The organism is Pseudomonas sp. N040 (assembly GCF_015637705.1).
GTDB lineage: Bacteria > Pseudomonadota > Gammaproteobacteria > Pseudomonadales > Pseudomonadaceae > Aquipseudomonas.
The window spans coordinates 74,091-129,969 of record NZ_JADOBE010000006.1; the positions used below are offsets into that span (position 1 = coordinate 74,091).

The following is a 55,879-nucleotide window of genomic DNA, read 5'->3' on the forward strand; positions in this document are numbered from 1 at the left end:
GTGACGGGCCAAGCCGTGCGGCTGATACCAGGCCCAAGCCGCTCTCCCGACAGCTTCAGCGTCGGGCGCAGAACCGGGAATCGGGATACCGGGGGAAAAATGCACACCCGCAGTCAAGCCATCTACCTCTCGATAGTGATCTGAAAGCAGGAGCGGGCACAGGCCGTGTGCGCAATAGGCAGCAAAAACGCTGCTCTTGGCGACATAGTCAACAGGGTAAGCCAGCAGGCCAAATCGTGCGCCCTCCATCAGGGTGCTTATCTCGCTATCAGCCAGGCGGCCATGCTGCACGACGCCGTTCATGCGCAGCGATTCCACCAAGCCGGCGTCCTTGATGGCAGAACCGATATCTTGAATTTCCAGCACCTCTCGTCTTGCCCAGTCAAAAAGGCTGTTACCGGCGGCCTGATAGGTGGCCTCTCGAAGACCGGGACTGCCGAACACGACCACGCGGGGCAACCGCGCTTGCAAGAGCGTACCGGGCTCCCCAATGGTCGAGAAGACCGGCAACACTGCATGCGGTTTGTTGCCGGCAAAACGCCGGAGCCATGCGGCCGAGCCCTCGCGGCTGGTGATCCAGAAATCCGCCATTTCCGCCAGTCTCCGAGCGATGTACCGCTGCACAGGGGAGAGCCAGAAGGATGAGGACCAGGGTGGGCCAAAGGCGTAAAGCTCGTGGAAGAAAATCCCCAGCGTCTTTATTCGCGGGCGCCGTGCTTCGAGTTCACGCAGCAGCCACAAGGGTGTGGCCCGCTTTTGGAAACCGTAACCGCTCATTTGCAGGATGACAGTATCACCTTCATTAACTGCCCAGCTTGCCGCATCCTCTTTGGCAAGATGGACAAGGCGAACCTGATCGCGGCCGATCGCTCCCTGAAGTTTGCAGGCGAAATCGTAAACGCCGCCGCTTGTCGCGGGTGGCACAATAAAATGAATCAAGAGATAGCCTTAGTTTAATCCTGGACTTGACTAGTCATTAGGCAAGGAAATTAGTTTTCCTTTACCACGTCCGCTTTAAATAAAATAATTTAAGCCCGAATTATTCTGAACAGTGTTATTTTGAGAATTTCAATAATTTGTTGTTTACGAGCGCCAATAGCGAAAAAACCAATCGTACTTAGAAACATTTTGCCACTTTCTGCATAACTTAAAATCAATTGAGTGGAATTTAGCTCTTCTTCTATACTCGATATTATATTTTCATAATTACTTTTTCGTACAACCTCAACCATTACCTTTAATAAGGCTATTCTGCGGGTGTATATAGCGACTCTCTCCTCTATCTTGGATTGAAAATTTCGATCGGAAGAAATGCCTACACCCACGGTCCTTTTAACTGTCGCCACCGGAATATAAGAGACGCCATTGTGTAACGCAGCTATCAGCCCAAGAAGGACATCTTCATTAACTACATCTCGTGACGGCGCTGGATATTTCAGCAATAGCTCTCGATCAATACTCCATGTGCAGCCTAACGATTTTTTTACAGAAGCGAAATCCATGATGGTACTATTTGCCATCATACTTCTTTTAAAATAGCCCCTGTAAGTACCGAACACATCATAGTGTTCCTCATCAGTAGTGGATGCAGAGCAGTGTGTTTTTAGCCAGTTTTCTACAACTAAACGCGTCCGGTTTGAAAACGACACATCGTCAGCTGCTGCTGCAATTAGTAACTTGCCGGATGCAATATTTGCCACATTAAAAACATGCGGGGTTAACCCATAATTTGTATCATTTCTGTTCAAAATTATTTTATGCGGACCCTCATATGCCGCCGACATCTCCCGCATGATTTCAAACGTTCGATCCGTGGAGCAGTCATCCGACAAGATGATCTCCAACGGCTCATACGTCTGCGCAAAAGCGCCTTCTACCGCCTCGCGAACAAACTGTTCCTGGTTGTAAGCAAACAAGGCAAAGGTTACCAACGGTTTTTCGTTATCAGTCATGCATTACACCCAATTTGAATACATAGCGCCTTGCCATAGTCGCAAGGCGACCCAAGGCACCACCCAACTCAGCCATACGGGCCAGTCGCAATAGCGCGATGATGCCAAAGCCACCCGCAGCCAGCACACCGACAACTGCGCCCAGCCAGTCGTGCCATGCGCCGCAGGCGGCAACTAATGTGGCGGCGCCGCTCAGCAGCAGCACATCTCGCAGCACGGTACGACTCCAGGCAAAGCCGGTGCGGCGTCGGGCCAGCCAGTACACCAGCGGCAAAAGAACCATGTACATCAGCAGAAAGCTGATGCCGGCGGTCTGTATGCCCAGCCATGGCAAGGCCAGCCAGGTGATGCCGGCAAACACGGCCATGGCCGCCGTCTCGCTGAGCATGAAGGTGCGGCCATCGCCGGCCGCGAGAATGATGAAGCCCAGCGGCCAGCTGACGATTTTCAGCACATCACCGAGAATCTGCCAGCGCAGGATGCTGGCGGCAGGGGCAAACTCTGCCGTGTAAAGCAACTGAATAACCCAGGGTGCCAGCGCCAGCATGCCGAGCAATACTGGTCCGGCCAGCAGCAGGGCTACTTCGGTCTGTTCGTTGGCCAGGCGGTTGGCGGTTGCATGATCGTGGATCGCCGCAGTCAGCCGCGGGTAGTAATCGGTGCCCATGGCCCCGAGTACAAAACCCAGGTAGGTCATGGAAATCACCCAGGCGGCCTGGAAGTAGCCGAGGCTTTCAGCCCCCAGCTCCCGCTGCACCAGCGTGCGCACCGCCAACTGGCCCAGCACCCCAACCAGGCCGGCCACCATAAAGGCAGTTCCCAGCCTGGCCATGGTTTGCCATTGCCCGACCAGAGCCGGCAATGGTGCAGGGGGCGTTTGGATTTTTGGCAAGCGGGCCACATACAGCTGGCCAATGACAAAACCGGCAAAGGGCCCTGCCAGAATGAACAGCAGCAAGCCGGCCTCACCCAACAGCCAGATGGCACCGATGCCCAATACTGTCGAAAGAATTGCCGAATACACCTGCACCCTGGCTATATCACCTACCCGGCGCATGCCGGTGAGCAGCGCGCCCTGTGCCCCAGAGGCAATCGTCAGGGCGACGCCGACCGCCAGCCAGCCCACCAGGGGCGCCTGTCCCGGGTCGGCCAGCACCTTGACCGCCAGCACATGGCGCAGTGCCCAAAGCAGAATGCCGCCCACCGCAGCCAGACACAGGGTGCCCCAGAACAGCGCGCGGCGGGCGGTATCAATGCCGGCCTGGTCTTCCCGCCCCGCCGCCTCGGCAATCTGCCTGGTGCCAACCGTACCAAAGCCCAGCGCAGCTACCGTAGAGGCCGTGGCCATCAGGTTTTGCAGCAGGCCGACCAGGCCCACGCCGGCCGGCCCCAGCAACACAGCGACCACCTTGATGCGCAGCAGGCCAATCAGAATATTGATCACCGAAGCCCCGCCAATAATGGAGGAGCTTCGCAGGATCTGGCGGTGGGAGGAATTACTTCTCTCACTCATCACAGTTATCATGCAAAAACTTGATTACTTTCGCAGGGTTTCCGGCAACCACCGCATACTCTGGCACATCTTTAACCACTACTGCGCTGTTAGCTATAATAGCACCAGCGCCCACTGTAACGCCTTTCATAATTTTCGCATTCGAACCGATGAATACGTTGTCATTAATGTTGACGGGCTTTGCCCACTCCGGCTTCGACTGATTTCTTTCTGTAACCTTCAATCCATGGAAATCACTATCCAAGATTTCTACATTGCAGCCGATAAAACAATTTTCTCCAATTGAAATATTTGTATGTTCTGCAATAGCACAAAAATTGTTATTTATGGCGGTACCATCGCCAATTGAAACCACAGCTTGATTACCCCTAGCTTCAATATGTGCATAAGTAGAGAAGTGCGCAGGCGATGGGTAATAACCAATTGTAACTTTACCAGAAAAAATAACTTTACCACCACCCTGCATTAATAACGGCTGCCTGCATATCGGCTTACCTTCAACACAAGCGGTGCAAATACAGCGATAAGAAATCCCTCTGCAGTACTGATATGTACGAATAAGTAAAAGAAAAAATCTGTTAATTATATTTCTGATGGCCATACGCATTAGCTGATGGCTCCAGACGAGCATTCAAAACGCCACTGGTTACATGCCGCGATGACGGCTTGGGCATCTTCAGCTGTGAGTGTTGGGTCCATCGGCAAGCTCAGCACCTGTTCGTGCATTGCTTCGGTCAGCGGCAGTTTTTTGCCATTCCACGCCCGGTAAGCCTGCTGCTGATGCGGCGGGATCGGGTAATGGATCAGGGTTTGTACGCCGCAGTCGGCCAGGTGCTGTTGCAGGGCAGCGCGTTGTTCGCAACGAACAACGAACAGGTGCCAGGCATGCTGCTCCCCGTTTGCACACTGCGGAAGGCGAATGGCCGGGTTGGCGATACCTTGGCGATACAGCCGGGCAATTTCGCGGCGTCGGGCGGTCTGTTGATCCAGATACTTGAGCTTGACGCCGAGCATGGCTGCCTGGATTTCATCAAGGCGGCTGTTCACACCCTGATAGAGGTTCTTGTACTTCTCGTGCGAGCCGTAGTTGCGCAGGGCACGCAGGGTTTGCGCCAGCTCATCGTCACTGGTGGTAATGGCACCGGCGTCACCCAGGGCACCCAGGTTTTTTCCGGGGTAGAAGCTGAAACCGGAAGCTTGCCCCCAGTTGCCTGCCTTGCGGCCACCGATGCTGGCACCATGGGCTTGCGCGGAGTCTTCCAGGACCACCAGGTTGTGGCGCCCGGCCATATCCAGCAGGGCTGGCATGTCGGCCAACTGGCCATACAGGTGTACAGCCAGAATGGCGCGAGTCCTAGGCGTGATGGCAGCTTCAGCCTTGCGCGGACAGAGGTTGTAGCTAGCTTCGTCCGGCTCCACCAGCACGGGTGTCAGGCGGTTTTCGGTAATGGCGAGAATGCTGGCGATGTAGGTGTTGGCGGGGACGATGACCTCATCGCCCTCCTTGAGCTTGCCCAGCTCTTTCCAGGCACGCAAAGTCAGGGTCAGTGCGTCGAGGCCGTTGGCTACGCCGATGCAATGGCGGGTGCCGCAGTATTCGGCAAATTCGCGCTCGAAGCGTGTCAGTTCGTTGCCGCCGATATACCAGCCGGAATCAATCACGCGGGTGCAGGCTTCGATCAGTTCTTCGCGGCAGCTTGCATTGATTGCTTTAAGGTCGAGGAAGGGGATCATGAAAACAGTTTTTCCATTAAAATTTTTCTATTGGACTCGACACTTATTTTTGATATTTCAAAGTGTAAATTGTCTGAATCTTCACCAACTTGCACAGCACCCATCTTCTTGTGAAATGAAATCACCTTCTCATTGCCTTTCATTACTTCAAAGTGAGACTTTATGTAACCTAGATTCTCAAAGCCAAATTTGTATATCAAAAACGCACTTTCCAGTGCGGCATAGCGCGTCTTGTCGTCGTTTAGAATCCAACTACCCCAACAAAATGAATCTTGCCTCAGATCGTATACCCGGATAGTTCCGCAAGGCGTCCCATCATTTCTTTCGATAATAAAATAAAACTGGGCGCCTGCGGCTTCATCTGTTTTATAGCGTTTTATCCACTCTCTTTGGTCGGCAACGTCTGATGAAACCGATGAAATAAACTTGTTATATCTTTCATCCAACCGGAGCTTTAATACAAATTCTGCATCAGTACTCTCGATTAATCTCAAAGAAACAGTTTTAGACTCCAATTTCACCGCCCGATCTCCGATAAGAATCTTTGGTAATCCCGAATATAATCCGCTTCGTCGTAGTGTTCGTTGGCCAGCACCAGCAGCACACAGTCATCGCTGAAATCGTGCATTTCATGCCAGACCATTTTCTGAATACGCATGGCCTTGGTCGGCGAATCAAGCCAGGTTTCTTCCTTCTGCTTGCCGTCATCCAGCAGCATGCGGCACTTGCCAGATACGCATACGGCAATTTGCTCGAGTTCTTTGTGCGCATGAAAGCCACGCGACACGCCAGGCAGTGTGCCGGTCAGGTAGTAGACCCGCCTGATTTCAAAAGGGATGTTTTTATTCGCTTCAAGCACTGTGAGGTGACCACGCTCATCACCCAACAACTTGAAGTCGATCAGCTTTATCAGACTCACTTAACATCCTCGACTAAAGACAGCAGGTATTTGCCGTAGCTGTTCTTGCTCAGCGACCGGCCAATACGTTGCAGGTCATTCGCGCTCAGCCAGCCATTGTTGAAAGCAATTTCTTCCAGGCAGGCAATCTTGTAGCCCTGGCGTTTCTCGATGGTTTCGACGAAGTGGCTCGCCTCCAGCAAGCTTTCGTGGGTGCCGGTATCCAGCCAGGCAAAACCGCGACCGAGCAATTCTACGTTGAGTTCACCGCACTCCAGATATGCTTGGTTGATGCTGGTGATTTCCAGCTCGCCACGGGCCGAGGGCTTCGCCTGTTTGGCGATCTCGACCACGCGGTTGTCGTAGAAGTACAAGCCGGTCACGGCGAAATGCGATTTTGGCGTGAGCGGTTTTTCTTCAATGGAAATGGCGCGCTTGTCCGCGTCAAATTCGACCACGCCAAAGCGCTCGGGGTCTTTCACCTGATAGCCGAATACTGTTGCCCCGCTCTGGCGCTGGGCCGCCTGGCGCAACATGGGGCTGAAGCCCTGGCCGTAGAAAATGTTGTCGCCAAGCACCAGACACACCGGGACGGAACCAATGAAGCCTTCACCGATGATGAAGGCCTGGGCCAGGCCATCCGGGCTGGGTTGCACGGCGTAGCTGAGGTTTACCCCGAACCCGCTGCCATCGCCCAATAGGCGCTGGAAGCTGCTGATGTCTTCCGGGGTGGTGATCAGCAGGATGTCCCGGATGCCGGCGAGCATCAGCACCGACAGCGGGTAATAGACCATCGGCTTGTCGTAGATCGGCAGCAGTTGCTTGGAAACGCCAAGGGTAATCGGGTGCAACCGGGTGCCGGAGCCGCCGGCGAGGATGATGCCTTTTCGGGGTGCGGGGCTTGCAGTGATGAGTGAGGGGGCGCTCATTGGATTGCTCTCATATTAAATATTATTATCAGTGCGCCCATTTATATAATAATGCTCTTGCTGACTTATTAGTATTACGAGTCTGTTTTTGTGTTCTGCGCATTGATCGCGCATAGGATTAGCTTTCGCAAACACCGACAGGACGACGAAGGCCATCTTTTATAAATTGGCTTATATTCTTGGTGCGTTAGCGTCAGGTTTTTATCTGACTAGCTAACCATAAAGCCTTTAAGCTTAAACTCTAATAAACCGTAAGAAACTCTAATTTTCTCTCATAGTACCGGAATAATTTTATTTTCCGTCCCTTCTTAGCTCAATATAAATCCCAGCACCTCGGATTATGAAGCAGAAGTAATCTTCCCAGAAATTTATATTCTTATTGGCGAGCCATTGCAGGAATGGGAAAAAGTTAAAAACTCCATGGAGAGAAATTATTTTTTTGTCAATTTTAAAACGTGATTTTGAGTAAAACCCGTAATCAGCGTGAATAGGAGTTCCATTCACGAAGTAATCAAATGATTGGCTGGAGAAATGCCATTTATGTGATAAATCTGTATAAGAGGAGGTGGAGCTAAAGTGAGGCGTTAACAAAAATAGTTTCCCATTGGGTTTAAGAATTCTGTGGCATTCCTCGATAACCCTAAGTGGATTCGACACGTGCTCGATTACTGAAAACATGTAGACGGCATCGAAGCAAGAATCTGAAATAGGCCATGGCAATATGTCAAGATCGTGCAATATATCAGGACTTACTGACGGATTAAAATCAAGCGTTGTAACACCTTCTCGTTTAACTGGGCCGGCGCCAATTTCCAAAACTGGCCTCCCTTTCATACGCAAATTCTCGGAATTAAAGTGATCTCCCCAAAAATCCCACCATTTGAACCTATTTAAAAAATATTTAATATTTTTTGCCATGCTTTAAAATCCAAATTTAACTTCTTGCATAATTGCGCCAAAGGCGCCATATCACCAATTTTAATCCGACCGAAGCTCAACTCCCCCGGTCATCCTCTGTCAACAGCGCATCAAAGAAGGCAATGGTCTTGCGTAACCCGTCTTCCAGTTGCACCTGCGGCTGCCAGTCATTGAGGTATTCCCGGGCACGCTCGATGTTGGGTTGGCGCTGCATGGGGTCATCGGCCGGCAGAGGGCGGAATACCATCTGCGAGCTGGAGCCGGTGAGTTCGATAACCTTTTCCGCCAGTTGCCGGATGGTGAACTCGCCGGGGTTGCCCAGGTTGATCGGCCCCGGGAAGCCTGGCTCGCCGTTGGCGCCTTTGGGCAGGTCCATGAAGCGCAGAAAGCCTTCGACCAGGTCGTCCACGTAACAGAAGCTGCGGGTCTGTTGGCCATCGCCATACAGGGTGATGTCTTCACCCTTGAGGGCCTGGACGATGAAGTTGCTTACCACCCGCCCGTCGTTGGGGTGCATGCGCGGGCCGTAGGTGTTGAAGATGCGGGCAACACGAATGTCCAGCTGGTGCTGGCGGTAGTAGTCGAAGAACAGTGTTTCGGCACAGCGCTTGCCCTCGTCGTAGCAACTGCGCGGCCCGATCGGGTTGACGTTGCCCCAGTAGTCTTCGCGCTGCGGGTGGACTGCCGGGTCGCCATAGACTTCGCTGGTGCTGGCCTGGAAGATCCGCGCCTTCAGGCGCTTGGCCAGGCCGAGCATGTTGATGGCGCCATGCACGCTGGTTTTGGTGGTGGCTACCGGGTCGTGCTGGTAATGAATCGGGCTGGCCGGGCAGGCCAGGTTGTAGATCTGGTCGACCTCGATGTAGAGCGGGAAAGTCACATCGTGGCGCATGAACTCGAAGCGCGGATGGTCGAGCACGTGTTCGATGTTGCGCTTGGTGCCGGTAAACAGGTTGTCGACGCAGACCACTTCATCACCGCGGGCGAGCAGCCGGTCAATCAGGTGGGAGCCGACGAAGCCTGCGCCACCGGTGACCAGAATTCGTTTGCGGGGTTCATAATTTCGCATGTTGAGTCTCTGATTTGGCTGGATTGCTGTGCAGTTCGCACCCACCTCTCTCCAACCCACTCCCGCCTGGGGGAGAGGGGATGGTTTGGGTGGGGCGGATTATAGGGGGGCGTTGGCGTTAGCTGTCGTTGCCGAACAGGTCGCGGGTGTAAACCTTGACGCTGACGTCATCCAGGGCAGCGGATGGCCGGTTGGCCACGATCACATCGGCTATTGCCTTGAATTCCGCCAGGTCGTCGATCACCCGTGAGTGGAAGAATTCGCTTTCTTCCAGCACCGGCTCGTACACCACCACTTCGATGCCTTTGGCTTTGATGCGCTTCATCACGCCCTGAATCGCGGATGAGCGGAAGTTGTCGGATCCGGACTTCATCACCAGGCGATAGATACCCACCACCTTTGGATTGCGCTTGAGGATGGACTCGGCAATGAAGTCCTTGCGGGTGGTGTTGGCGTCGACAATGGCGCGAATGATGTTGTTGGGGATCTGGTCGAAATTGGCCAGCATCTGCTTGGTGTCTTTCGGCAGGCAATAGCCGCCATAGCCGAAGGACGGGTTGTTGTAGTGGCTACCGATGCGCGGGTCCAGACCCACGCCCTGGATGATCTGCCGGGCGTCGAGGCCGTGGGTTTCGGCGTAGGTGTCGAGTTCGTTGAAGTAGGCCACGCGCAGGGCCAGGTAGGTATTGGAGAAGAGTTTTACCGCTTCTGCTTCGGTGCTGTCGGTGAAGAGTACGGCAATGTCCTGTTTGACCGCGCCTTGCTGCAGAAGGCTGGCGAAGGTTTCAGCACGCTCTGAACGCTCGCCGACGATGATGCGCGAGGGGTAGAGGTTGTCGTGCAATGCCTGGCCTTCGCGGAGAAATTCTGGCGAGAAAATCAGGTTGTCGCAGCCTATTTGCTCGCGCAGGCGCTGGGTATAGCCCACCGGCACGGTGGATTTGATCACCATCACCGCAGCGGGGTTGATGGCCATGACGTCGCGGACCACGGACTCCACACTTTGGGTGTTGAAGTGATTGGTTTGCGGGTCATAGTCGGTGGGTGTGGCAATGATGACGTAGCTGGCACCCTGGTAGGCGTCCTGCTTGTCCAGCGTGGCGCGGAAGCTGATCACCCGGTTGTGCAGGAAATCCTCGATGTCGGCATCTTCGATGGGCGATTGCCGGTTGTTCAACATCGCGACCTTTTCGGGAATGATGTCGATGGCGACGACGTCATTGTGCTGGGCCAGCAGCATGGCGTTGGAGAGGCCGACGTAGCCGGTACCGGCGATGGCAATTTTCATGAACCTGTTTTCATTCCTTTGTTGTTCTTTGTTCGGTGTAATTGCGCTGGGTGGTGAACGGTAAGGCCTTTATCGTTCCCACGCTCCGCGTGGGAATGCATCCCCGGAGCTCGGCCAGGCTTCGCGCTGGTGCATGGAGGCCATCAGTCCGGCAATCTATCGCCAGCAAGCTGGCTCCTACAAAGGCCCCTCTCCCCAACCCTCCCCCGAAAGCGGGAGAGGGGGTGGATCTACGTGGACCACTCGGCTTCCTGATTTCCTGATCGCCAGCAAGCTGGCGCCTACAAGCGCCGGGGTGGAGCCGTAGGGTGGAAAACGGCAAAGCCTTTTTCACCATGCCTGGCAGGTTTGCTGACAGTGTTTGCCTGGAACTATGGGTGGACATTCGCTGCGCGAGATGTCCACCCTACTTTCTGCAAAAGCCCCTCTCCCCTACCCTCTCCCGCAAGCGGGAGAGGGGGTAGATTGGTGCAACCACTTTGCCACTTGTGGGGGGCCACCTTCGGCGCGAGCTGTGCCGTCCCGGCGCAGCCGGAGCAGTTAGTCCTTGGCCGGTTTGACGTTGGGGTGGGTGACCATGCTGTCCGGGTGTTTGGCGTCGCTGTAGCCGTAGTAGTCGTAGTAGCCGCCGTAACGGTAGCCGTACTTCTTGGCTTTCTTGATGTCGACCTGGTTGAGCACGATGCCCTTGATCGGCGCATTGTTCTGCAGCAGCTGGCCAATGCCCTTCTCGACCATCGGTATGTGGGTGGCGTCGGACTTGATCACATAGATCAGCGAGTCGGCGAAGGTGGACAGGACAATCGCATCGCTCACCGCCTGGGTGGGCGGGGAGTCGATGACGATGCGCTCGTACTTGCCCTTGAGTACTTCCATGGCCTTGGCAAAGCGTGGCGAGGAGAGCAGTTCGAGCGGGTTCGGCGGGACGGTGCCGGCACCGATCACGTCGATGCCATCCACGCGCTTGACGCACTCGTCCAGCCGCGCGGTGCCGGCAATCATGTTGGCCAGGCCGGGGGTGCCGACCGGGAACGCAAAGCTCTTGGCCAGGGTCGGACGGCGCAGGTCGGCATCGATCAGCAGTACCCGTTCCATGTGCCCGAGGGCAAAGGCCAGGTTGGATGACACGCAGCTCTTGCCCTCGCCCGGGACGGATGAGGTGATGACCAGTACCTGATGCGGATGGTCGATGCCACTCAGCACCACACCGGTACGAATGGTGCGGATCGACTCGGAGAAGCTCTTATCCGTGTCGCTGTTGAACATGCGCGCCATCTCGCCGCGCTCCTTGTTCTTCAGCAGCGGCAGGATGCCGAGTACCGGCAGGTTCAGGCGGCTTTCGACGTCTTCGGTGCTCTTGAAGGTGTTGCTCAGGACTTCCAGCAGCAGGGTCAGGCCAACGCCCAGCATCCCCGCCAGCAGGGTGGCGACCAACACGATGCGGGATTTCTGCGGCTTGATCGGCCCGCCAGGTATGACGGCCTGGTCAACCACGCGGGCGTTGGCGGCTTCCAGGTCGGAGGTTGCGGAGGTTTCCTTCAGGCGGTTCATGAAGGTGTCATACAGCGCGCGGTTGGCGTCGACCTCGCGCTGCAGTTCGCGCAGCTTGAATTCCTTGCGCGAAATATCCTGGATCTCCGACTTGTTGACGTTGACCGAGGCTTGCAGGGAATTTTCGTTGGCCACTGCCAGCTGGTAGGTGCGCTCGATACCGGCGACTACCTGCTCGACCTGGCTGCGCAGGCTGGCCGATGCTGCGCTGAGCTCCGACTGTGCCGCCAGCATGGCCGGGTGTTTGGCGCCATAGCGGCGCGACAGCTCTTCAACCTTGGCGCGGGCGCGGGCCTCTTCAGTCTTGAACGACTGGATCAGCGGGTTACCCAGCACGGCCGGCACACTGGCCAGGCGCTCCCAGTTGTTCTGCATGCCCTGTACCTGGCGGTACTGGCTCTCGGCCTCGGCACGCTGGCGGCGGGCATCGATCATGCGGTCGCTGGTGGTGCTCAGTTCGGCGGCACTGATGGTGCCTACGCCCTGCACGTCAACCAGATTTTCCGCTTCGCGGTACTTCTGCAGGTTGTCTTCGGACTTCTTCAGCTTGATGCGCAGCTCGCCCAGGCGGCTGTTCATCCAGTTGGTGGCGGCCATGGACGAATCGACGCTGGCTTCCAGCTGGCTCTCGATAAAGCCATTGGCCAGGGCGTTGGCGATGGCCGTCGCCAATGCCGCATCCGGCAGCTCTACCTGCACCTGCACCAGCTGGGTATTTTGCACCGGTTCGATGGTGGTACTGCCCATGACCGACTGGGTGACCGACTCGAAAATTTCCGCCTCGGTGGCTGCCTTCTCGGCTTCCAGGTCAACCGGCAGGGTGGCGGGTACCACCTTGTTGAAATCGAACTTGTCCAGCAGCGCGCCGATATCGATCAGCGGCGGTTCTTCCACCGGCTGCTGGCGCGGATCGAAATACGGGTGAGTGGTCAGGTTCAGCTGGCGCACCACGCGCTCGGCCAGGGAGCGCGACCTGAGCAGTTGGAACTGGGTGTCCAGGTACTCGTAGTTGTAATTGTATCCGCCGCCCTGATCGAAATTGACCACCTTGTTGGTGTTCTGTTCAATCAGCAGGGTGGCGGCAGCCCGGTAGATCGGGGTCAGGGAGTTTGCCCACAGCGTGGCGATCATGCTGACCACCAGCACCAGCGTGGCAATGCTCCACTTGCGCTGCCAGACGGTGTGCCACAGCTTGAGCAGGTCGATCTCGTCGCCGTCGTCATCCTGACGCTGGGCAAGCTGGTTGCGCTCGATGATTTGAGTATTACTTTCCATGCGTGGGGAAACCCTGAAATTCAAAACTGGATTGCGCAGGCTGGATAACCATTAAACATTATCCAGCCTGCCCTGCTGTGTGGGAGCTTCTGCTTTTGCCTGAAACTCCCTATCGCGGCGAGGGCGCCGCTCCTACAAAAGCAGCTCTGCTTGTAGGAGCGGCGCCCTCGCCGCGAGCTTGTGCTTTTGCCGACAAGGGCGATGCCTTTGGCATCGATGGTGGGTTACGCCGCTGCGCGGCTAACCCACCCTGCAAAAGCACGTTCAAGCAATACCTTTAGAAGAAGCCCTGATCGATGGTGATGGTGTCGCCGGGCATGACCAGGGTATCGAGGGTAGCCGGTTCCGGCGTGCGCTCCGGGTTGCTGTCGCGGATGATGGTGATCCGCCCTTCGGACGCCCGTTCGGTCAGCCCTCCGGCCAGTGCTACGGCACGCCGCAGGGTCAGGCCGGGCTGGAACGGATAAGCCCCGGGCGTCTTGACTTCGCCACTGATGAAGAATTCGCGGTACTTCAGCACGCTGACGGAAACCCGCGGATCGACCAGGTAGTCGCCCTTGAGCTTGTTGACGATCAGTTGCTCGATTTCAACGGCGGTCTTGCCCTTGGCCTGGACTTCACCAATGAAGGGGTAGGAGAAGCTGCCGGCATCGGTCAGGCGCAGCTCTTCGACACTCAGATCCGGCTCGCCAAACACGCGGATGCTGATGACATCGCCGGAGGCCAGTTTGTAGGAGGAGTTGCCGTCTGCCTGCACGAATCCGCTGGCGAACAGCAGCATGCCGAGCATCAGTGAGAGAAAAGTGCGAATGGCCATAGGACTGGGTTGCTCGTGACTATCGGTGGGGAGTTGAAATGGGTATTGATCCGGCCCGAATCAAGCGTGAAGGGCTGAACCACTAATGTAGGAGCCAGCTTGCTGGCGATCTGGCGTGCGAAGTGCATCGCCAGCAAGCTGGCTCCTACACAAGATCAATCTATTTTCGAGCCGAATCCATAAGCAGCTGTTAGCTGTCACAGCATTGGCGAAGATGCAGGCGTCAGACCTGATTGCCCCCTCGCCCCTTGGGGGAGAGGGTCAGGCAGAGGGGCGCCCGATTAAAGCACCCTCTCCCCAACCCTCTCCCGCGAGCGGGAGAGGGGGACTGCTACCCTGCCACTGCCAAGCAGCGCTGTGCGCCCCTTACAGGCTGGCGGTAAAGCTTATCGCGTAGATGTTGCGGTCATAGCTTTCGCCGGGCGCATTGGAGTCATCGGTGGCGTACTTGTAGCCAACGCCGATATCCAGCCAGCGGCGCATCTTGTAGGTCAGGCCGACGCCGAAGATGTCGATCTCGTCCTGCTGGTCGGTGCCTTCGTACTGGTTGTCGGTGTAGCTGTAACTGACTTCCGAGCTGAGGCGCTCCAGCCACTGGTGATTCCAGGCCAGGGCGGTGGTTTGCGAGTCGATGGAACTGGCGCCACTGTCGCCTTCGGCAATCCCCTGGCGCGTGGTCAGGTTGAATGTCGAATAGGTCCGCGGGCTCCACTTGACGCCGGCTTCCCACATCGAGTTGTCATCGTCGTCGTAGGTGGAGTTGTCAAATTCCTTCCTCTCGGCACCGACCTTGATGGTACCGCTGGTCTTGGCGGTTGCATCCCAGGTCACACCACCCAGCAGGGCCTTGTTGTCACTGTCCTGATCATCGTCGTTGATGTAGTCGAAGTGCGTGTGACGACCTTCCAGCAGCAAGCGGGTCTTCGGCGCTACGCGGTAGTAACCGGTGGCGCGCAGCGGCGTTGTGTTGCGCTCCAGGTCTTCGTTGAAGCCGTCGCTATTCTGGTAGCGCAGCTCTTCGTAGTTGGCACCCAACTCGATCTGGGTGAGCGCGGTGGCAGCACCGAAGGTGTACACACCACCGGCATTGGCTGTGGTGTATTTGGCCGGCTCGCCATTGTTGCCCTGCGGAACCAGCAGGTCGTTGTTGATGTCTTCGAAATTGTCGTTGGCAATATCTTCGACTTTGTCGTAACCGGCGTTGAGCACCAGTTTGTTGCGAGCATCGAATTGAAAGCCTGCATCGGCATCAACATGGTGATCGGTGTGATCATCGTCATGGCTGGATGCGTAGGTTTCATTGTCCAGGGAGTAGGTCAGCGCGTAGGCGCTGTTACGGCCTTCGGTGGACAGCACGAATTTCGGCGTGATGGCGGTAACCCAGGAGGACTGGACATTGTTTTCAACCGCCCGGATGTTGTCGTCGTAGCGCTCTTCGGTCTTCAGCGTAGGGGTGAACTTCAGGCCATCGGAAAACCTGATGCTCTGTGGCTCGACCGCCCAGGCATTGGCGCAAAGTACTGCGGAGATGGCTGCGGCCAGCGAACATACGTTGGATTTACTGCTCATTAAGAATCCTCGGGCATATCTATTACGGTTGTGCTTCAGTACTCGCTGCAAAACGATGCCGGCATCAAAGCGCCGGCATCCTGAGGCTTGCGGAGCTGAAAAAACCAATCAGTTGGGGCTGGCGTCACCACCACCGGCACCACCGCCAGTCGGGATACCGGAAGCCGGAGCCAGTCCGCCCGAACCGGGCTTGAGACCGGCAATCCCTTCACAGCCGAGGCTGACGGCGGCGTTGATTGCATCTTCAAGCTGCGGCGCAGCAGCAATGGATTGCTCGATGATGTCTGGCGCCTCGTTCGGCGAAGCGCAGGCAGCAGCACGCACGATGGTCGGGGAAACAGGCTGATTTGCACCGACCAGAGCGACAACCTCAGCGACCAGGGCATCGCCTTCGGCCGCTGCAATGGCCTGGGCCTGCTCGGCGGACAGCGCTATGCCTTGACCCTGCAGGGCATCCAGCGTTGCCTGATCGGCAAAAGCCTGGCCGGAAGCCAGAAGTACTGCAAGGGAAAGGCCGGTAAGGATTCTAAGCATGCTGTTCTTCCTCGTTATTGATGCTGTCTTTATCCGCCCTTGGCTGGCGGCTGGTCGTTCTGCTGGTGGAGCGATGCGGCTTTTTTACGTTCAAGCCTTTGTAAATTCAAGCAAAGCGCCATTTTTATGGCGACATCATACCCGTTCAGACACGCTACCGCCCCAAGATTTGGCGTCAATTCTTGAAAACGCAGTTGCCCTGCCTTCCCGTAGCGGAAAGCGGGTGGTAAACCGTCAAAAAGCGGGCATAGGCCCAAAACGGGCACGATCGTACCTGAAGAGCTCATGCCCTCCTAATACATTTTATTAATTGTGATTCTCTAGACAGTACTGCGTATTGACAGCCGTCACCAAGAAGCCGCAAAAGCCCGCGCCACGGACAACGCGCCTACAGGCCGGGGTGCTTTTTTGCAGGAGCGGCGCCCTCGCCGCGATGGGAGCTGCAGGACGGCCTGGGCCCATGGCCGTATCGCAATGCTCTGTACCAGTTACGTTTTGCACCCAACCCGCAGGGTGGGCTTTAGCCCACCATTTGGCGCGGCCTGGTTTGGTGGGCTAAAGCCCACCCTATGCCCAGCCTGCAAAACCGGGCCTGCAACTCGTAACTGGGACATAGCCTATCGCAAGGCCGGCCAACCGGTCAGGACGACGCCGCCAGCGAGCCAAAGGTGAAGTAGTTGCGCAGGGCATCGACCATCTGCACATAGCTGGCCGGCGGCGCCACCAAGGCAAAGCCGGAATCGAAGGTTCCCGGAGTGACGTCCTCACGCGTCCACTGGCAGTCGGCGTGAAAGTCGATGAAGCGCAGCTTGCCATCCTGCCCCGGGATCTTCAGGCGCATCTCGAAACGCGAACCGACCAGCATGGGCAACGGGCTGATCAGCAACAGGCCGTCCAGCGACACATTGCCGATGCAGCCCATGGGCTTGTCGGTGATGCGGTTGAATACCTTCAGGTAATAAGGCAGCTGGTGGCGTTCGATTCGACGTAACTCGCGCATGCTGCTTCTCGCTCGCAAGGTCAATTGATCCGAATATGCGCCGCCCTGGCAGGCCTGACCAGAGTCACGAGCAGTTGGCCGACAACTGGCTGGCGATCCTGCTGCGCGCCGCGTCCATCTGCTGATCACTGTAGTAGATACGTTCGCCGCTGGCGTCCTGGCTGTAATAGAGGCCGCCGTGATTCAGCTCGGCCATCGACTGGCGCAGTTTGCTGCATTCTTCGGCACGCCTGGCATTGCGCGCGGCCTGCTTTTGCGCGGCGGCATCCTGCTCCTGCTCGCGGGCATCGAACAGCTTGCGCAGGCGCTCCTGGCTGTCGCGCGTCGCCGCATCGCGCTCGACCACCTGCGGCTTGACCTCAACCCGCTCGGCACCGGGCTGCGGCTGCTCGCCGAAATGCACCTGGCCGCCGGCATCGGTCCAGCGATAGATCTCCGCCCAGCTCGGCAGCGGGACCAGCAGCAACAGAAGGAAAATCAATCGAGGCATGCCAGGACTCCAGCCAACAAGGCTTCAGTTTAATCAGATCTTCCGGGCCTGTGTGGAGAGTCACCCCCGGCGCGAGCTTCTGCAGTTGCCCTGGCAGCCCGCAGCCGGCCCCGTCGCGCCGAGGGCGACGCTCCTACAGGCCCTGCGGTGTGAGCAGCTCTTGCGCTGTTTGCTTTCGCCCTGAAAGCCCGCAACCGGGCACAGGTTCAGCTGCAGGCATGGCTTTTTTGCAGGAGCGTCGCCCCCGGCGCGAGCTTTTTCTGGTGATCAGGCAATCCGCACTCAACTAGGCTGATGCAGGTCAATCAGCGCATGCGCACTTTGCAGTGCAATGCGTACATCCCCCATGGAGGAATCGTCATGAAACTGCAGATGCTGCTGGTCGTCATCGACCCCACCAAACAAGCCCAGCCGGCGCTGGAGCGCGCCGCCTGGCTGGCGCGTCAGAGCGGTGCGGCACTGGAATTGCTGGTCTGCGAGTATCACGCCACCCTGGAAAGCAGTTCCCTGTTCGATCGCAAGTCCCGCGAGACAGCCCGCGAGCACTTGTTGCAGGAACGCCGCGACTGGCTGGAAAGCCTGGCCCTGCCGCTGCGCAATGAAGGCCTGCGGGTACAGACCGAGGTGCGCTGGGGCAGACCCTTGCACAAGGTCGTGCTGGAGCGGGCCAGCGAACTGCAACCGGATCTGCTGTTCAAGGCTGCCAGCGAGCACGGCAAGCTGCGTCAACTGCTGCTCAGCAATAGCTGCTGGGAACTGATCCGCCACGCCACGGTACCCTTGTGGCTGGTGCATCATGGCGCTGGCCGCCCGTACCAGCGCCTGTGCGCGGCCATCGACCCGCTGCACAGCTTCGACAAGCCGGCCGCCCTCGACCATCGCCTGCTGACCGCCGCCAGCGAGCTGTCCAGCCTGCTGAAGCTGGAAGCCCATGCGCTGCATTGTTATGCACCACTGCCGCCGTCAATGCTGTTTGATGCGGAGCTGGTCGCGCATTACCCGCAGTACCTGCAGAACTCCGGCAAGGAACACCGGGCTGCCCTCGAGCAATTGCAGAAGCAGTACCCGCAAGTGCTGGCCAACGGCCACCTGATCGAGGGCTATGCCGAAGAGGAGATTCCGAAGTTCGTCCGCGAGCAGTCGATCGACCTGCTGCTGATGGGCGCGGTGTCCCGCAGCCATGTGGAAAGCGCGCTGATTGGCAATACCGCGGAGCGCGTCCTGGAGCAGGTGGACTGTGATCTGCTGGTGTTCAACAGTGGCCCGAAAAGTAGTGTGCCGGAAAAGTGACTACACGGTCACACCGGTGTAGCCTCGCGCTCTGTCTGAGAAATGGAGCCTTTGCATGACCTTCCGTCGCACCAAGATTGTCGCCACCCTCGGCCCGGCCAGCAGCTCTCCGGAGGTGCTGGAACAACTGATTCTCGCCGGCATGGACGTTGCCCGCCTGAACTTCTCCCACGGCTCACCGGAGGAGCACAAGGCGCGTGCCCGCCTGGTGCGCGAGCTGGCCGCGAAGCATGGGCGCTTCGTCGCCCTGCTCGGTGACCTGCAAGGGCCGAAGATCCGCATCGCCAGATTCGCCAACAAGCGCATCGAGCTGAAGGCTGGCGACAAGTTCCGCTTCTCCATCAGCCACCCGCGCGAAGCCGGCAACCAGGACGTGGTGTGCATCGACTACCCGGACCTGATCACCGACTGCAAGGCCGGCGACGAACTGCTGCTGGATGACGGCCGCGTGGAAATGCGCGTCGACTCGGTGGGTAGCGACGAGCTGCTGTGTACCGTGCTGATCGGCGGCCCGCTGTCCGACCACAAGGGCATCAACCGCCGTGGCGGCGGCCTGACTGCGCCGGCGCTGACCGACAAGGACCGCGCCGACATCCAGCTGGCAGCCGAAATGGAGCTGGACTACCTGGCCGTGTCCTTCCCCCGTGACGCCGCCGACATGCAGGAAGCCCGGCGCCTGCGCGACGCCGCCGGCGGCAGTGCCTGGCTGATCGCCAAGATCGAGCGCGCCGAGGCGGTCGCCGATGATGACACCCTTGACGGCCTGATCCGCGCCAGCGACGGGGTGATGGTTGCCCGCGGTGACCTGGCGGTGGAAATCGGTGACGCCGAACTGGTCGGCATCCAGAAGAAAATCATCCTGCACGCCCGCCGCCTGAACAAGGTGGTGATCACCGCCACGCAGATGATGGAATCCATGATCAGCAGCCCGATGCCGACCCGCGCCGAAGTCTCCGACGTGGCCAACGCCTCGTTCGACTACACCGATGCGGTGATGCTCTCGGCCGAGAGCGCCGCCGGCGCCTACCCGATCGAGGCGGTGCAGGCCATGGCCCGTGTCTGCCTGGGCGCGGAAAAGCACCCGACCAGCCAGAACTCCAGCCATCGCCTAGGCCGGCGCTTCGAGCGCTGCGACGAGAGCATCGCGCTGGCGGCCATGTACACCGCCAACCACTTCCCCGGCGTGAAGGCGATCATCTGCCTCACCGAAAGCGGTTACACCCCGCTGATCATGTCGCGCATCCGTTCCTCGATGCCGATCTACGCCTTCTCGCCGCACCGCGAAACCCAGGCCCGCGTGGCCTTGTTCCGTGGCGTACAGACGGTGCCATTCGACCCGGCAACACTGCCGCCGGAAAAGGTCAGCCAGGCCGCAGTCGACGAACTGCTCAAGCTCGGCGCAGTGCAGCAGGGTGACTGGGTGATCCTGACCAAGGGCGACAGCTACCACACCATCGGCGGCACCAACACCATGAAGATCCTGCATGTCGGCGATCCGATGGTCTGAGTTGCCGGCTTGTTCGCGGCGCACCGCCGCATCCGCAGGGTGGGCGTAGGGTGGGCGTAGGGTGGGCTTCAGCCCACCAAAAGCGCGACACGGCAGTTAGGGCCAGAGGTTAGCTGCGGTGGGCCAAGGCCCACCCTACGGTTGATGGTTGACGCGTGAGCCGCAGGGCCGCGATCAATTGCTCGTCCCCACGCTCCCGCGAGGGAACGTGGGTCCATTTGCGAAGCTGGATCAAAGAAACTTGGAGAAATCCGGCTTGCGCTTCTGCATGAAGGCGGCGAGGGCCTCCATGGCTTCCGGATGCTTCAGGCGGGCGCCGAACAGCTCGCCCTCCTCCTTGATTACCTGGCGCAACTCCTCGCGCCCCGGCGCCCGCATCAGGCGCTTGCTGACCTGCACCGCCGAAGGGGCCAGGTCGAGCAACTGCAGGGCGGTTTCACGGGCCTTGGCGAAGGTGGCCGCGCCACCGTCCAGCGCCGCGTTGGCGATGCCCCAGGCCGCCGCCTGCTCGCCAGTGAACGACTCGCTGAGCAGCAGCAGGTCATTGGCCCTGGCCTGGCCGAGCAGGCGTGGCAGGATCAGGCTGGAGCCGTACTCGGGACACAGCCCCAGCTTGACGAAGGGCATCTTGAGCATGGCATCGCGGCTGACGTAGACGAAATCGCAGTGCAGCAGCAGGGTGGTACCGATTCCCACGGCCGGTCCGGCAACCGCCGCCACCACCGGCTTCTTGAACTCGAACAGCGCCTGCATGAACTGCAGCACCTCACCACCCAGGCCTTCCTTGGGTGCATTCATGAAGTCCAGCAGGTCGTTGCCGCTGGTGAAGCACTCTTCGCTGCCGGCCAGCAGCACGGCCTGCACGCTGCGGTCGTCATTCGCCGCATTCAGTTCCTCGGCCATGCGGCTGTACATGGCGCGCGTCAGGGCATTCAGCTTGTCCAGACGGTTCATGCGCAGGGTCAGCAGGCCCGGTTCGCGTTCAACAATGATGTGGTCGCTCATGCAAGCTCCTGGTCAGGCCGGCGCCTGGTTCGCGCGCGGCAAAAAAACATCGGCATACAGCTGCGAGCGCGGCAGGCCGGCAAGATAGAGCCGCCGGGCAAAGTGTTCCACGGCAGCAGGCGGGCCACAGACTAAGGCGATGGTCTGCCGTGAGACAAGCTGCAGTTTGGCCAAAGCTGCGGTCGCCTCTGCCTCCTGCAGCAATTCCACCTGCAGCGGCGGATGTGCCGCAGCCAGGGTCGCCAGCTCCGTGGCCAGATAATGCCGGCTGCCGTCACGCGCCACGTGCAGCAGGCGAACCGGCCCCTGATGGCCCTGGCGCAAGGCTTCGCGCAGGATGCCCCACAGCGGCGCCAGGCCGGTGCCGGCGGCCAGCAACAGCAAGGGCCGCGTCTGCCACTCAGGGTCGTAATGCAGCGCGCCACTGTGCAGCTCGCCCAGGGTCAGGCGGTCGCCGGCCCGCAACTGCCGGGCCTGGTCGCAGAAAGCACCGGCGCTGCTGCAATCAATATGAAATTCCAGCCAGGCATCGGTGCCCGGCAGGCTGGCCAGCGAATAGGGCCGCGCCACGCCGGACGCGCCCCACAGCAACAGGTGCTGGCCGACGCTGTAGCGCAGCGGGCGCTCCGGCAGCAGGCGCAGGCGCAGGATGTCCGGCGCCGGCCAGTCGACCCTGCTGACCAGGGCCGGCAGGCCATCGCGCTGCGGATCGAACACCGCCAGCGCCAGATCGCCCGCGACCCGGCACTGGCAGGCCAGTCGCCAGCCGGCCTCGCGCTGGCTGGGCGTCAGTGCTTCAGGAAGGGCATCCAGTGGCTCACCTGCCGTGCAGCGCACCAGGCAGGCATGGCAACTGCCGGCACGACAGCTGTAGGGAATCGCCAGGCCGGCAGCCAGCAGCGTATCGAGCAGGTTGGCGTGCTCCGCGGCATGGATGCATTGGCCGGCGACGGTTATTTCGGGCACTGCATGATTCCCCCGGGCAGGTTGATGCGGACCGCTGGCCGCCACTCTACCCGTCGCCCCGGGAAAAACCCACCGGGCCGGCGGCTGTGTCACGGCCGGCAGGCGCGGTATACTGCCGGGCCTTTAGATGGCTGTGTCTGTACCCGCTCCGTAGGGTGGGCTTCAGCCCACCGAGCTGCTTTGGTGGGTTGAAGCCCACCCTACGCAAAGCCCGGCGTCAGCAACTGCACAGCCTTCCCACCCAGCCCCGCCTTAGGAGCCCGCCATGACCGTGATCAAACAAGATGACCTGATCCAGAGCGTCGCTGACGCCCTGCAGTTCATCTCCTACTACCACCCCGTGGACTTCATCCAGGCCATGCACGAGGCCTACCTGAAGGAAGAGTCGCCGGCCGCGCGCGACTCCATGGCGCAGATCCTGATCAACTCGCGCATGTGCGCCACCGGCCACCGGCCGATCTGCCAGGACACCGGCATCGTCACCGTGTTCATCCGCGTCGGCATGGATGTGCGCTGGGATGGCGCGACCATGAGCGTCGACGACATGATCAACGAGGGTGTCCGCCGCGCTTACAACCTGCCGGAAAACGTCCTGCGCGCCTCGATCCTCTCCGACCCCGCCGGCGCCCGCAAGAACACCAAGGACAACACTCCGGCGGTGATCCATTACTCCATCGTCCCCGGTGACAAGGTGGAAGTGGACGTCGCGGCCAAGGGCGGCGGCTCGGAAAACAAATCGAAGATGGCCATGCTCAACCCGTCCGACTCGATCGTCGACTGGGTGCTGAAAACCGTACCGGAAATGGGCGCCGGCTGGTGCCCGCCGGGCATGCTCGGCATCGGCATCGGCGGCACCGCCGAGAAAGCCGCAGTGATGGCCAAGGAAGTGTTGATGGACTCCATCGACATCCATGAGCTGAAAGCCCGCGGCCCGCAGAACAAGATCGAGGAAATGCGCCTGGAGCTGTTCGACAAGGTCAACCAGCTGGGCATCGGCGCACAGGGCCTGGGCGGCCTGACCACGGTGCTCGACGTGAAGATCATGGACTACCCGACCCACGCTGCCTCGCTGCCGGTGTGCATGATCCCTAACTGCGCCGCCACCCGTCACGCGCACTTCGTGCTCGATGGCTCCGGCCCTGCCGAGCTGACTCCACCGCCGCTGGACGCCTACCCGGAAATCGTCTGGGAAGCCGGCCCGAGCGCGCGCCGCGTCAACCTCGACACCATCACCCCGGAAGAAGTGCAGAGCTGGAAGCCGGGCGAAACCGTCCTGCTCAACGGCAAGATGCTCACCGGCCGCGACGCCGCGCACAAGCGCATGGTCGACATGCTGAACAAGGGCGAGCAGTTGCCCGTGGACCTCAAAGGCCGCTTCATCTATTACGTCGGCCCGGTTGATCCGGTCGGTGATGAAGTGGTGGGCCCGGCCGGCCCGACCACCGCCACGCGGATGGACAAGTTCACCCGGCAGATTCTGGAAAGCACCGGTCTGCTCGGCATGATCGGCAAGTCCGAGCGTGGCCCGATCGCCATCGAGGCGATCAAGGACAACAAGGCGGTGTACCTGATGGCCGTAGGCGGCGCTGCCTATCTGGTGGCCCAGGCGATCAAGAAGTCCAAGGTGCTGGCTTTCGCCGAACTGGGTATGGAAGCCATCTACGAGTTCGAAGTGAAGGACATGCCGGTCACCGTGGCGGTCGACACCAAGGGCGAGTCGGTGCACATCACCGGGCCAGCCATCTGGCAGAAGAAGATCCACGACAGCCTGGCGGTCGAGATCAAGTAAGCCCCCCCGCCAGTTGGCCGCAAACAAAAAGCGGGCCGGAGACTTTCTCCGGCCCGCTTTTTTGTGGCGCTGTATCCATTAGGGTTGAACGGGCTTTGCCGGCGACAGCCATGACGGGTTTCGCCGCGAGGCGGCTAACCCACCCTACGAGACCGGGGTGCCGCGAAAGTGCATTTCGTAGGGTGGGTTAGGCCAACGGCCGTAACCCACCGACCGGCCTCGGGGCCGGGCCAGGCCGATACTTCTGCAAACGATGGCGGGCAACAGTGCGTGGTCAGTGCGCCACGCCGTCACCGCGCAGGACCTTGGCCAGCGTCAGCCAGAGGATCTGCAGGTCAAAGCGCAACGACTGGCGCTGCAGGTACTCCACGTCCAACCTGACCTTCTGCGGAATCGGCAATTCGTCGCGACCATTGACCTGGGCCCAGCCGGTCAGCCCGGGCAGCAGATGGTGCACGCCCTCGCGGGTGCGCAAGGCGATCAGATCCTCCTGATTGAACAGCGCCGGACGCGGACCGACGAAGCTCATGTCGCCCTTGAGGATGCTCCACAGCTGCGGCAACTCGTCGAGGCTGGATTTGCGCAGGAAGGAACCAATCGGCGTCAGATGCACAGCCGGATCCTGCAGCAGGTGGGTAGCCACGGCCGGGGTGCCCACCCGCATGCTGCGAAACTTGGGCATGCGGAAAGTGCGGTTATCCCGGCCTACCCGCTCCGACCAGTACAGCGCCGGCCCGGGCGAAGTCAGGCGTACCGCCAGCGCGACCAGCGCGATGGGCAGCAGCAGGAGCAGCGCGGCACTCAGGCCAAGGAACAAATCAAGCAGACGCTTCATCACTGACATCCAAAAAACTGAAAAAAACTGTGCGTTCCCGGTAGCGCACCAACACCTAGCGCCGAGCTGCCGTCTGTTCGGCAAGCCAGTGCCGCGCAGTTCGCCGCAAACCTTCATCGACACTCACTGGCGGACTCCAGCCCAGCAGTTGGCGGGTCTTGCCGATGTCCACCTGCAGCGAGCAGCACAAGCGCCGGCCCAGCGCCCGCCGGCCCAGCATGGCTGCACCGGCTGCAAGGATCCAGCCCGGCACCGGCAGCAGGCGCGCCGGTCGGCCCAGCGCAGCGGCCAGCCGTCGTAATAACTCGCTGGTGGACAGATCCTCACCGTCGCTGACCAGCAACGTCTGATTAGCCGCCGCCGGATGCTCAATGCAGGTGACCAGCAGGTCGACCAGGTTGTCCAGCGCCACCAGGCTGCGCTGGTTGTGGATGGCCCCCAGTGGCAAGGGCAGCCCCTGCTGCAGCCAGCGCAGCAGGCTCTCGAAGTTGGCTTTGACCCCCGGCCCGTACACCAGCACCGGACGGATGATCACCACCTGCATGCCGGTTTGCGCAGCCAGGGCACGCAGGCCCTGCTCCGCTTCCAGCTTGGAAACCCCGTAAGGATCGGCGGGCGCCGGCTCATCCTCGGGGCGGAATGGCCTGCCGGGGAGGCTCTGCTCGCCGTTGACCTTGATCGAACTGAGAAAGATGAAGCGCTTTACCCCGGCGGCAGCGGCCTGGCGTGCCAGGCTCAGCGTGCCCTCGACATTGACCTGGCGAAACTCCGCCAGTGGATCGGCAGACTGCTCCTGCATGACGTGCACGCGAGCCGCGCAATGGATCACTGCATCCTGCCCAGCCAGCGCAGCGGCAAAGTCGGCATCCAGCGTGGGGGACTCGATAGTCCTGACCGGCAAATGGCGCAACGGCTCATCCAGCGGGCGGCGCAGCAGCACCGTACAGGCAAGGCCATCCGCCGCCAGACGCCTGAGCAGCGCGCCGCCGACAAAACCCGAGGCACCGGTGAGGAAAATCCTGGTCATGCGGGTCATGGCGCTCCTAGTACAGGCCCAGCAGGATAATGCACAGCAGGAACGCGCGGTCTCGCCTGCGGCGTCGCAACTGACCGAGGTTCTGCAGCAAGAACCGTTTCGACAGGTTGCCCTCGCCATCGATTGCACTGTGCAGTTGCGGCAGGAGCGGCTGCAGCAGACTGACGATCCTGCGCGTCTGTGCGCGATACCAGCCCTGCTGCACCAGCCCCAGACGCGACTTGAGCGCACGCAAGCCGCTGTTGGCGCCAAACTGATTGCTGGCATGCTGGCGGTACCTGATCTTCGGGCACGGATCGATAAACCAGCGAAAACCCGCTGCCCGGTACCAGGCGTAGAACAGCCAGTCATGCAAGCCAACCTCGCAGGCCGCCGCCCAGTGCTGCAAGACAAAGGCTTTCAACTGCAGCGCCGAAGGCACCGTGAAGACATAACTGCAACCGGGGCCGGCAGACTCGAACAGGTAGTCATAACCAACCTGGGGTTGCGCCTTGTCCAGCAGCACCTCCCGGCCATCCGGCCAGAAGGCCAGTGCATTTCCGGAGTAGGCAGCGCACTGCTGCGCCAGTAATGCCCGCCGCGCATGGTCGAGCTTGTCGGCAAACCAGATATCGTCCTGATCGGCCAGCGCCAGATAGTCAAACGCAGAAAAATCGACATCACGGATCAAACGCAGGAAGTTTTTCGCAGCCCCGCCATAACGCTCTCCATAGCCGAGAAGAACCACCCGGGGATTATTCCGCGCCAACTCCGCTACCCACTCGGCAGTTCCGTCGGAAGACAAGTCCACGCTGACATAAATAACTACATCAACCTCTGCCTGCTTTAATATCGAATCCACCTGCGCCGGCAGCCAGCGCATACCATTGAAGGCGGCCAGCAGCACTGCGAACTTTGGTGAATAAATTTCATCCTGCGGCAAATCATTACTTCCTGAAGAAAACCGGCAAGGATCTGACTGGATATTTCAGATACTCGACAAACAAGGTCGTGGCGTAATCCAGAGTTCTCATTTTACCTTCGGCATACAGGCTGCGTAAGACATCAAGGTAGCTGCCGTGCATGACCCGGACAGAGCCCGTCAGACCTGCTGAACCTATGGCTGGTTTGAAACCACCCGCCAGCCTCCGGTTCAACAGCACAATGCTTCCATTGCACAGGCTCTCATACCACCACTTGTAATCATCCACCCGGCGAACATTAACATCCTCGACTCGATAGCCACCCGGTTGCCCGGGCAAGCCCGGCAGGATCATGTCCGACCTTTCCAGTTCGAGTTGAATTTCAGCACTGCCTGCTTGAGCGCCAGCAGTTTCCCAGCAAGCTTCAAGGGCATATTCGCAACAAGCCATACAACAATTCTGGCGGTTGTGGTGCAGGGATAAAGCCTATCCATATTGCACTGAAGAATCGCATTGGAAAAATACCCCTTCGACCTCAAATAAATCAGATGCTTGTAATTTAGAATTCCCGTATTCCTGGCGTGCGACTGCAATACCGCTGACATGGTGGAGATACCAAAGACCGCCTGATGCGCACTTATCACCTCAAACCAATCACGACCGAAGACTTCTACCGCGCGAGCAGACCAGTAGCTTATTTTATTTTTATTACTATAAATTACCCGCTGCCCAATCCATAAAACAGATGCGTCCGGATGATTTTCAATATATGAAAGTATTACCGACAGTTGAGGAAAATTTTTATAAATTACAGGTAATGAATTTGCCGACAACCAATCAATCACACGCCGGCCGTATATTGTTGCTCCGGTCATTGTCAGCGACCAGGTACAATCCGCCATAAAGTCTTTAAGCTCTCCTCCAGAGAGAGCCCTTACTTCAGGAAAATCCAAGTCATCTCGACCATTGACAAAGACGAAATCCTGCCCGCAAAGCCCCCGATACACCAAATCCAGCGCCACTTCATCGATATACATGGAATCGCCAAGCAGCCAGACATGCTCGTATCCAGAAAGCAAAAGCGCCGAGAGCAAATTCCTGTCATGCCCCAGCGCTGGACTGTTGCGCGTGTAAAATATGCGCAGACCTGTCGTTGCCGAAATTCTATGCACCAACGTCTCAGTTTCATCATCAGTGCTGTCATCAAATATATACAGCGGAATATCCAGCCGCTCCAGTGCCGGCCGCATCAAGCACAAATTCTCTTCCATGATCTGCGCTCGATTGAACGTCGGAATGGCGATGGCCAGCTTGGTTGCACTGATCATTTGTCACCTAGGATTTGCATGAACTCCCGAACACCAACAAGCAAATTCCGAGGCTGCCAGGCTATGACGGAGGCCAGCAGCGTCGTGTCCAGGACAATTGATTTGACATCAAAATCCCGTGATGGACATTTCAGGACCTGCGCCGGCCGGCCGGTAACCTCCTGGATAATTGCAACAACATCATTGAGCGAATAACCAATACTGCTACCGATATTGAAAGTCCTGTTGTAATGTCCGCCGTCAAGCAATTCAACCACCGCATGACTGAGGTCTCTTACATCCAGATAGTCACGCACAACCGTGCCATCACCCCATATTTCAACAGGTTTTCCCGAGAGAACCCGCCCAAGTGCAACAGCAATAAATCCTTGCTTGCCATGGGCGCTCTGATTCGACCCATACGGATTGGAGGGGCGAACGATTATATAATTAAGCCCCATCGATCCGTGACATAACTCTATATACTTTTCCAGCAAGACCTTTCCATAGCCATAGTAGCTTTTTGGTGCGAGAGCATGATTTTCTGGAATATTAATATTTTCCGTATCGCCATAAACAGTTCCGCCAGAAGAAAAAAAGACAAAGACGACGCCGTTTTCTGCGCAAAAATTGACCAGCTGGAACGTTGGCCGAATCACCTCTTCGACCTCCTTCTCGAATTCGCTGAAACCTCCCGAGGGAAGTAGTCCAGAGGCTAAATGAATCACCACATCAATTTTCTTCTCGCAAATAATTTTTTCAATATTACAAATATCACGCAACGGAATTTTATATTCGTCCAGGACTTCAGGGTTCCGGCCGAGGCAATGCATCAAAACAAAATTCCCAGACTTTACCAGCACAGCCTGTAGATTTTTTCCGATGAATCCACCACCGCCAATCAGCAGGACTCTTTTCATTTTTCTGCAACCATATCCAGAAAACCCTTCGCAAGCTAATTTATGACTTACAAACATGCTCTCGCAGTAAATCAAAAAACTAAATATTACTTTAACTTCCCTGTTACGCCTCTGAGCCCATCAGAAATTCCACGCAGCATCATTCGCCAGACCACCAGACGCTGGGCAGAAAAAATACCGAAAAAGACAAAAGCCCCAAAGTCGCGCATGAGGTCGGCAATCTTCCAGCGCAGCGGCATATAGACTCTTCGCTGCAAAATGACGCTATTCCTGAACATGTAGTAATACCTGAAGGGCGAATGGAAGGAGACGTTTCTCCAGCGCAGAAACCAGATTTTCTTGCGCTGGTCACCCAGCGTATGAATCATCAGGGCATCCATTGCGCCAAACAGGCGCAAGCCTTTGGAGCGGGCGCGGAAACACCACTCGGTGTCGACATGATCGATGAAGAGACCGCCATCCATAAGTCCGACAGACTCGAATGCTGACAGCGGGATCAGGACGCCGGAGGCAATCAGAAAATCAACCTCCACCAGCGGTTGCTCGGCAGTGCCGATGACCCGCTTGAATCCGGACCAGCCGACACGGACAAACCCGGATATCTCGCCATGCTCGGAGTCCTTGTAGCGCGGCCCGACGGCGGCCAGGCGGATGCCACTCCGGGCAAGCTGGTTGGCTGCACTCAGCAGTTTATCGATCATGCCCGCCGCCGGCTGGCTGTCCTGATCGAAGAGCACCACATGGGTTGCGCCCAAGCTTCGTGCATGCTCGATGCCGATATTCTGCGCTGCTCCGATGCCGAGATTTTCCTGCATGGAAAATACTGCCAACCGCTCCCCGAACCCGAGTCCGGCAAGCCATTGGGGAAAAGAAGTAGTGGAACCGTTATCCACAATTATTACCCGCGACACTTGCGGGACAAGGCTGTCCAACTGTTTCTGCAAAGCAGCCAGTGCAGGTTCATAGGTAACGATGACCGCGACAATCATAAGAGCCCACTCAAGTCAGAAGTGCACACAGCACAGAAATCCGGGGCTCAGCCAGGATGCCGGCCCAGCACGGCATAACGATAAATGCCGCGGAGATCCTTGCTTAACAACAGTGGCACTACCGTTACTGAAACCAGCAGGGTAACTACCGAGGCATACGCCGCCCCCAGCAGGCCGAACAAGGGAATGAGCAACAGGTTCAGGGCCAGGCTGGAGGCGGCTGCCGAGGCGGTGCTGGCAATCACGATCCAGCGCCATCCTTCATTGATCACCACAACACTCTGGACCACGCCCAGAAACACTATCAGATTGGCAAACACCAGGACCGACAGCACGCCAGCCGAATCTCCGTAGGCATCACCGAGAAAAAGGTCGGTTATGGTTGCAGAAAAGAGACCAATCGGTAACGCGATAGCCAAGGCGATGACGACATTCAGGCGCATGAGCGCCGCAACCTTGATTTGGTATCTGCGCTGATCGTCCACCCGCAACTTGGCCATGATCGGCGCTGCGCTGGTCATGATGATGGCCGGGATAAATATCCAGGACACCGTGAATGGCAAGGCTGCCGTGTAGATGCCCAGCGCGTGTTCGCCCAGCAACTGCCTGATCAGCAACTGATCCACTCTTGAGTAAAACGTAACCGACAGGCCACTGATGATCAGCGGCCAGGACTGATGCAACAGCCGCTTTGCCTGAACCGCGTGCAGCTCCCAGGACTTTTCGCACGGATAGCGGCGATAGGCTACCAGCATGCCAACAGCGACAATCAAGGCGTCCAGCGCAGTGACGGCGGCAAACGCCAGCAGCGGCGCCTTGCCGAGGATCAAAGCCACTTTGATGCCACTCGAGAGCAGCAATGCCAGCAACTTGGCAATAACCGTATGCCGGCTCTGGCTCTGGCTGTGAAACCATAAATCGATGGTATCTGCGGCCTGGAAAACCAGTGTGCCACCCACCAGGGCGGTGATCCATACGCCGCGATCATGCCAGCCGCTGGCCCAGGCCATCCCTCCCACGGCCACCAGCCAGCACAATATCCCGACTGCTACGCGCAGGAATAACGCGGTACCGAGCAGCTCCGCGGCCAACGTGCGGTCGCGGGCTATGTCGCGCCCGACGATGCCGTCCAGCCCGAGGGTGGCAACCACCTGAAAAAATGCCAGGTAGGCAATCACGTAGGCCAGCTCACCGTATTGCGCCGGCCCCAGGTAACGTGCGGCCCAGGATCCGATCAGCAGCCCCAGCACCACCCGCCCCATTCTTTCCAGCAACAGCCAGCCGCTGTTGTCGATCGCCTTGAGCAGCGTTTCGCGACCTTCGAGACGCCTGCGCGCAAAAGCCGGCAGAAAGCGCATGTACCAGTGCGATGTTTTGCTGTGCTCGATCACAGGGGGCTGCTGCTCATTTCAGGGTGGTCCACTGGTGTAACAAGGTTCTGGCTGGAAATACAGGCCTGAGGATCACCGCAGTCCCGGTTTTCAACCACCCGGCCCGATGCCGGTGCTCCCGCGCGAAAAGCCCCCGTACGCTAGCGACTGCGGAACCGCCCGCCAGCCCGACGAAAGTGCTCGGGACGACACGGGCATGGCATGTATGCCTGCATCATTCAGTCCCTGACGATACTGGTCAACGGCATTTGCACAAGTTGCTGGCGGTTTAACAGATTGAGCAGCAGCATGGCCCGCGCATTGCCGTCCATGCCATGGAAGATGGCTTCCAGTTCAGCGAATGGCCCTTCGGTGATGCGAACCTTGTCACCGACCTGCAGCAGCGGCACCTCGACTTGCCGGCCGATTTCATGCGAGCGTTCGCGCAATTGCTCGATCAGTTGCTCGCCAACCGCCAGAGGATAGCCATTGAAAGCCACCAGGCGACTCACCCCGCGGGTCGAGCGCAGCGGCGCCCAGTTGCCTTGCCGGTCCAGTTGAATGAACAGGTAACCGGGGAACAGTGACTCCTCGACCTTGCGAATGCGCCCGGCGCTGAGCTTTTCCCGCTGCAGGCGCGGGCGGAAACACTGGTAGCCCTGGCGCAGCAGGTTTTCCTCGGCCCGAGCATCCTGCCGCGGCTTGCATTGCAGCAGGTACCAGGCCAGTTCCCCACAGGGGCCTGCGACAGGAATGGCGCTATCGGTGTCAGGCGGTTCCTTGCACATTCAGCGTCTCCAGCGGCGAGTGGCTTTCAGCGTGGCACGGCAAGCACCGGGCCTGCGCCAAGACCTGACTGGAGCACGCCACGGGGCCTGGTGCGGTTTTCCGCCCGTCGCGCTGCCGAGTCAACCGCGCGCCGCGCGAATCACTTCGATATAGGGTTCGGCCTGGCGCTGATCCGCGATCAGCGCAATGAAATCCCTGCCGCTGGCATCGCGCGCATCCAGCGCGTAACCGGCGGCGACGAAGAAGCCGACAAAACGTTCGAAATCATCGATGCGCAGCCCGCGATAGGCCTTGATCAGCTTGTGCAGGGCGGGCGGCGTGTCATCCGCTGGTTCCACGCCGAGGTAAAGCTTGATCGCCTCATCGCTGATCGCTTCACCGATGACCTGCTTCTTGTCTTTGCGCATTGCATTTTACCTTGCCGAACTCCCGGGGCCGGCAGTTTAGCGCCGTGGCCGGCCAGGCTCAACGCGGACACCCGACTAACTGATAGGGTCTGTTGACGTTTGGTCGCGGCCGCCACGGAGACCCGCTTGACGCAGGACTAGGCAGCGCCCGCTCCCGGCGGGCTTGCTGCATTCACCACATCCATGTGGATCGCGCGAGGAGAGAGATTTGCTATTGCCAATGAACGACGAGTAACAACGGCCTGCGTCAAGCGGGTCCCGTCCCTTCGGGTTGCGCGGCAAATCGCGCCATGCGTTGTTGCAGGACCTGGCCAGGGAATACCATTGCCTGCGTCCCACGCCTAGCCTGGCGCGATTTGTCACAGCAACGCGGTTCGCGACCAAACGTCAACAGACCCTAGGTCCGGCGCGCTGGCGTGGCGATATACTCTGGCTTTACCCGCAGGAGGTTGTATGTATCTGCCGCCAGTGTTCGCCGCCCTGCTGCAATCCCGCAACGCCGGTTATTCGCTGCAAAGCCTGCGCGGCGACCTGACCGCAGGGCTGACGGTCGGCATCATCGCCATCCCGCTGGCCATGGCCCTGGCGATTGCGGTGGGCGTCGCGCCGCAACACGGGCTGTACACCATACTGGTAGCCGCCCCGCTGATCGCCCTGGCCGGTGGCTCGCGCTTCAACGTCTCCGGGCCGACTGCCGCCTTTGTGGTGATCCTGCTGCCGATCACGCAGAAATTCGGTATCGGCGGCCTGCTGCTGTGCACCAGCATGGCCGGGCTGATCCTGATCGGCATGGGGCTGCTGCGGGCCGGCAAGCTGATCGAATTCATCCCCTACCCGGTGACCCTCGGCTTCACCGCGGGGATCGGCATCGTCATCGCCACCCTGCAGGTCAAGGATCTGCTCGGCCTGCAACTGGACAGCCAGCCGCAGCATTACCTGGAGCAGGTCAACCTGCTGCTGCACGCCCTGCCCGGGGTGCAGGCGGGCGACGTGCTGGTCGGCGCGACCTGCCTGGGGGTGCTGATCCTCTGGCCGCGCTGGGTGCCGAAGATTCCCGCTCACCTGGTCGCGCTCGCCATCGGCGCTGTGCTCGGCCTGCTGCTGGAGTTCGGCGGCCTGCCGGTGGCCACCCTGGGCGAGCGCTTCAGCTATGTACTGGAGGGTGTCCGCTACCCGGGCATTCCGCCGTTCCTGCCGGACTTTGCCTGGCCCTGGCAATTGCCGGGTGCCGATGGCCAACCGCTGACCTTCAGTTTCGAACTGGTCCGCCAGTTGCTCGCCCCGGCGTTCGCCATCGCCATGCTCGGCGCGATCGAATCGCTGCTGTGTGCGGTGGTCGCCGACGGCATGACCGGCAGCAAGCATGACCCGAATGCCGAACTGGTCGGCCAGGGGCTGGGCAATCTGGTGGCGCCGCTGTTCGGCGGCATTACCGCCACCGCAGCCATCGCCCGCAGTGCGGCCAACGTGCGCGCCGGTGCCTTTTCGCCGCTGGCCGCGATCACCCATGCCGGGGTGGTGCTGCTGTCGATCCTGCTGCTGGCGCCAATCTTCAGCTACCTGCCGATGGCGGCCATGGCCGCGCTGCTGCTGATGGTGGCGTGGAACATGAGCGAGGCTCCGCATGTGCTGCACACCCTGCGCATCGCTCCGCGCAACGACGTGCTGGTGCTGCTCGCCTGCCTGGTGCTGACCGTGCTGTTCGACATGGTGCTGGCGGTGGGTGTCGGCCTGTTGCTGGCGGCCGGGATGTTCATCAAGCGCATGAGCGACCTGACCGACACCGCGCCGCTGCCGAAGAACTTTCACCAGGCCCTGGACAACTTGCCCGAGCAGGTGCTGGCCTATGCCATCCGCGGCCCGCTGTTCTTCGGCGCGGCGGAAAAGGCCCTGAGCGTGCTGCGCCAGTTGAACCCGGAAGTGAAAGTGGTGATCGTCGAAATGAGCGCCGTGCAGATGCTCGACATGACCGCCCTGGCGGCCCTGGAAACCCTGCTGCACGACTACCAGCGCCAGGATGTCGGGCTGATCCTGGTCGGCACTTCAGCGCAGGTGCGGCTGAAACTGCGGCGGGCCGGGGTGCATCTGGAGAGCGGCAAGCTGGCCTACCTGGGCAACCTGCAGCAGGCCCGGGCCAAGGCGTTGGCCTGGTTGCACTTGCCCGCCGAGGCCGTGCCGGCGGCTGGTCCGGATGGCGCCCCGGCCTCCCGCTGACTGCCGCGTAACGGCTTACAGGCCCTTGACGGCGAAGATGCCCGGCGCATTGCGCCAGTAGCCCTTGTAGTCCATGCCGTAGCCGAAGATGAAGCGGTCGATGCAGGGCAGGCCGATGAAGTCGGCCTTGAGGTCCGGGCGCGCCTTGCGCTGGTGATCCTTGTCGATCAGCACTGCGGTATAGACCCGGCTGGCACCGGCATGCCGGCAGAAGTCGATGATCGCGCCGAGGGTGTGGCCCTCGTCGAGGATGTCATCAATGATCAGCACATCGCGGTCGATAAAGGAAAGTTCCGGCTTGGCCTTCCAGAACAGATCGCCGCCGCTGGTTTCGTTGCGGTAGCGGGTGGCGTGCAGGTAGGACAGTTCCAGCGGAAAATTCAGCCTGGGCAGCAGCTTGCCGGTAAAAATCAGGCCGCCATTCATCACGCAGAACACCACCGGATTGCGCTCGGCCAGCTCGCCGTTGATGGCCACGGCAATCTTTTCAATGGCCGCATCGATCTGTGCTTCGTTGTACAGGCAATCGGCTTCGGCCATGACTTGACGGATATGCGCGAGATCGACGGACATGGGCTGGCTCCAGATAGGCAAAAAAGCGTTAAGAAAAAACAGGGGCGCAACCTTACTGATCGGCGCCACTGCGGACAAGCGCCGCGCAATCAGTGAACGGTCATCACAGCGCTTGCGGCACCCGCGCACAAATCCTGGCCAACGCCGCTACCCACTGTGGCTGGGCATTCAGACAGGGCACCAGCAGCAGCTCCTCGCCACCGGCAGCAATAAACTGCTCGCGGCCGCGGATGCCGATCTCCTCCAGCGTCTCGATGCAGTCGGCGACGAACGCCGGGCACATCACCAGCAGTTTTTTCACCCCTTGCGCTGCCAGTTCAGCCAAACGCGCTTCGGTGTAGGGCTCGATCCACTTGGCCCGGCCAAGGCGCGACTGGAACGCCACCGAGTATTGCTCCGGACCCAGCCCGCTGCGTTCGGCAAAACCGGCGCTGACCCGGTAGCACTGCGCGCGGTAGCAGCTGTCCAGCACGGCACCCTGCGCACGCTGGCAGCAATCCGCCCCTTTGAGGCAGTGACTGCCAGTCGGATCGGTCTTGTGCAGATGGCGCTCCGGCAGGCCGTGATAACTCAGCAGCAGGTGATCGAAACCCTGCTGCAGATAAGGCCGGGCACTGTCCGCCAGGGCATCGAGGTATTCCGCCTCGGCGTAGAACGGCTGCAGCACCGCCAGCTTGATCGGCAAGCGGTGGGCCGCGATCACCCGCCGCGCCTCGACCAGCGCGGTGGTCGTGGTGCTGTCGGCAAACTGCGGATACAGCGGTGCAAAAGTCACCTGGGTGATGCCCTGCCCGGCCAGCTTGCGCAGGGTAGTCTCGATCGATGGCTCGCCATAGCGCATCGCCAGCTCGACCGGCCCTTGCGTCCACAACGGGCGAATGGCCTCCGTCAGTTGCCGGCTGATCGCCACCAGCGGCGACCCCTGCGGCCACCAGATCGACTGATAGGCATGCGCCGACTGCGCCGGCCGCTTGAGCAGGATCAGCGAGACCAGCAGGCGTCGCACCGGCCAGGGCAGATCGATCACATACGGATCCATCAGGAACTGGTTGAGGTAGCTGCGCACATCGGCCACCGACGTGCTGGCGGGCGAACCGAGGTTGGCCAGTAGAAGAGCGTGATGGGTCATGCGCAGTCCTTGTCAAGAATGAAAGAGTAAGGCTATGTCCTGGTTACGTGTTGCAGGCCCTGTTTTGCAGGATGGTCGGAGGACTGGCGTAGGGTGGGCTTCAGCCCACCGATTGCGGCCCGTGCTTTGTGGTGGGCTGAAGCCCACCCTACCTCTGCCTGCGTTTTGCACCCAGTACGTAACGGGCACAGAGCAAAATTAAGCCTTTTATCAATGTCCAGTTGGTTCGGGCCAGATCAATCGAGCAACTCAGCCAGCGCTGAGTCCAGGGTATTGAAACCAAACACGAAGCCCGCCTCAAGCAAGCGCCGCGGCACTGCGCGCTGGCCTCCCAGCAACAACCCCGCCAGCTCGCCCAGGCCCAGCTTCAGCAGGGCTGCCGGCAGCGGCAGGAAAGCCGGCCGGTGCAGGGCACGCCCGAGTGCCTGGCTGAACTCCCGATTACGCACCGGCACCGGCGCGCAGGCATTATAGGGGCCGCTGGCCGCCGGATGCTGCAGGAGAAAATCGATCAGTGCGACCTGGTCCTGCAGGTGAATCCACGGCATCCACTGCCGGCCATTGCCGATCGGCCCACCCAGGCCCAGGCGGAACGGCGGCAGCAGGCGCTGCAGAAACCCGCCCTCGGCAGCCAGCACCAGCCCGGTGCGCACCAGCACCACACGGATACCCAGGGCCTCGGCCAACAGGGCTGAAGCTTCCCAGGCCGCGCACAGCTGGCTGGCGAAATCGCTGGTCACCGACGGCGACTGTTCATCCAGCTCGCGCTCGCCGCCATTGCCATACCAGCCGACCGCCGAGCCGGAGAGCAGCACCTGCGGCCGCTGCTCGCGGGTTGCCAGCCAGGCCACCAACTGCTCGGTCAGGCTGATCCGGCTGGACCACAGCAGTTGCCGGCGCTTGCTGGTCCAGGGTCGATCGGCAATCGGCGCACCGGCCAGATTGACCACCGCATCCAGCGGCCCGCTGTAGTCCTGCAGCCGGTCAAGCGCACGCACCGGTTCGCCACAGAGTGCCGCAACCTTTTCCGGGGTACGGCTCCAGACGCTCAGTTGATGCCCCTGCTGCAACCAGTGCCGGCACAGCGCACGGCCGATCAGCCCGGTGCCACCCGTCAGGAGAATATGCATGGCCTTGACCTCGCAAAGTGCAAACAGACTGGAAAGAGGAAAGCAGACAACCTCAAGTTGACAGCAATCATGTACAAGTCAAATACTTTGTACAGCTTATACCATCTTCGTCTCAACCCTCTGCCTCAACACAGGAATCTTCATGAAGCCTCGCATTGCCATTATCGGTACCGGCCTGTCGGGGCTGTCAGCGGCCAGCGCCCTGCATGCGGCAGGGCATGAAGTGCAGCTGTTCGACAAGAGCCGCGGCAGCGGTGGACGCATGTCCAGCAAGCGCAGCGACTTCGGCGATCTGGACCTGGGCGCGCAATACTTCACCGCGCGCGATCCAGGGTTTTGCCGGGCCGTTGCGCGCTGGCAGGAGCAGGGCTGGGTTGCGCCCTGGACACCACGGATTTACCAGTCGCGGCAGGGCCGCCTGAGCCCCTCGCCCGACGCCCAACCACGCTGGGTTGGCACACCGCGCATGAGTGCGCTGACCCGCGGACTGCTCGGCGAGTTGCCGGCGCGTTTCGCCTGTCGCATCTGCGAAATCTTCCGTGGCGCGCAGCACTGGCAATTGCTGGATGCCGACGGCAACCTGCACGGCCCGTTCAGCCATGTACTGGTGGCCGTTCCCGCCGCCCAGGCCAGCGCCCTGCTGAGCGCTGCGCCGGCGCTGGCAACCCGGGCGCTCAACACGCCGATGGAGCCGGTCTGGGCGGTAGCACTGGGCTTTTCCGACAAGCTGCCAACGCCGCTTGAAGCCTGCTTTGTGCAGGACAGTGCGCTGGCCTGGATTGCGCGCAATTCGAGCAAACCCGGGCGCACGGCAGCCCTCGACAGCTGGGTTCTGCATGCCTCCAGCGACTGGACCCGCGCCCATCTGGAGCTGCCGGCCGGCGACGTGCTCGAGCACCTTGCTGCCGCCTTCGCCGAGGTGCTCGGGCAACCCCTGCCGGCGCACGCAGAACACCTGGCGCAACGCTGGCTATACGCCCGCCCGGCGGCGGAACAGGCCTTCGCGGCGCTGGCCGACCCGCAACTGGGCCTGTTTGCCTGCGGCGACTGGTGCCTGGCCGGTCGCGTGGAAGGTGCCTGGCTGAGCGGCCAGCAGGCGGCCCGGGAGATCCTCGACAGCCTGCGCGATCCGGCCTGAAAACGGCCCGCCTGTGGCCTTCCGGCGCGTGTTGAGCCACTGCCGGAGCAGGCCGGCCGCAGACCCTGGCGGCAATATCCGGAAGCACACCGGCTGCGCCAGTGGTGGCGAACTGTCTTAATCTGGCGCCTGGATCAACCTCGTCAACCACTGCTTCGGAGTACCTGCAATGCTGACACGCGGCCTGCTTGATCAACTGCTCAAATCCGGGCAATCCCTGCTGCAGGACAACCACCAACCTCGTGGAAAATCTGCCACCGCGCCGGTCGCCGGCCTCACCGACATGCTCGGCGGAGCGGGCGGCAGTGCCCTCGCCGCCGGCGCGCTCGGCTTGCTGCTGGGCAGCAACAAGACCGTGCGCAAGGTCGGCGGCAATGCCTTGACCTACGGCGGCCTGGCGGCGCTCGGCGTAATGGCCTACAAGGCCTACGACAACTGGCAGGCACAGCAAGCCAGTCAAGCAGCCAGCGAACCACAAACCGTGGATCGGCTGCCCGCCGCGCAGGCTGAACTGCACAGCCAGGCGGTCCTGCGTGCGCTGGTCGCAGCCGCCAAAGCCGATGGTCATATCGATGCGCGTGAACGCCAACTGATCGAAGGTGAATTCACCAGGCTCACCCAGGACCAGGACCTGCAGCGCTGGCTGGCCGGCGAGCTCGACAAGCCCCTCGATCCCGGCGAGGTGGCCCAGGCCGCCAGCAGTCCGGAAATGGCCGCCGAGATGTACCTGGCCAGCCTGCTGATGGTTGACCAGGAGCATTTCATGGAGCGCGCCTATCTGGATGAACTGGCACGCCAACTGCAACTGGCACCCAGCCTCAAGCTGGAACTCGAGGCGCAGATCAAAGGCCAGGCATTCAGCGGGGCCCCTCGAGCGGCCCCCTGAATAGTCGTAGCCCCCACAGGAGCGCCCGGCGCCTGAACCGGGCATTGCTGTGCAGCCGCAAAGCCCGGGCGACCGTTCAAACCAGCATTCCCTGAACGCCTCTCGCCCATTCCTGCGCAGTGCGCTGCAGGGATGGGCGGCCAATTAGCTGTACAAGATGTTTGACATGTACAAGAAAACGCATAAGATGCACATTACTTGTACAAATAAACGAATGTGTACAGCTTTGAGGTACCCCCCCCATGACCCATGCGCACAGCCTCCGTCCGAAGATCGCCATCAGCGCCTGCCTGCTCGGCCATGAGGTGCGCTACAACGGCGGCCACAAGGCTTCCGCCCTGTGCCGCGATGCGCTGGCCCGGCATTTCGACTTCGTCCCGCTGTGCCCGGAGGTCGCCATCGGCCTCGGCACCCCGCGCGAGCCGATCCGCCTGGTCGGTGATGCGGCCGCACCGCGCGCGGTCGGCACGCTCAACCGTGAGCGTGACGTGACTGCGCAGCTGGCCGCCTACGGCCGCGAGATGGCCGCAGGCCACGCGGAGATCTGCGGCTACATCTTCATGCAGCAGTCGCCGTCCTGCGGCGTCGAGCGGGTCAAGGTCTACCAGGACAATGGCTCGCCCGCCGATAGAAGCGGGCGCGGCATCTATGCCAACGCGTTTTGCAGCGCGCGCCCGGACCTGCCGGTCGAAGAAGACGGCCGCCTCAACGACCCGGTGCTGCGCGAGAACTTCCTCACCCGCGTGTATGCCTATGCGCGCTGGCAGGAACTGCTCCGCAGCGGCCTGACCCGCCACGCGCTCATCACCTTTCACGCCAGCTACAAGTACCAGCTGATGGCCAATCACCCGCAGCAGTACCGCGAGCTCGGGCGCCTGCTGGGCAACCTCGGCCAGCAGGACCCGGGCGACATCGGCCCGCGCTATTTCAGCCTGCTGATGGCGGCGCTGAAGAAGAACGCCACCCGCCGCACCCACAGCAACGTGCTGCAGCACATTTCCGGTTACCTGCGACCGGCCCTGAGCGACGACGAACGTCAGGAAATTCATCAGTTGATCAAGCAGTACCGCACCGGCATCGTGCCGCTGGTGGTGCCGCTGACCCTGCTCAAGCACCACTTCCGGCGCAACCCGCAACCCTACATCGCGCTGCAGGCCTATATGCAGCCGCATCCCGAAGACCTCAGCCTGCGGAATGCACTCTGACCATGCCTGACACTCACACCGCCACCCGCACCACCGACTACCTGCAGGCCCTTGCCGACGGCTGGCTGCCGATCCGCGAAGTGGCCCGCCAGACCGGGGTGAACGCCGTTACCCTGCGCGCCTGGGAACGCCGCTATGGCCTGATCAAGCCGCAGCGCACGCCCAAGGGACACCGGCTGTACGACCAGCAGCAGGTAGCCAGGATCAACCACATCCTCACCTGGCTGAACCGCGGCGTGGCCGTCAGCCAGGTCGGCCCGTTGCTGGAAAGCCGCGAGGTGCCCGTCGCCAGCGAGGACAGCCTGTGGAGCGAGGAACGCCTGCACCTGCAACAGGCCAGCATGCAGCTCGACGAACCGCAACTGGACGCGGTGTTCAACCGCATGCTCGCCCTGTACCCGGTGCGCACCCTGCTCGAACGCCTGCTGCTGCCACTGCTGCAGACCCTCGACCAGCGCTGGCAGGGACAGTTCGGCAGTCACATCGAACAGGTTTTCTTCCACTCCTGGCTGCGCAGCAAGCTCGGCGCACGGATCTATCACAACAACCGCCAGCAGCCCGGCAGGCGCCTGCTGCTGGTGAACCTGTGCGAGCGGCCGATGCAGCCGGAACTGTGGCTGACCGCGTGGCTGGCATCGAGCAACGGCCTGCCGATCGATGTCCTCGACTGGCCGGTACCGCTGGACGAACTCGGCCTGGCACTCGACAGCCTGGCGCCGCCGGCGTTGCTCCTGTATGCCAGCCAGACCCTCGATACCCGGCGCCTGCAGCGGCATTTGTCACGCCTGGCCAGCAGCGGGGTAGCGGTGCTGCTGATCGGCTCGGCAGCCAGCATCCATGCCGACGAGCTGGGGGATATTCCCGGCCTGGACCTGGCCCCCTCGCCCCTGGCGGCGCTGCAGCACTTGCAGGCGCTGGCCGGCGACGGAGAGCAGGCATGACCCAGCTGCTCTGGCTGCGCAGCGACCTGCGCGTCACCGACAACACGGCGCTGTGCGCAGCCATGGCCAGCGGCCCGACCCTGGCCGTGTACATCATCACGCCCGGGCAATGGCTGGCGCATGACGATGCCGCCTGCAAGGTCGACTTCTGGCTGCGCAACCTGGCCAGCCTGCGCGACGCCCTGGCCCGGCTCAATGTGCCGCTGCTGCTGCGCCAGTGCGACCGCTGGGACGAGGTTCCGGCAGTGCTGCTGCACGTCTGCACGGAGCAGCAAGTGGCCGCGCTGCATTGCAATGCGGAATACGGCATTCATGAAGAGCGCCGCGACCAGGCCAGTGCCCGCCTGCTGGAACAGCACGGCATCGGCTTTGCGGCGCACCTTGACCAGCTGCTGTTGCAGCCCGGCAGCTTGCTGACCCAGGCCGGCAATTACTTCCAGGTGTTCAGCCAGTTCCGCAAGGTCTGCCAGCAACGCCTGCACCGCTCGCTGCCCGCCTGCCTGCCCGCCCCGCCAGCGCAGGCGCCGCTGCCGCTGGCCAGCGACACAGTGCCTGCCAGCGTCCCAGGTTTTGCCGTGCCGGCAGAGTCCCTGCGCCTGCTGTGGCCGGCCGGCGAAGCGCAAGCGCAACGGCGCCTGCAGCAGTTTGCCGATGAACAGATGGACGCCTATGACCGCCAGCGCGACCTGCCGGCCGTGCCCGGCACCAGCCAGCTGTCCGCCTATCTGGCCGCCGGGGTACTGTCGCCTCGGCAGTGCCTGCATGCCGCGCTGCGGGTCAATCGCGGCGAGTTCGACAGCGGCAATCCCGGCGTCGTCTGCTGGGTCAACGAGCTGCTCTGGCGCGAGTTCTACAAGCACGTACTGGTCGGTTATCCGCGGGTTTCGCGGCACCGCGCCTTCCGCGTGGAAACCGAATACCTCGGCTGGCGCCACGCGCCTGACGAACTGGCGGCCTGGCAGGACGGCCGCACCGGCATTCCGCTGGTCGATGCCGCGATGCGCCAGTTGCGCGCCACCGGCTGGATGCACAACCGCCTGCGCATGGTAGTGGCCATGTTCCTGACCAAGAACCTGCTGATCGACTGGCGCGAGGGCGAGCGTTTCTTCATGCGTCACTTGATCGATGGCGACCTGGCGGCCAACAACGGCGGCTGGCAATGGAGCGCCTCGACCGGCACCGATGCGGTGCCGTATTTCCGCCTCTTCAACCCGCTCAGCCAGGCGCAGCGCTTCGATGCCGAGGGCCGCTTCATCCGCCACTGGCTGCCGGAGCTGGCCGACCTCAGCGACCGTGACCTGCACAACCCGGCCGCACTCGGCGGGCTGTTCGGCGCGCTGGACTATCCACCCCCCATGGTTGATCTGTCTGCTAGCCGCGAGCGCGCGCTGCAGGCGTTCAAACACCTGCCCAAGTTTCCCCGGGAGAGCCTGCATGTCTGATTTCCTGCGCCAGTTCGCCAGCACCTTTGCCGAACTGGACCACAGCAACCTGCACCGCCTGGGCGAGCTCTACAGCGAAGACGCGCTGTTCCGCGACCCGCTGCACGAGGTGCGCGGCCTGAGCAACCTGCGCCGCTACTTTGCCGAGCTGTACGCCAACGTCAGCGAGTTGCGCTTCGACTTTTACGGCTTTGACCACGTACTAAAAGGAGAAGGCGAAGGCGAAGGCTATCTGCGCTGGACCATGAGCTATCGCCATCCGCGCCTGAAAAACGGCCAGCTGATCCGCGTCGAAGGCTGCTCGCACCTGTTGTGGAACGGCAAGGTGCATCAGCACCGTGATTACTTTGACGCCGGCGCCCTGCTCTACGAAAACCTGCCGGTCATGGGTGCTGCCATTCGCTGGCTGAAACGGAGGCTCGCATGAACCGCGCAACCCAACGCATCTGGCTGACCGGCGCCAGCAGCGGCATCGGCCAGGCCCTGGCGATCGAGCTGCTGCAGCAGGGGCACCAACTGGCCCTCAGCGCCCGTCGCACGGAGCCGTTGCAGGCACTCGCCGAACGCTTTCCGGGGCAGGTACTGATCGCCGCGGGTGATCTGACCAGCATCGAACAGGTACGCCGTATCGGCAGCCGCATCAGCCAGGCATGGGGGGCCCTGGACACGGTGATACTCAACGCCGGCAACTGTGAATATGTCGAAGCCCGCCACTTCGAAGCAGCCATGATTGAACGCGTGCTGCGCGCCAACCTGCTGTCGGCGGCCTACTGCATCGAAGCGGCTCTGCCGCTGCTGCGCCAGGGCACAAAACCCCACCTGGTGGCGGTCGGCAGCTCGGTCACCTATCTGCCCTTGCCGCGTTCGGCAGCCTATGGCGCATCCAAGGCCGGCCTGCGCTACCTGATGGAAAGCCTGCGGCTTGATCTGGCCAGCGAGGGGATTGCCGTGACCCTGGTCAGCCCCGGCTTTGTCGACACCCCGCTGACGCAAAAGAACGATTTTCCCATGCCGATGCGCTGGCCGGCCGCACGCGCCGCCCGATTGATCGCCCGGCGGCTGCCCCGGCAGCCGTATGAGATCGCCTTTCCGCTGCCGTTTATCTGCTCGTTGCGCCTGCTCGGCGCCATGCCGCTGTGCCTGCAGGTGGCCATCGGCAAACGCCTGGCGCGCTCGCCGGCCCCAGAGGAAGCAAACCCATGAAAATCGCCATCATCGGCAGCGGCATCGCCGGCCTGACCAGCGCCTACCTGCTCAACCGCAAGCACGCGATCACCCTGTTCGAGGCGGCTGACTGGATCGGTGGCCACACGCACACGGTGAATGTCAGCCTGCAGGGCCGCCCATACGCGGTGGACACCGGTTTCATCGTGTTCAACGACTGGACTTACCCGAATTTCATCCGCCTGCTCGAGCGCCTCGGCGTGGCGTCCAAACCCACCGAAATGAGCTTTTCGGTGAGCGATCCGCAGAGCGGCCTGGAATACAACGGCAACAACCTCAACAGCCTGTTCGCCCAGCGGCGCAACCTGCTGTCGCCGGGTTTCTGGGGCATGCTGCGCGACATCCTGCGCTTCAACCGGCAAGCCCAGCTGGACCTGCAGGAAGGCCGTATCGGCGCGGACATCACCCTCGGCGCCTACCTGCAGCGCAACGGCTACGGCGAGCGCTTCATGGCCCATTACATCGTGCCGATGGGCGCCGCCATCTGGTCGATGTCACTGGCCGACATGCTCGGTTTTCCCCTGCAGTTCTTCGTGCGCTTCTTCAAGAACCACGGGTTGCTGTCGGTCAGCCAGCGGCCGCAGTGGCGGGTCATCGAGGGTGGCTCGAGTGCCTATATCCAGCCGCTGACCGCCAGCTTTGCCGAGCACATCCGCCTGAACTGCCCGGTCGAGCGGGTCGAGCGCCACGCCGACGGGGTCACCGTGACCAGCGCCGCCGGCAGCGAACACTTCGACCAGGTGATCTTTGCCTGCCACAGCGACCAGGCCCTGCGCCTGCTTGCCGCACCGAGCAGCGCGGAGCGCGAGATCCTCGGCGCCATGCGCTATGCAGACAACGACGTGGTGCTGCACACCGACACGCGCCTGCTGCCGGCGCGCAAACTGGCCTGGGCCAGCTGGAACTACCGGCTCGGCGGCAGTACCCGGCAACCCGCCGCCGTCACCTACAACATGAACATCCTGCAGGGCCTGCGCGCGCCGCAAACCCTGTGCGTCAGCCTGAACCAGACGCCGGCGATCGACCCGGCACAGATCCTCGCACGCTTCAGCTACGCCCATCCGCAGTACAGCCTGGCCGCCAGCGCCGCACAGGCCCGCTGGAGCGAAATCAGCGGCCAGCAGCACACGCATTTCTGCGGCGCCTACTGGGCCAGCGGCTTCCATGAGGACGGAGTCGTCAGTGCCCTGCGCGTGGCCGAACAGTTCGGAGAGCACTTGTGAACCAGCCCCTGCACAGCGCGCTGTACCACGGCAGCATCGGCCACCGGCGCTTTGCCCCGCGGCTGCACGCCTTCACTTACCGCATCGGCATGCTCTACCTGGACCTGGATGAGCAGGAGGCATTGTTCGCCCTGTCGCCGCTGGCCGGACGCGGGCGCTTCGCCGCCTTCGGCTTTCGCGAAACCGACTACCTGCCGCAGTTCACCCGCGCCGGCATGCCGCTGCGCGAGGCGGTGCAGCGGCGCCTGGCCGAGGCGCTCGGACGCAACATCGACGGCCCGGTACGCCTGCTCACCCAGCCGCGCAGCTGGGGCCTGGCGTTCAATCCGGCGAGTTTCTTCTACTGTTTCGATCGCGAGGAACAGCTGCAGGCAATTCTCTGCGAAGTCAGCAACACGCCCTGGGGCGAACGCTACCACTACGTGATGCCGGTCAACGGCACGGCGCCCCGGCAGTTTGCCGTGGCCAAGGGCCTGCATGTGTCGCCGTTCCTGCCGCGTGACCTGGAACACCGCATGCGTTTCAGCCCGCCGCAGCAGCGCCTGGGCATCCATATCGAGGACTGGCAGGGCGAGCTGCGCCTGTTCGACGCCAGCCTCAGCCTGACCCGCCAGCCGCTGACGCGCAGCAACCTGCACCGGCATCTGCTGGCCTTCCCGTGGATGACCGCCAAGACCGGCCTGTCGATTTACTGGCAGGCCCTGCGCCTGCTGCTCAAACGCATCCCGTTGTTCAACCACCAGGCGGCCAGCGGCGAATACCGCGTCGCCGCCGTCAAACCCCAGGAGCCCGCCCATGAAAAGCGCTAGCCTCGTTGCCAAATATTCCCTGCTCAGCCAGAGCGGACTGGCTGCCGGCCTGTTGCGCCGCACGGTGTTGCGCCAGCTGGCACAGCTGCGTCACGGCCATCTGCGCATCCTGGAAAACGGCGAACTGCTGCAGTTCGGCGACCCGGCGAGTGACCTGCAGGGCGAGATCGAAGTGCTCGACCCGGCGCTGTGGAGCATGGTCGCCGGCAGCGGCTCGGTAGGCGCCGGCGAAGCCTATATCCACGGTTACTGGCGCAGCGCCGACCTGACTGCGGTGATCCGCGTGTTCGTCAGCAACCTCGACGTGCTGGACGGCATGGAAGGTGGCCTGGCGCTGCTCGGGCGGCCGCTGCTCAAGGCCTTGCACTGGCTCAACCGCAATACCCGCCAGGGCTCGCAAAAGAACATTGCCGCCCACTACGATCTGGGCAACGACCTGTTCGAACAGTTTCTCGACCCGACCATGATGTACTCGGCGGCGATGTTCCGCAGTGACGACGACACACTGGAACAGGCCCAACTGAACAAGCTTGAACGGATCTGCCAGAAACTCGACCTCAAGCCCGGCGACCACCTGCTGGAAATCGGTACCGGCTGGGGCAGCATGGCACTCTATGCGGCCTCCCATTACGGCTGCCGGGTGACCACCACCACCCTGTCCCAGGAGCAGTTTGCCTACACCCAGCAGCGCATCGAGGCACAGGGCCTGCAGGAGCGCGTCACCCTGCTGCTGCGCGACTACCGCGACCTCGACGGCCAGTACGACAAGCTGGTGTCGATCGAGATGATCGAGGCGGTCGGCCACCGGTTTCTGCCGACCTACTTCAAGCAGTGCGCACAGCTGCTCAAGCCCGACGGCCTGATGCTGCTGCAGGCCATCACCATCCGCGACCAGCGCTACGAGCAGGCCAAGCATTCGGTGGATTTCATCCAGCGCTATATCTTCCCCGGCGGCGCGCTGCCTTCGGTGAACGAGATGCTGGCGGTGATCAGCGCCGACACCGACATGAACCTGCACCACATGGAGGATTTCGGCCTGCACTACGCGCGCACGCTGAAACTCTGGCATGACAACTTCAAGCGGGCGCACAGCAACCTGCAGCAACTGGGCTATGACAACACCTTCATGCGCCTGTGGGAGTTCTACCTGTGCTACTGCGAGGGCGGCTTTCGCGAGCGCAGCATCGGTACGGCGCAACTGCTGCTGGCCAAACCCCAGGCACGGCCGGCACCCTTGCTCGGCCATTTCAAGGACTCAACCAGAGCATGAACAAACTGCTGGTTAACGCTGTACTGTTCCAGGCCGGCTGGTTCGCCTGCGTTTTTGCCGCAAGCCAGAGCTGGCTGCTGGCAGTGCCATTGCTGGTGCTGCTGGTGCATTTTCTCTGGACCTGCAGTTGGCGCGCCGAGGGCCGCCTGGTGGCCAGCGTGATGCTGTTCGGTTGTGTGCTCGACACCTTCCTGCTCAACCTGGGGGTGCTGGATTTCGGCAGCGACAGCCCCTTGCTGCCGGCCTGGATGGCGCTGCTCTGGGCACTACTCGGCACCACGCTGAATCACAGCCTGCGTTGGAGCGCCACGCCCTGGTGGCGCGCCAGCCTGCTCGGCGCCCTCGGCGGCAGCCTGTCCTACCTGGGGGGCGGCAAACTGGCGGGAGTCAGCTTCCCCCATGGCGAGACCGCCACGCTGATCCTGCTGGCACTGATCTGGGCCGGCGTGCTGCCGCTGCTGCATGGCTTTGCGCGGTTGTACCGGCAAGATCCGTCCCGGTAATAGTGTAGGAGCCAGCTTGCTGGCGATGCTTTTCACCCACCCAATCGCCAGCAAGCTGGCTCCTACGACAATCGCGGTGTTTAACCCGGGCGTCCCACTCAATTGGGGCGGAGCACTGGTCGCGGCGTGATTGCAACCAATCCATCTGCTCAATAGCGCTGGACGTTGATATGCGCTGGTGGCATAGAAGCCCATCGCCATTAAAGGACCGCGCCATGTCACTCCGCCCTTGCACTGTAGTGTCCCGTTTCGCCGCCCTGCTGCTGGGCGGCATCCTGCTGGCCGGCTGCAGCCCGCGCGATGACCTGCCCGGCCTGCTGGAAACCCGCGAGATTGCCGAGCAGGGCCTGATCTACGGCGTGCCGATCGTCACCAACTACGCCATCACCTACGGCGCCACCGATCCGCAGTCGGCCACCTTCCGCGCGCCTTACAACCAGCTGCTGAATACACGCCAGCTGCTGACCTGGGAAAGCCGCACCATCGTCACCCCCAACAGCGACACGCTCTACTCCACCGCCTGGCTGGACCTGCGCGCCGAGCCGATCGTGCTGACAGTGCCGCAGGTGCCCGACGGCCGCTACTACTCGGTCCAGCTGATCGACGCCAGCACCAACAACTACGGCATCTTCGGCAGCCGCGCCACCGGCAACGGGCCCGGCGACTTCCTGGTCGTCGGCCCCGACTGGCAGGGTGAAACACCCGCAGGCATCCGCGAGGTGTACCGCTGCGGCAGCCAGTTCTCTTTCGCCCTGTTCCGCACCCAGCTGTTCAACCCCGCCGACATCGACAACGTCATCCGGGTGCAGGACGGCTACCGGGTCAGGCCGCTGTCCGCCTACCTGCAGCAACCCGCAGCAGCCGCCGCGCCCAAGGTGGATTTCCCGGCCATCGACCGCGACCTGGCAAAGCAGAAATTCTTCGAGTACCTGGACTTCGCCCTGCAGTTCATCCCGCCCAGCCCCTGGGAAAAGGACATCCGCAGCCAGCTGGCGCGCATCGGGGTCGGCCCGGACAAACGCTTCGCCTTCACCGAGCTGCCCTGGCTGCACAGGCTGGCGGTGCTGTGGGGCATGAAGCGCGGCAGCGACCGCCTGGAAGCCTCGCTCAAGGCAACGGGCAACCAGGTCAATGGCTGGCATATCGGCCAACTGGCCGGCGGCTCGATTGCCGACTACCAGGACAACTGGCTGTTGCGCGCGCAGGTGACCAAGGCCGGGATCTACGCGCTGGATTCGCTCGAAGCCATGTATCCGCTGACCCGCAGCCTGGCCGATGGCACGCCGCTGGACACCGGCAAGCACCGCTACAGCCTGACCTTCAAGGTCGGCGAGTTGCCGCCGGTGAATGCCTTCTGGTCGGTCACCCTGTACGACAGCGAATCGCAGTACCTGGTGAAGAACCCGATCAACCGCTACCTGATCAACTCGCCGATGCTGCCGCAGCTGAAGAAGAATGCCGACGGCTCGATCACCCTGTACATCCAGCAGGACTCGCCCGGCCCCGCGCGCGAAAGCAACTGGCTGCCGGGACCGGACGGCCCGATCTACCTGGTGATGCGCCTGTACTGGCCGAAAACCACAGCGCCCTCGATTTTTCCCGCAGGCCACGGCAGCTGGCAGCCGCCGGCGCTGCAGCTCGAGCAGTAAGCCCGCCGCCCCGGGGCAAACCCGGGGCTGGCAATTGTGACCGGGGTCGCTGCACCGGCTTGCATTCGTAAAGTAATTGCAACAGTATCGAACGGCATTCCGAACGGACTAGCTAATCAGTTGCCTGACAATTACTAACCGGTAGAACAAGGAAAATCGCCATGCCCAGTTACTTCAGCAAGACCCTGCTCTGTCTGAGCCTCTCCGGCCTGTTCTGCGCCGCCAGTGCGCAAGCCGCCGAGACGGTGCGCATCTACAACTGGTCCGACTATATCGCCGAAGACACCGTACCCAACTTCCAGAAACAAACCGGAATCGAAGTGGTGTATGACGTCTTCGACAGCAACGAGACCCTTGAAGCCAAGCTGCTGTCCGGCAACTCCGGCTATGACATCGTGGTGCCGACCGCACACTTCCTGTCCAAGCAGATCAAGGCTGGCGCCTTCCAGAAGCTGGACAAATCCAAGCTGCCGAACCTGGCGCACCTCGACCCGACCCTGATGGCGCAACTGCAGAAGGCCGATCCGGGCAACGAGTACGCGGTTCCCTACCTGTGGGGCACCAACGGCATCGGCTACAACGAGAAGAAGGTCAAGGAAATCCTCGGCGAGGACGCCCCGGTCGACTCCATGGCGCTGATCCTCGATCCGAAATACGCCTCCAAGCTGGCCAAGTGCGGCATCGCCCTGCTCGACTCGGGTGACGAGATCTTCCCGATGGTGCTGAACTACATGGGCCTGCCGCCGGAGAGCACCAACCCGGATGACTACCAGAAGGCCGCCGCCAAGCTCAAGGAAGTGCGTCCGTACATCACCTACTTCCACTCCTCCAAGTACATCGGCGACCTGGCCAACGGCGACATCTGCGTCGCCATCGGTTATTCCGGCGACGTATTCCAGGCCGCGGCGCGCGCCGAGGAAGCCAAGAACGGCCAGGTCATCAAGTACAGCATTCCCAAGGAAGGCTCGGCACTCTGGTTCGACATGCTGGCGATCCCGGCCGATGCGAAAAACCCCGGCAACGCGCTGACCTTCATCAACTACATTCTCGACCCGAAAGTCGTCGCCCCGATCAGCGACTACGTGGCCTACGCCAACCCGAACAAGGACGCCACGCCACTGGTTGACCCGGAAATCACCGGCAACCCCGGCATCTACCCGGACGCCGAAACCATGAAGCGCCTGTGGGTGGCCGACGTGCTGCCACAGAAAGTCCTGCGCGCCATGACCCGCGCCTGGAGCCAGGTGAAGACCGGCAAGTAAGCCCCGCGCAACAACAAAAAGGCCAGCGCTCAGCGCTGGCCTTTTTGCTTGGGCCTCAATCAGTCAGGAACGGCAAAATGGCGTGGCTCGTGAATAACGAGATGCTTGAGGGCAGAAAACGACCCGAAGCAGTCGCTGGTGATAGCGTGCAATAAAGTCAGCCGCTCTGAAGCGGCTACGAAGTTAGTGGCGATTCACAGCCTCTATGCCACCGAAAGCAGCCACTCGCGAAACAGCTTCAACGGCTGAGTGTCCGCCTTCGCCGGATCACACAGGAGGTAGTAACCAAACTCCGTGCGCACCTCTTGCGGCAGCGGACGCACCAGGCGGCCGCTGGCCAGATCGTCGCGCACATAGGCCGTTTGGGTAATGGCCACGCCAAGGCCATCGGCCGCCGCCTGCAGGCACAGGGCCGCATTGGCCAGGGTGACATTGCGTGTCGACTGAGCCTCACCCAGCCCCACCCCGCCGAGCCAGGTGGGCCAGCCCTCCGGACGCATCATCGAATGCAGCAGCTGGGTCTTGAGCAGATCCTCCGGAGCATGGAGGGTCTGCGCCAAGGCAGGCGAGCAGACCGGCACGAAGACTTCGTCAAACAGGTGATCCACGTGCAGATCCTCCCACTGACCAATGCCGTGGCGCACGATGAAATCGGCATTGTCCAATTGCAGGTCCTGGACCCGGGAGACTGTGGCGATCTCGATATCGATATCGCTGTGCGTCGCATAGAAGCCGGTCAGGCGCGGCACCAGCCACTTGATGGCGAAGGTTGGCAGCACCTTCAGCCTCAGTCGGCGCGGATTAGCGACCTCGACCACCTCATCGAGCACCGCCTCGATGCGATCGAACAGATCGGACAGGCGCGTCGCCAGCAGCACACCGGCATCGGTCAGCTCGATTTCCCGCCCCGACTTGCGGATCAGCGCCACCCCCATCATTGATTCGAGCTGCTTGATCTGCTGGCTCACCGCCCCCGGCGTGACATACAGGACCTCCGCCGCGCGACTGACGCCGCCAGTACGGTAAACCGCATCGAACACCCGCAACGGGGCCAGGAGATTACGCAGTCTGTGCATGGGGCACTCTTTAGTTTAGGTGAATGGTCGCCAAACCATAACAAATCACACCAGTGAGTGAGTCTGTGGATAGTGGCACTCACGTTAATCCATGGAGCCCTCGGGGTGTACATGGAAATGGGCGGAGGACTGGACGTTTACGCACGCCTGAATACTTTAGCACTTCTAAAGAATTCGCAAAATCTATCGAATGACGCCCGGCGCGCTGCTCGCGATACTCCCTGCACCTGATAGCCAGTTACAGCGCATTGCAGAAATGATCGACGGCCCCGAACTGGCAACCCCGAACCGGGGTGCTCAGTGATAAGCACCTTGCCCGCCGAACATTCTGGCACATGCCGCACACCGTAAACGCCGGTGCAACCGCAGCGGCAATCTGATGCTTCAAGACAACAGCACAGGGGGTTGGCATGAAAAACCGTCTACCGGACACCGCGAGATTCTCCCATGCCGACAGCCAGCAGGGAGTCGGGGCCGTTTCGGACAGCGTCAGCTTTGTCGTCCGTCACCGCTTGCGCGCTGGCGCGCAAGCTGCGTACGAGGCCTGGCTTATGGAGAACATGCGGGTAGCGGCCGCCTTTCCCGGTTACCGGGGCATCAAGGTGGTGCGTCCAAGCGCAGACGGCATCGACTACACCATCGTCCTGGACTTCGCCACCCACGAGGATGCCACACGCTGGCACCAGTCCAGCGAACGCGCTCGCCTGATCGAGGACGTACAGCCGCACCTGGATGTTGCCCCACAGGTTAGCGTCGGTGCCGGCATCGACTACTGGTTTCCGCCTGAACCGCCTGCCGCAGGTTTGCCACCTGTAAAGCCACCCGTGTGGAAGCAGTGGTTGATCACCACCTCGGTGATCTGGCCGCTGACCATGGTCGTACCCTGGGCGTTCGAGCCGCTGTTCAAGGCCGTGCCGGCGCTGGGCGTCTATGGCGTCAAGCAGGGCATCCTCGCTGCTGTGCTTGTCGCCCTGGCCGCCTGGGTAATCATGCCGCCCTACACACGCTTGCTGCACGGCTGGCTATTTGCCGCCAGTGGTCACCGTGAGAGCGGCTCAAATAAAGGGGCAGATGTTTAGCTTACCTAAACAGTTCGCAATTTATATCGAATGACGCCTGGCGCGTCGCTCCTGATACTTGAAAAACCCAATAGCCAGAAGGAAGCCCTATCGTGAAACTCAAACGGCGCGCCAACGCGCATTTCCGGCAGACGGACGCAGGCATGTTGCTGATCGCGACACGGACGGCCCGCCATCCGCAATTGCAATTTCCGCCGCTGGAGTTCGTCCATGACGACGAGCCAGTCGAGGAAGTTGCCATCGGCCCGCAGGGCACGCTCTACACCTACACCATCGTGCATCCGGGCAAGAACAGCGAGCCTTACGCGCTGGCCATGGTCGATTTCGAGCCCAATGTACGCGCCTTCGGCCGCCTGGTTCTCGACGGTGGCAAGGCCCCGAAAATCGGCAGCGCCGTGCGCGTCGTACCTTATGACATGGCTGACGGCAGCGCCGACTACGCCTTTGCCGCCGCGCCAGGAGTCCAGTAAATGAGCGAAGCAAAAATCATTGGTGTCGGCATCACCGACTTTGGCCGCTTTCCCGATCTGCCTGAAGAGGCGCTGGCGCAGTACGCGATTGTCGAGGCGCTGAACGATGCCGGCATCACCGCTCAGGATGTACAGGCCTTCTACTGCGGCAACGCCATCGGTGCCTCGCTACCCGGCCAGCGCACGCTGCGCGAACTGCACACCACCGGCTGCGCCGTGTACAACATCGACAACGCCTGCTCCAGCGGCGCTACGGCGATGAATGCTGCGCTGACCGCGCTCAAGGCCGGCCAGTATGAAACCGTCGTGGTCTTCGGCATGGATCAGCTGAGCAGCCTGGGTGGCGGTCCGCTACCGCTGGGACGCAACGACTGGAACAACAAGCGCGGCATGATCATGCCGGCGCTCTACGCCATGCGCGCCACGCGCTATGTACATGAGCACAACATGTCGCTCGACACACTGGCCGACATCGCGGTGAAAAACCGCCGCCATGGCCTGCTCAACCCGATCGCCACTTTCTGTAAAGCGACGACGCGTGAAGAAGTACTGGCCTCGCGCCCCATCGCCGAGCCGCTGACGCTACTGCAGTGCTGCCCGGCTGTGGTTGATGGCGCCGCTGCCGTCGTCTTGAGCACCAAGCCGATCAAGGGTGCAGCTGCACCGGTGCGCATTCGTGCCTCTGTGGTGCAGTCGGGTTTGTTCGAGACCGGCCATGAAGACATGATCGAAGCCGAAATCACCGCCCGCAGCGCACGCATGGCCTACGAGCAGGCCGGCATCGGCCCGCAGGACCTGAGCCTGATCGAGTGCCACGACGCTTTCACCATCAGCGAGCTGCTCTATTACGAAGCCCTCGGCCTGTGCGGCCGTGGCGAAGCGCCGCAACTGCTGGCCAGTGGCGCCACCACCCTGGGTGGCCGTATTCCGGTCAACCCCAGCGGCGGCCTGATCGCCAAGGGCCATCCGCCGGGAGCCACCGGTGTGGCGCAGATCGTCGAGGTCTGCGAGCACCTGCAGGGCCGCGCCGGCAAGCGCCAGGTCGAGAATGCCCGCTTCGGCCTGACGCAAGTCACCGGCGGCGGCATCTGGGGCGTCGATCACGCCGCCTGTTCCATCCACATTCTGTCCCTGTGAGCCAGGAGTTCATCATGAGTACTAACGTCAACGAAATCCCCGGCTCGCTGCGCGAGATGACCGCCATCGTCACCGGTGGCGCCAAGGGCATCGGCCTGGGCATCGCCAAGGAACTGGCCCGTCACGGCTGCCGTCTGGCCCTGTGGGACATGGATCTGGAGGCCCTGCACGCGGCTACCGATGAAATCGCGGCGCTGGGCGTGGAAGTACAGGCCTTCCAGGTCAACGTCGCCTCCCAGGATCAGGTTGAGGCCGCCGTTGCCCAGCTGCATGGGAAGTGGGGCCGCATCGACGTGCTGGTCAACAACGCCGGCATCGGCGGCGACAAGCTGGTCACCAAGATGGACCTGGACTTCTGGAAGCGCGTGATCGAGATCAACCTGACCTCGCAGTTCATCTGCAGCAAGGCGGTGATCCCCGGCATGGTCGAGCGCAATTTCGGCCGCATCATCAACATCGGCTCGCGCGCCTGGCTGGGCAATCGTGGTCAGGCCAGCTACTCGGCCTCCAAGGGCGGCGTGGTCAGCTTCACCCGTTCGCTGGCGCTGGAATTCGCCCGCAACGGCATCACCGCCAATGCCGTCGCTCCGGGTATCACCGAAACCCCGCTGTTCGCCACCCTGAAAGACGATGTCGTGGACAGCCTGAAAAAGAGCGTGCCGATGCAACGCATCGGTCAGCCGGAGGACATCGCCCAGGCGGTACGCTTCTTCGCCGAGCCAGCCTCCAGCTACATCACCGGTCAACTGCTCTATGTCTGCGGTGGTCGCAGTCTGGGCAGCCCCTCGGTCTGACGGAGTCGCAGCCATGCTCTCAAGCGCCCTGAAGGGAATTCGCGTGATCGACTTCACCCAGGTGGTTGCCGGCCCG

The 55,879-nt window shown here is 61.1% G+C and carries 56 protein-coding genes (2 of these 56 only partly in view); 23 read left to right on the forward strand and 33 right to left on the reverse strand.

Features of this window, described 5'->3' with window-relative positions:
- The 15 genes from ISX93_RS10510 to ISX93_RS10580 all read right to left on the reverse strand — a co-directional run.
- On the reverse strand, positions 1-939 hold the 5' portion of the coding sequence (locus tag ISX93_RS10510) for a hypothetical protein (RefSeq protein WP_195778685.1). Its footprint begins 54 nt before the window's first position; only the first 939 of its 993 coding nucleotides appear in the window; its start codon is at positions 937-939; the stop codon falls past the left edge of the window.
- Between the two features lie 89 nt (positions 940-1,028).
- Positions 1,029-1,952, reverse strand: coding sequence for a glycosyltransferase (locus tag ISX93_RS10515; RefSeq protein ID WP_195778686.1), 924 nt, complete (start codon positions 1,950-1,952; stop codon positions 1,029-1,031).
- Entirely contained in the window at positions 1,945-3,465 is a 1,521-nt protein-coding gene (locus ISX93_RS10520; protein WP_195778687.1) for an O-antigen translocase, read from the reverse strand. Before ISX93_RS10520 ends, ISX93_RS10515 begins: the two co-directional genes overlap by 8 nt.
- Complete coding sequence (locus ISX93_RS10525) at positions 3,458-4,072, reverse strand: acyltransferase (protein ID WP_229732157.1); 615 nt, start codon at positions 4,070-4,072, stop codon at positions 3,458-3,460. The genes ISX93_RS10520 and ISX93_RS10525 overlap by 8 nt, the downstream gene beginning before the upstream one ends.
- On the reverse strand, positions 4,072-5,199 hold the full coding sequence (locus ISX93_RS10530) for a DegT/DnrJ/EryC1/StrS family aminotransferase (RefSeq protein ID WP_195778688.1): 1,128 nt from the start codon (positions 5,197-5,199) through the stop codon (positions 4,072-4,074). The genes ISX93_RS10525 and ISX93_RS10530 overlap by 1 nt, the downstream gene beginning before the upstream one ends.
- Positions 5,196-5,720 (reverse strand): GNAT family N-acetyltransferase, encoded by a 525-nt coding sequence (locus ISX93_RS10535; RefSeq protein WP_195778689.1) that lies wholly within the window; start codon positions 5,718-5,720, stop codon positions 5,196-5,198. The genes ISX93_RS10530 and ISX93_RS10535 overlap by 4 nt, the downstream gene beginning before the upstream one ends.
- Positions 5,717-6,118, reverse strand: coding sequence for a sugar 3,4-ketoisomerase (locus ISX93_RS10540; protein ID WP_195778690.1), 402 nt, complete (start codon positions 6,116-6,118; stop codon positions 5,717-5,719). The genes ISX93_RS10535 and ISX93_RS10540 overlap by 4 nt, the downstream gene beginning before the upstream one ends.
- A complete protein-coding gene (gene rfbA / locus ISX93_RS10545; RefSeq protein ID WP_195778691.1) occupies positions 6,115-7,026 on the reverse strand; it encodes a glucose-1-phosphate thymidylyltransferase RfbA in 912 nt (303 codons plus the stop codon). Before rfbA ends, ISX93_RS10540 begins: the two co-directional genes overlap by 4 nt.
- A 291-nt stretch (positions 7,027-7,317) precedes the next feature.
- Positions 7,318-7,944, reverse strand: coding sequence for a class I SAM-dependent methyltransferase (locus ISX93_RS10550; RefSeq protein ID WP_195778692.1), 627 nt, complete (start codon positions 7,942-7,944; stop codon positions 7,318-7,320).
- A 76-nt stretch (positions 7,945-8,020) separates the two neighbouring features.
- Positions 8,021-9,013 (reverse strand): UDP-glucuronic acid decarboxylase family protein, encoded by a 993-nt coding sequence (locus tag ISX93_RS10555; protein ID WP_195778693.1) that lies wholly within the window; start codon positions 9,011-9,013, stop codon positions 8,021-8,023.
- A gap of 118 nt (positions 9,014-9,131) precedes the next feature.
- A complete protein-coding gene (locus tag ISX93_RS10560) occupies positions 9,132-10,301 on the reverse strand; it encodes a nucleotide sugar dehydrogenase (protein ID WP_195778694.1) in 1,170 nt (389 codons plus the stop codon).
- Positions 10,302-10,841: 540 nt separating this feature from the next.
- Positions 10,842-13,127 carry a GumC family protein gene (locus tag ISX93_RS10565; protein ID WP_195778695.1) on the reverse strand — a complete coding sequence of 762 codons (2,286 nt, stop codon included), beginning with the start codon at positions 13,125-13,127 and terminating at the stop codon, positions 10,842-10,844.
- Between the two features lie 277 nt (positions 13,128-13,404).
- Positions 13,405-13,944, reverse strand: coding sequence for a polysaccharide biosynthesis/export family protein (locus ISX93_RS10570; protein WP_195778696.1), 540 nt, complete (start codon positions 13,942-13,944; stop codon positions 13,405-13,407).
- Between the two features lie 366 nt (positions 13,945-14,310).
- Complete coding sequence (locus tag ISX93_RS10575) at positions 14,311-15,513, reverse strand: outer membrane beta-barrel protein (RefSeq protein WP_219841015.1); 1,203 nt, start codon at positions 15,511-15,513, stop codon at positions 14,311-14,313.
- A gap of 108 nt (positions 15,514-15,621) precedes the next feature.
- Complete coding sequence (locus tag ISX93_RS10580; RefSeq protein WP_195778697.1) at positions 15,622-16,047, reverse strand: hypothetical protein; 426 nt, start codon at positions 16,045-16,047, stop codon at positions 15,622-15,624.
- Here ISX93_RS10580 and ISX93_RS10585 point away from each other — a divergent pair.
- On the forward strand, positions 16,046-16,357 hold the full coding sequence (locus ISX93_RS10585) for a hypothetical protein (RefSeq protein WP_195778698.1): 312 nt from the start codon (positions 16,046-16,048) through the stop codon (positions 16,355-16,357). The genes ISX93_RS10580 and ISX93_RS10585 overlap by 2 nt on opposite strands.
- A 330-nt stretch (positions 16,358-16,687) precedes the next feature.
- Here the strand turns inward: ISX93_RS10585 and ISX93_RS10590 are convergent, their stop codons facing one another.
- Together ISX93_RS10590 and ISX93_RS10595 are read right to left on the reverse strand one after the other, a co-directional pair.
- A complete protein-coding gene (locus tag ISX93_RS10590; protein ID WP_195778699.1) occupies positions 16,688-17,047 on the reverse strand; it encodes a PilZ domain-containing protein in 360 nt (119 codons plus the stop codon).
- A 64-nt stretch (positions 17,048-17,111) separates the two neighbouring features.
- Entirely contained in the window at positions 17,112-17,537 is a 426-nt protein-coding gene (locus tag ISX93_RS10595) for a DUF4124 domain-containing protein (protein ID WP_195778700.1), read from the reverse strand.
- 360 nt (positions 17,538-17,897) lie between these two features.
- Between ISX93_RS10595 and ISX93_RS10600 the strand changes: the two genes are divergently transcribed.
- Together ISX93_RS10600 and pyk are read left to right on the forward strand one after the other, a co-directional pair.
- Entirely contained in the window at positions 17,898-18,827 is a 930-nt protein-coding gene (locus ISX93_RS10600; RefSeq protein ID WP_195778701.1) for a universal stress protein, read from the forward strand.
- A gap of 55 nt (positions 18,828-18,882) precedes the next feature.
- The gene (pyk, locus tag ISX93_RS10605; RefSeq protein WP_195778702.1) at positions 18,883-20,334 is read left to right on the forward strand and encodes a pyruvate kinase; all 1,452 of its coding nucleotides are present in this window, start codon (positions 18,883-18,885) and stop codon (positions 20,332-20,334) included.
- Positions 20,335-20,565: 231 nt separating this feature from the next.
- Here pyk and ISX93_RS10610 read toward each other — a convergent pair whose 3' ends face one another.
- Both ISX93_RS10610 and ISX93_RS10615 read right to left on the reverse strand, forming a co-directional pair.
- Positions 20,566-21,339: an enoyl-CoA hydratase-related protein gene (locus tag ISX93_RS10610; protein ID WP_195778703.1), complete on the reverse strand. Its 774-nt coding sequence runs from the start codon at positions 21,337-21,339 to the stop codon at positions 20,566-20,568.
- Positions 21,340-21,351: 12 nt separating this feature from the next.
- Positions 21,352-22,305 carry an iron-sulfur-binding ferredoxin reductase gene (locus ISX93_RS10615; RefSeq protein ID WP_195778704.1) on the reverse strand — a complete coding sequence of 318 codons (954 nt, stop codon included), beginning with the start codon at positions 22,303-22,305 and terminating at the stop codon, positions 21,352-21,354.
- 265 nt (positions 22,306-22,570) lie between these two features.
- Between ISX93_RS10615 and ISX93_RS10620 the strand changes: the two genes are divergently transcribed.
- Positions 22,571-24,094: a fumarate hydratase gene (locus tag ISX93_RS10620; protein WP_195778705.1), complete on the forward strand. Its 1,524-nt coding sequence runs from the start codon at positions 22,571-22,573 to the stop codon at positions 24,092-24,094.
- A 274-nt stretch (positions 24,095-24,368) separates the two neighbouring features.
- Here the strand turns inward: ISX93_RS10620 and ISX93_RS10625 are convergent, their stop codons facing one another.
- The 10 genes from ISX93_RS10625 to ISX93_RS10670 form a co-directional block, all read right to left on the reverse strand.
- Positions 24,369-24,929: a sugar transferase gene (locus tag ISX93_RS10625; protein WP_195778706.1), complete on the reverse strand. Its 561-nt coding sequence runs from the start codon at positions 24,927-24,929 to the stop codon at positions 24,369-24,371.
- A 55-nt stretch (positions 24,930-24,984) separates the two neighbouring features.
- Positions 24,985-25,965, reverse strand: a complete 981-nt coding sequence (locus tag ISX93_RS10630) for a UDP-glucose 4-epimerase family protein (RefSeq protein ID WP_219841016.1) — start codon at positions 25,963-25,965, stop codon at positions 24,985-24,987.
- A 7-nt stretch (positions 25,966-25,972) separates the two neighbouring features.
- Positions 25,973-26,887, reverse strand: coding sequence for a glycosyltransferase (locus ISX93_RS10635; RefSeq protein WP_229732158.1), 915 nt, complete (start codon positions 26,885-26,887; stop codon positions 25,973-25,975).
- A 4-nt stretch (positions 26,888-26,891) separates the two neighbouring features.
- Positions 26,892-27,221 carry a hypothetical protein gene (locus ISX93_RS10640; RefSeq protein ID WP_195778707.1) on the reverse strand — a complete coding sequence of 110 codons (330 nt, stop codon included), beginning with the start codon at positions 27,219-27,221 and terminating at the stop codon, positions 26,892-26,894.
- Positions 27,218-28,195 carry a glycosyltransferase family 2 protein gene (locus ISX93_RS10645; RefSeq protein ID WP_195778708.1) on the reverse strand — a complete coding sequence of 326 codons (978 nt, stop codon included), beginning with the start codon at positions 28,193-28,195 and terminating at the stop codon, positions 27,218-27,220. The genes ISX93_RS10640 and ISX93_RS10645 overlap by 4 nt, the downstream gene beginning before the upstream one ends.
- Positions 28,192-29,094 (reverse strand): NAD-dependent epimerase/dehydratase family protein, encoded by a 903-nt coding sequence (locus ISX93_RS10650; RefSeq protein WP_195778709.1) that lies wholly within the window; start codon positions 29,092-29,094, stop codon positions 28,192-28,194. The genes ISX93_RS10645 and ISX93_RS10650 overlap by 4 nt, the downstream gene beginning before the upstream one ends.
- An 86-nt stretch (positions 29,095-29,180) precedes the next feature.
- On the reverse strand, positions 29,181-30,083 hold the full coding sequence (locus ISX93_RS10655) for a glycosyltransferase family 2 protein (RefSeq protein WP_195778710.1): 903 nt from the start codon (positions 30,081-30,083) through the stop codon (positions 29,181-29,183).
- 47 nt (positions 30,084-30,130) lie between these two features.
- On the reverse strand, positions 30,131-31,441 hold the full coding sequence (locus ISX93_RS10660; RefSeq protein WP_258166972.1) for a flippase: 1,311 nt from the start codon (positions 31,439-31,441) through the stop codon (positions 30,131-30,133).
- 251 nt (positions 31,442-31,692) lie between these two features.
- Positions 31,693-32,241: a transcription/translation regulatory transformer protein RfaH gene (rfaH, locus tag ISX93_RS10665; RefSeq protein WP_195778712.1), complete on the reverse strand. Its 549-nt coding sequence runs from the start codon at positions 32,239-32,241 to the stop codon at positions 31,693-31,695.
- Positions 32,242-32,361: 120 nt separating this feature from the next.
- Entirely contained in the window at positions 32,362-32,649 is a 288-nt protein-coding gene (locus tag ISX93_RS10670; protein WP_195778713.1) for a PA4642 family protein, read from the reverse strand.
- Positions 32,650-33,102: 453 nt separating this feature from the next.
- On the opposite strand from ISX93_RS10670, the gene dauA reads away from it, so the two are divergent.
- A complete protein-coding gene (gene dauA / locus ISX93_RS10675) occupies positions 33,103-34,863 on the forward strand; it encodes a C4-dicarboxylic acid transporter DauA (RefSeq protein ID WP_195778714.1) in 1,761 nt (586 codons plus the stop codon).
- 15 nt (positions 34,864-34,878) lie between these two features.
- Here the strand turns inward: dauA and ISX93_RS10680 are convergent, their stop codons facing one another.
- From ISX93_RS10680 to ISX93_RS10690, 3 genes are all read right to left on the reverse strand, one after another.
- A complete protein-coding gene (locus tag ISX93_RS10680) occupies positions 34,879-35,436 on the reverse strand; it encodes a hypoxanthine-guanine phosphoribosyltransferase (protein ID WP_195778715.1) in 558 nt (185 codons plus the stop codon).
- Between the two features lie 103 nt (positions 35,437-35,539).
- Entirely contained in the window at positions 35,540-36,565 is a 1,026-nt protein-coding gene (gene hemH / locus ISX93_RS10685; RefSeq protein ID WP_195778716.1) for a ferrochelatase, read from the reverse strand.
- 236 nt (positions 36,566-36,801) lie between these two features.
- A complete protein-coding gene (locus tag ISX93_RS10690; protein WP_195778717.1) occupies positions 36,802-37,695 on the reverse strand; it encodes a TIGR01777 family oxidoreductase in 894 nt (297 codons plus the stop codon).
- A gap of 142 nt (positions 37,696-37,837) precedes the next feature.
- On the opposite strand from ISX93_RS10690, the gene ISX93_RS10695 reads away from it, so the two are divergent.
- The 13 genes from ISX93_RS10695 to ISX93_RS10755 all read left to right on the forward strand — a co-directional run bounded on the left by ISX93_RS10695 (position 37,838) and on the right by ISX93_RS10755 (position 51,247).
- Complete coding sequence (locus tag ISX93_RS10695) at positions 37,838-38,833, forward strand: NAD(P)/FAD-dependent oxidoreductase (RefSeq protein ID WP_195778718.1); 996 nt, start codon at positions 37,838-37,840, stop codon at positions 38,831-38,833.
- Positions 38,834-39,002: 169 nt separating this feature from the next.
- Entirely contained in the window at positions 39,003-39,719 is a 717-nt protein-coding gene (locus ISX93_RS10700; RefSeq protein WP_195778719.1) for a tellurite resistance TerB family protein, read from the forward strand.
- 242 nt (positions 39,720-39,961) lie between these two features.
- The gene (locus ISX93_RS10705; RefSeq protein WP_195778720.1) at positions 39,962-40,924 is read left to right on the forward strand and encodes a YbgA family protein; all 963 of its coding nucleotides are present in this window, start codon (positions 39,962-39,964) and stop codon (positions 40,922-40,924) included.
- Between the two features lie 2 nt (positions 40,925-40,926).
- Positions 40,927-41,865, forward strand: a complete 939-nt coding sequence (locus ISX93_RS10710; RefSeq protein WP_195778721.1) for a MerR family transcriptional regulator — start codon at positions 40,927-40,929, stop codon at positions 41,863-41,865.
- The gene (gene phrB, locus ISX93_RS10715; RefSeq protein WP_195778722.1) at positions 41,862-43,307 is read left to right on the forward strand and encodes a deoxyribodipyrimidine photo-lyase; all 1,446 of its coding nucleotides are present in this window, start codon (positions 41,862-41,864) and stop codon (positions 43,305-43,307) included. Before ISX93_RS10710 ends, phrB begins: the two co-directional genes overlap by 4 nt.
- Positions 43,300-43,734, forward strand: coding sequence for a nuclear transport factor 2 family protein (locus tag ISX93_RS10720; RefSeq protein WP_195778723.1), 435 nt, complete (start codon positions 43,300-43,302; stop codon positions 43,732-43,734). Before phrB ends, ISX93_RS10720 begins: the two co-directional genes overlap by 8 nt.
- Positions 43,731-44,510 carry an SDR family NAD(P)-dependent oxidoreductase gene (locus tag ISX93_RS10725; protein WP_195778724.1) on the forward strand — a complete coding sequence of 260 codons (780 nt, stop codon included), beginning with the start codon at positions 43,731-43,733 and terminating at the stop codon, positions 44,508-44,510. The genes ISX93_RS10720 and ISX93_RS10725 overlap by 4 nt, the downstream gene beginning before the upstream one ends.
- On the forward strand, positions 44,507-45,754 hold the full coding sequence (locus tag ISX93_RS10730) for an NAD(P)/FAD-dependent oxidoreductase (protein ID WP_195778725.1): 1,248 nt from the start codon (positions 44,507-44,509) through the stop codon (positions 45,752-45,754). Before ISX93_RS10725 ends, ISX93_RS10730 begins: the two co-directional genes overlap by 4 nt.
- An 8-nt stretch (positions 45,755-45,762) precedes the next feature.
- A complete protein-coding gene (locus tag ISX93_RS10735; RefSeq protein WP_195778831.1) occupies positions 45,763-46,563 on the forward strand; it encodes a DUF1365 domain-containing protein in 801 nt (266 codons plus the stop codon).
- Positions 46,550-47,833, forward strand: a complete 1,284-nt coding sequence (locus tag ISX93_RS10740; RefSeq protein ID WP_195778726.1) for an SAM-dependent methyltransferase — start codon at positions 46,550-46,552, stop codon at positions 47,831-47,833. The genes ISX93_RS10735 and ISX93_RS10740 overlap by 14 nt, the downstream gene beginning before the upstream one ends.
- Complete coding sequence (locus tag ISX93_RS10745) at positions 47,830-48,336, forward strand: DUF2878 domain-containing protein (RefSeq protein ID WP_195778727.1); 507 nt, start codon at positions 47,830-47,832, stop codon at positions 48,334-48,336. Before ISX93_RS10740 ends, ISX93_RS10745 begins: the two co-directional genes overlap by 4 nt.
- 215 nt (positions 48,337-48,551) lie before the next feature.
- A complete protein-coding gene (locus ISX93_RS10750; RefSeq protein WP_195778728.1) occupies positions 48,552-49,985 on the forward strand; it encodes a DUF1254 domain-containing protein in 1,434 nt (477 codons plus the stop codon).
- Positions 49,986-50,146: 161 nt separating this feature from the next.
- The gene (locus tag ISX93_RS10755) at positions 50,147-51,247 is read left to right on the forward strand and encodes a polyamine ABC transporter substrate-binding protein (protein WP_195778729.1); all 1,101 of its coding nucleotides are present in this window, start codon (positions 50,147-50,149) and stop codon (positions 51,245-51,247) included.
- 203 nt (positions 51,248-51,450) lie between these two features.
- Here the strand turns inward: ISX93_RS10755 and ISX93_RS10760 are convergent, their stop codons facing one another.
- A complete protein-coding gene (locus tag ISX93_RS10760) occupies positions 51,451-52,323 on the reverse strand; it encodes a LysR substrate-binding domain-containing protein (RefSeq protein WP_195778730.1) in 873 nt (290 codons plus the stop codon).
- 410 nt (positions 52,324-52,733) lie between these two features.
- On the opposite strand from ISX93_RS10760, the gene ISX93_RS10765 reads away from it, so the two are divergent.
- The 5 genes from ISX93_RS10765 to ISX93_RS10785 all read left to right on the forward strand — a co-directional run.
- Positions 52,734-53,402: an antibiotic biosynthesis monooxygenase gene (locus ISX93_RS10765; RefSeq protein WP_195778731.1), complete on the forward strand. Its 669-nt coding sequence runs from the start codon at positions 52,734-52,736 to the stop codon at positions 53,400-53,402.
- Positions 53,403-53,494: 92 nt separating this feature from the next.
- Positions 53,495-53,872 carry a Zn-ribbon domain-containing OB-fold protein gene (locus tag ISX93_RS10770; protein ID WP_219841017.1) on the forward strand — a complete coding sequence of 126 codons (378 nt, stop codon included), beginning with the start codon at positions 53,495-53,497 and terminating at the stop codon, positions 53,870-53,872.
- Positions 53,873-55,009 (forward strand): thiolase family protein, encoded by a 1,137-nt coding sequence (locus tag ISX93_RS10775; RefSeq protein ID WP_195778732.1) that lies wholly within the window; start codon positions 53,873-53,875, stop codon positions 55,007-55,009.
- A 14-nt stretch (positions 55,010-55,023) separates the two neighbouring features.
- Positions 55,024-55,803, forward strand: a complete 780-nt coding sequence (locus ISX93_RS10780) for an SDR family NAD(P)-dependent oxidoreductase (RefSeq protein ID WP_195778733.1) — start codon at positions 55,024-55,026, stop codon at positions 55,801-55,803.
- 13 nt (positions 55,804-55,816) lie between these two features.
- Positions 55,817-55,879, forward strand: partial view of a CaiB/BaiF CoA transferase family protein gene (locus ISX93_RS10785; RefSeq protein ID WP_195778734.1) — the start only. 1,077 nt of this gene lie beyond the right edge of the window; 63 of the gene's 1,140 nt are visible here — the first part of the coding sequence; it begins with the start codon at positions 55,817-55,819; the stop codon falls past the right edge of the window.

What these genes read in the sequence shown, in the direction of transcription:
- ISX93_RS10515 (WP_195778686.1), bottom strand. Translation starts at nt 1,952, where the DNA reads ATGACTGATAACGAAAAACCGTTGGTAACCTTTGCCTTGTTTGCTTAC.
- ISX93_RS10520 (WP_195778687.1), bottom strand. Translation starts at nt 3,465, where the DNA reads ATGAGTGAGAGAAGTAATTCCTCCCACCGCCAGATCCTGCGAAGCTCC.
- ISX93_RS10525 (WP_229732157.1), bottom strand. Translation starts at nt 4,072, where the DNA reads ATGCGTATGGCCATCAGAAATATAATTAACAGATTTTTTCTTTTACTT.
- ISX93_RS10530 (WP_195778688.1), bottom strand. Translation starts at nt 5,199, where the DNA reads ATGATCCCCTTCCTCGACCTTAAAGCAATCAATGCAAGCTGCCGCGAA.
- rfbA (WP_195778691.1), bottom strand. Translation starts at nt 7,026, where the DNA reads ATGAGCGCCCCCTCACTCATCACTGCAAGCCCCGCACCCCGAAAAGGC.
- ISX93_RS10550 (WP_195778692.1), bottom strand. Translation starts at nt 7,944, where the DNA reads ATGGCAAAAAATATTAAATATTTTTTAAATAGGTTCAAATGGTGGGAT.
- ISX93_RS10555 (WP_195778693.1), bottom strand. Translation starts at nt 9,013, where the DNA reads ATGCGAAATTATGAACCCCGCAAACGAATTCTGGTCACCGGTGGCGCA.
- ISX93_RS10560 (WP_195778694.1), bottom strand. Translation starts at nt 10,301, where the DNA reads ATGAAAATTGCCATCGCCGGTACCGGCTACGTCGGCCTCTCCAACGCC.
- ISX93_RS10565 (WP_195778695.1), bottom strand. Translation starts at nt 13,127, where the DNA reads ATGGAAAGTAATACTCAAATCATCGAGCGCAACCAGCTTGCCCAGCGT.
- ISX93_RS10570 (WP_195778696.1), bottom strand. Translation starts at nt 13,944, where the DNA reads ATGGCCATTCGCACTTTTCTCTCACTGATGCTCGGCATGCTGCTGTTC.
- ISX93_RS10575 (WP_219841015.1), bottom strand. Translation starts at nt 15,513, where the DNA reads ATGAGCAGTAAATCCAACGTATGTTCGCTGGCCGCAGCCATCTCCGCA.
- ISX93_RS10585 (WP_195778698.1), top strand. Translation starts at nt 16,046, where the DNA reads ATGCTGTTCTTCCTCGTTATTGATGCTGTCTTTATCCGCCCTTGGCTG.
- ISX93_RS10580 (WP_195778697.1), bottom strand. Translation starts at nt 16,047, where the DNA reads ATGCTTAGAATCCTTACCGGCCTTTCCCTTGCAGTACTTCTGGCTTCC.
- ISX93_RS10590 (WP_195778699.1), bottom strand. Translation starts at nt 17,047, where the DNA reads ATGCGCGAGTTACGTCGAATCGAACGCCACCAGCTGCCTTATTACCTG.
- ISX93_RS10595 (WP_195778700.1), bottom strand. Translation starts at nt 17,537, where the DNA reads ATGCCTCGATTGATTTTCCTTCTGTTGCTGCTGGTCCCGCTGCCGAGC.
- ISX93_RS10600 (WP_195778701.1), top strand. Translation starts at nt 17,898, where the DNA reads ATGAAACTGCAGATGCTGCTGGTCGTCATCGACCCCACCAAACAAGCC.
- pyk (WP_195778702.1), top strand. Translation starts at nt 18,883, where the DNA reads ATGACCTTCCGTCGCACCAAGATTGTCGCCACCCTCGGCCCGGCCAGC.
- ISX93_RS10610 (WP_195778703.1), bottom strand. Translation starts at nt 21,339, where the DNA reads ATGAGCGACCACATCATTGTTGAACGCGAACCGGGCCTGCTGACCCTG.
- ISX93_RS10620 (WP_195778705.1), top strand. Translation starts at nt 22,571, where the DNA reads ATGACCGTGATCAAACAAGATGACCTGATCCAGAGCGTCGCTGACGCC.
- ISX93_RS10625 (WP_195778706.1), bottom strand. Translation starts at nt 24,929, where the DNA reads ATGAAGCGTCTGCTTGATTTGTTCCTTGGCCTGAGTGCCGCGCTGCTC.
- ISX93_RS10630 (WP_219841016.1), bottom strand. Translation starts at nt 25,965, where the DNA reads ATGACCCGCATGACCAGGATTTTCCTCACCGGTGCCTCGGGTTTTGTC.
- ISX93_RS10640 (WP_195778707.1), bottom strand. Translation starts at nt 27,221, where the DNA reads ATGATCCTGCCGGGCTTGCCCGGGCAACCGGGTGGCTATCGAGTCGAG.
- ISX93_RS10645 (WP_195778708.1), bottom strand. Translation starts at nt 28,195, where the DNA reads ATGATCAGTGCAACCAAGCTGGCCATCGCCATTCCGACGTTCAATCGA.
- ISX93_RS10650 (WP_195778709.1), bottom strand. Translation starts at nt 29,094, where the DNA reads ATGAAAAGAGTCCTGCTGATTGGCGGTGGTGGATTCATCGGAAAAAAT.
- ISX93_RS10655 (WP_195778710.1), bottom strand. Translation starts at nt 30,083, where the DNA reads ATGATTGTCGCGGTCATCGTTACCTATGAACCTGCACTGGCTGCTTTG.
- ISX93_RS10660 (WP_258166972.1), bottom strand. Translation starts at nt 31,441, where the DNA reads ATGCGCTTTCTGCCGGCTTTTGCGCGCAGGCGTCTCGAAGGTCGCGAA.
- rfaH (WP_195778712.1), bottom strand. Translation starts at nt 32,241, where the DNA reads ATGTGCAAGGAACCGCCTGACACCGATAGCGCCATTCCTGTCGCAGGC.
- ISX93_RS10670 (WP_195778713.1), bottom strand. Translation starts at nt 32,649, where the DNA reads ATGCGCAAAGACAAGAAGCAGGTCATCGGTGAAGCGATCAGCGATGAG.
- dauA (WP_195778714.1), top strand. Translation starts at nt 33,103, where the DNA reads ATGTATCTGCCGCCAGTGTTCGCCGCCCTGCTGCAATCCCGCAACGCC.
- ISX93_RS10680 (WP_195778715.1), bottom strand. Translation starts at nt 35,436, where the DNA reads ATGTCCGTCGATCTCGCGCATATCCGTCAAGTCATGGCCGAAGCCGAT.
- hemH (WP_195778716.1), bottom strand. Translation starts at nt 36,565, where the DNA reads ATGACCCATCACGCTCTTCTACTGGCCAACCTCGGTTCGCCCGCCAGC.
- ISX93_RS10690 (WP_195778717.1), bottom strand. Translation starts at nt 37,695, where the DNA reads ATGCATATTCTCCTGACGGGTGGCACCGGGCTGATCGGCCGTGCGCTG.
- ISX93_RS10695 (WP_195778718.1), top strand. Translation starts at nt 37,838, where the DNA reads ATGAAGCCTCGCATTGCCATTATCGGTACCGGCCTGTCGGGGCTGTCA.
- ISX93_RS10700 (WP_195778719.1), top strand. Translation starts at nt 39,003, where the DNA reads ATGCTGACACGCGGCCTGCTTGATCAACTGCTCAAATCCGGGCAATCC.
- ISX93_RS10705 (WP_195778720.1), top strand. Translation starts at nt 39,962, where the DNA reads ATGACCCATGCGCACAGCCTCCGTCCGAAGATCGCCATCAGCGCCTGC.
- ISX93_RS10710 (WP_195778721.1), top strand. Translation starts at nt 40,927, where the DNA reads ATGCCTGACACTCACACCGCCACCCGCACCACCGACTACCTGCAGGCC.
- phrB (WP_195778722.1), top strand. Translation starts at nt 41,862, where the DNA reads ATGACCCAGCTGCTCTGGCTGCGCAGCGACCTGCGCGTCACCGACAAC.
- ISX93_RS10720 (WP_195778723.1), top strand. Translation starts at nt 43,300, where the DNA reads ATGTCTGATTTCCTGCGCCAGTTCGCCAGCACCTTTGCCGAACTGGAC.
- ISX93_RS10725 (WP_195778724.1), top strand. Translation starts at nt 43,731, where the DNA reads ATGAACCGCGCAACCCAACGCATCTGGCTGACCGGCGCCAGCAGCGGC.
- ISX93_RS10730 (WP_195778725.1), top strand. Translation starts at nt 44,507, where the DNA reads ATGAAAATCGCCATCATCGGCAGCGGCATCGCCGGCCTGACCAGCGCC.
- ISX93_RS10740 (WP_195778726.1), top strand. Translation starts at nt 46,550, where the DNA reads ATGAAAAGCGCTAGCCTCGTTGCCAAATATTCCCTGCTCAGCCAGAGC.
- ISX93_RS10745 (WP_195778727.1), top strand. Translation starts at nt 47,830, where the DNA reads ATGAACAAACTGCTGGTTAACGCTGTACTGTTCCAGGCCGGCTGGTTC.
- ISX93_RS10750 (WP_195778728.1), top strand. Translation starts at nt 48,552, where the DNA reads ATGTCACTCCGCCCTTGCACTGTAGTGTCCCGTTTCGCCGCCCTGCTG.
- ISX93_RS10755 (WP_195778729.1), top strand. Translation starts at nt 50,147, where the DNA reads ATGCCCAGTTACTTCAGCAAGACCCTGCTCTGTCTGAGCCTCTCCGGC.
- ISX93_RS10760 (WP_195778730.1), bottom strand. Translation starts at nt 52,323, where the DNA reads ATGCACAGACTGCGTAATCTCCTGGCCCCGTTGCGGGTGTTCGATGCG.
- ISX93_RS10765 (WP_195778731.1), top strand. Translation starts at nt 52,734, where the DNA reads ATGAAAAACCGTCTACCGGACACCGCGAGATTCTCCCATGCCGACAGC.
- ISX93_RS10775 (WP_195778732.1), top strand. Translation starts at nt 53,873, where the DNA reads ATGAGCGAAGCAAAAATCATTGGTGTCGGCATCACCGACTTTGGCCGC.
- ISX93_RS10780 (WP_195778733.1), top strand. Translation starts at nt 55,024, where the DNA reads ATGAGTACTAACGTCAACGAAATCCCCGGCTCGCTGCGCGAGATGACC.